Here is a 55,617-nt window from a genome sequence, read left to right as displayed (position 1 = left end):
TACGGCCGCAAGCAAAACCTTGAACTGGCCAGCGGCCGCGCCTTCGCCACCGACCCGTTTGAAGTGGTGCTCGGTGCCGAAGTCGCTGACGCGCTGCACTACAAACTCGGCGACAAACTGGTGCTGGCCCATGGCGTGGCAGTGGTCAGCCTGGTGAAACACGATGACAAACCCTTCACCGTGGTCGGCATTCTCAAGCGCACCGGCACGCCAGTGGACCGCACATTGCACATCAGCCTCGGCGGCATGGAAGCGATCCATATCGACTGGCACAACGGCGTACCGGCCCAAGGCAAAGGCCGCATCAGTGCCGACCAGGCGCGCAACATGGACCTCACGCCACAGGCCATCACCGCGTTCATGCTCGGTCTGAACAACAAGATTTCCACCTTCGCCCTGCAACGGGAGATCAACGAATTTCGTGGCGAGCCGATGCTGGCGATCCTGCCCGGCGTAGCGCTGCAAGAGCTGTGGAGCATGATGGGCACCGCCGAAAAAGCGCTGTTCGTGATCTCACTGTTCGTGGTGCTCACCGGCTTGATCGGCATGCTCACGGCGATCCTTACCAGCCTCAACGAACGGCGCCGCGAAATGGCGATCTTGCGTTCGGTGGGCGCACGTCCCTGGCATATCGCGACACTGCTGATTTTCGAGGCCTTCGCCCTGGCTTTGTCTGGCGTGGTAGCGGGGGTTGGCTTGCTCTACGTCTGCATCGCCGCCTCGCGCGGGTATCTGCAGGCCAACTACGGCCTGGACCTTCCGATGTCGTGGCCCAGCGAATATGAATGGACGCTGCTCGCCGGTATCCTGGGCGCCGCGCTGTTGATGGGCAGCGTGCCCGCGTGGCGCGCCTATCGGCAATCCCTGGCCGATGGCCTGTCCATACGTTTATGAGGAAGGCCTTGATGCGTCGCATCCTGTTTGCATTGTTTCTGCTGATCGCCCTGCCCGCGTGGGCCGCCGAGCCCAAAGAGCTGACGTGGTCGGAGCTGATTCCACCGGATGCCGAGCCGGAAGTGCCGAACATGCAACCGCTGCACAACCTCTCCGGCATGGCGGATGCCCTGGAATCAGCGCCGGCCGCCAAGCAGGAAATGCCCAACGCGCCTGTAGTACCAGGGCTCAATGGCCAACACATTCGCTTGCCCGGCTACATCGTGCCACTGGAAGTCAGCGAAAACGGGCGCACCACCGAATTCTTGTTGGTGCCGTATTTCGGCGCGTGCATCCATGTGCCGCCGCCGCCGTCGAACCAGATCGTGCATGTCAAAAGCGAAATCGGCGTGAAGCTCGATGAGCTGTACCAGCCGTACTGGATCGAAGGTGCGATGCAGGTCAAACCGTCCACCAGCGAGCTGGCCGATGCCGGTTACCAGATGGAAGCCGAGAAAATTTACATGTACGAGCTGCCTGAATAAGGCTGATCGCCCTTTCATTGAGCTGAGTCAAAAGACCGGACGGAACGATCTTTACCATTGGACGTACAACTTTTAAACGTCCTTTGGAGCTCCCATGAACAAGTCTCTGCTCGGCGCGTCCCTCTTCGCGCTCGCCCTCGTCGCCCCCATTGCACACGCTCACGAAGCCGGCGACATTCTGGTGCGCGCCGGTGCAATCACCGTGAACCCGAAGGCGGACAGCGGCCACGTCAAAGTTGACCAGGGCCCGTTGGCAGGCACCAACCTGGGCGGCAAGGCGACCATGAGCAGTGACACCCAACTGGGCCTGAACTTCGCCTACATGCTGACCAACCACGTCGGTATCGAACTGCTGGCTGCCACGCCGTTCGAGCATGATGTGAAGATCAAAGGCACCGCCCTGAGCCCGGCCAACGGCAAGCTCGGCACCCTGAAACACCTGCCGCCGACCCTGAGCGTCGTGTACTACCCACTGGACAACAAATCGGCCTTCCAGCCGTACGTGGGCGCCGGTATCAACTACACCTGGATCTACGACGAACACGTCGGCAGCCGTGCCCAAGGCGCAGGTTTCAGCAACTTCAAGGCTGAAAACTCCTGGGGCTGGGCTGCGCAGATCGGCGCTGACTACATGATCAACGACAAGTGGATGATCAACGCCCAGGCGCGCTACATCGACATCAGCACCAAGGCCACCGTGGAAAACAATGGCGTGGCACCGGGCACTCGCGCCAAGGTCAATGTGGACGTGGACCCGATGGTTTACATGGTGGGTATTGGCTACAAGTTCTAACCAACACGCAATAACAAATGTGGGAGGGGGCTTGCCCCCGATGGCGGAGTGTCAGTCAACCGATTCATTGGCTGATACACCGCTATCGGGGGCAAGCCCCCTCCCACATTTAGCCCCCCTGCCACATTTGGGTTTGTGTTGGCTTCAGCTATGGCGGTAGAACCGATCCAGCAACGCTGGCAACCCCGCCCGCCATGCCCGTGGCTTGATGCCGAAGGTGTGAAGGATTTTCTTGCAGGCGAGCACCGCGTGTTGCGGTTCTTCGCTCGCATCCGGCCGGGCCGCGTGCGCCTGGGCGGTAGGGGATTCGATCGCCAGCGGGTGAAAGTTGCGCGCTTCGGTGAGGATCGCCTGGCCCAACGCCAACGGTGTGGTGGCCTCTTGGCCGGCGTAGTGATAGGTGCCCCATAGCGGCGCCGCACAATCGAGCTGCTTGAGCACCGAGATGATCACCCGCGCTGCATCGTCCACCGGCGTCGGGTTGCCGCGACGGTCGTCCGCCATCAGCAATTCATCCGGTTTCTCCGCCCGGGCCAGGAAGCGCCCCAGAGTGCCGTCGACACTGTCATCCAGCAGCCAGCCAAACCGCAGCAACACATGTTGCGGGCAAGTGGCGCGCACACTCTGCTCGATGCGCCACAACGCCTGGCCGCGCAAGCCCAGGGGCACCGGCTCGTCCTTTTCGCTGTAGGCGGTGGCGCGGGAGCCATCGAACACGCGGTAGCTGGACGGTTGCAGCAAAGTGATGTTGTGGTGCTGGCACAACTCGGCCAGGCGTTCGATAGCGAACTCCTGGGCGGCCAGACGGGTTTCGCTGACCGCTTCGGCCTGGAACCAGTCGAAATAGTAGGCGAGGTTGATCAACGCATCGGGACGGGTGTCGTCGAGCAATTGGGTGAGGCTCGCGGCATCCCAGCCGTCTTGGGGCGGTTTGGGTGCGAGGAAACCGATGTCTTCCTCTGCACCGAGGCGAATCAGCGCCTGCCCGAGGGCATTCCCGCCGCCCAGTAACATAAGGCGCATTCGCATAGATTGAGCAGGCCCGGTCTGTTTGGAACGAAGGTTTTCTGGTCTTGGCCAGAATCGTTGCATTTTGCGGGTTTGTAGCGCAACCGTCACGGATTAACTGTCTTCGCGCCCGCCTCCGTCGGTTCATGCTCAAGGGCCGCCCGCGCAGGCACCATGACCTGCTGTGGATAAGTTTGCGCGAAATACACCTCGTCACAGTTATCCACAAGCTTTTTCAGGCGCTGGTTGAATGCGCGGCTTACTGCATATTGCCCGCCTGACACCGTGCGGAACTGCGCCGTGAGCACCACGCCGTTGAGGTCCATCTTGTCGACGCCGAACACCTCCAGCGGCCCTTGCAGGTTGTACTTGAGGAACACATCATCCCGGATTGACTGCCCCGCCTCGCGGATCAGCTCCACCGCCTTGTCCACGTCCGTGTCGTAGGTGAACTGCACCGAGAAGAACGCGTAGGCAAATTGCCGCGATTGGTTGGTGACCGCCTTGATCTGTCCGAACGGCACCGAATGCACAAAACCCTTGCCGTCGCGCAGTCGCAGGGTGCGGATGGTCAAGCCTTCGACGGTGCCGGCATGGCCGGAGTCGAGTACCACCCAATCGCCAATGGACAGGGTGTCTTCAATAATGATGAACAGCCCGGTGATTACATCCTGCACCAATTGCTGCGAGCCAAAACCAATGGCCAGGCCGACCACCCCGGCCCCGGCCAGCAGCGGCGCGACGTTGATGCCGAGGTTGGCCATGGTGGTAATCGCACAAATCACCACCAGAATGATTTTCACCGCATTGCGCAGCAGCGGCAGGATGGTTTTCACCCGCGTGCTCGGTTGGCGACTGGAGCGCTTGTTGACCGGCGGTTTCAGCGCTTCCTGGATCGCCGTGTCGAGCACCACCCAGAACAGCCAGGTCATCAGCAGGATCAGGCCGATGCTGCTGAGGGAATCGCTGATGGCCCGCCCCACCGAATTGCGTTGGGCGAACTCGAACAGCGACACGCCCCAGATCCGCCCGAGAATTTCGATAAACGCGATGGCCATGACAATGCGCAGGATCGCGTGCAACAGGCTGAGGAAGCGTTCCTTGTACGCACTGCTGCGTTGGATCGCCACTTGGCTGCGGGACTTGAACAGGTGTTGCAGCACGGTGCTGAGGAACACCGTGCCGATCAGCAGGATCGTGGTGAACAGCGCACAGCGCAGGACTTTCTGGTTGTCGTCACCAGCACCAATCAGGTTGATCGCCGACACCAGCACCATCAGCAGGATTGGCCAGTACCACAGGCCGGAAAATATTCGCAGCGACTGTTGCAGTGCCGGGTGTTTTAGGCGCTGAGCCAGAGGCCGATTGCGGATCAGATGGGCGACCGGACGACGCAGCCGGATCACCAGCATGCCGAAAATCACCGCCGCAAACAGCCCGGTAAATACGGCAATGCTACTGGTGATATTGCCGCCCAACTGACGGGCGATTTGCGGGCTGGTCAGCGCATCGCTGAGGGCGGCGAGGAAGCCGATCAGGAACAACGGTCTGGGGCAGTAGCTGCGAATGATCCGTACCGCCGGGCGCTTGTGTCCGACGTTGAACATCACAATAACGCACAGCAGCATTGATGTGGAAAAGATGCCGCTGCTGGTGGCATAGGCAAAGCACAGCGCCAGCGCGCGGCCCACGGAGGTGGGTAGGAAGTGACTGACATACAGGGTCAGCGGCAGGCATATCAGCGCGGGAACCGTATAGGGGATCACATACCCGAGCACCGCCAGCAGGCGTTCGCGCCGCTCGAAGAACGAACGGCGGCCCAGGCGCTGTACGATAAATCGCCCCAACAGCGTCATCGCCACGAAAGCGCCGACCCACACGCCGGACAACAGCAGGAAATCCCCCGCCACGCTCCAGGGTGAGCGCGCAGCGGTCTGGTCGACCAGCCGCCCCACCTCGTCTGCCGCTCGATCCGCCCGCAGGCGCCATTCATCGATCAGGTTCTGATTGAGGTCGAGCTTTTGCTGTACGTCATCAATGCTGGAACTGATAGCCCCCAGCAGCCCGCCCTCCACCAGCAATTCCGGCTTGGCCGGCGCTTCAGGTTCCGGCGCGGTGGCCGCCGCTTGCAGTGCGCCACTGCCGCAAAACAGCAGCGCACCGAGCAGTAATGCAGTCTTGAGATTCAGCAAAACACCGAGCTCCTTCAGAAGGGTCTGTAAGGAACTGACGGGTTTGCGCCTTGATCGTTCCCCTTCAGCGGCATCTTTATGCCGTCTGTAGGACGCTGGAAACTTTCAGCCAAAAATCAGAGTCAGCCATAAACGGGGGCCAGGCCCCCACTTCTTTCACAGGAGCAATCATGGCTGCGATTCCTGACTGGGTGCCCATCACCCCCAGCGTCGCCATCACTCGCTTCACGGTGCTGACGGTCAATATCCACAAGGGCTTCACCGCCCTGAATCGACGTTTCATCCTGCCCGAGCTGCGTGAAGCGGTGCGCAGTGTGGGCGCCGACATGGTGTTTTTGCAGGAAATCCACGGCACCCACGAGCGCCATCCCCAGCGCTTCAGCGACTGGCCGAACATGCCGCAGTACGAATTCCTCGCCGACAGCATCTGGCCGCAGTTCGCCTACGGCCGCAACGCGGTCTACCCCCACGGCGACCACGGCAACGCGCTGCTGTCGAAATTCCAGATCGTGCGCTACGACAACCTCGATATCTCCCAAAGCGGCCATGAAAACCGTGGCCTGCTGCATTGCGTGCTGCGCCTGCCGGGCACCGGCCAGGAGATCCATGCGATCTGTATCCACCTGGGCTTGCGCGAAGTGCACCGCCAGCAGCAACTGCGCTTGATCGAGCAGCGTATCAGCGAGATTCCAGCCGATGCGCCGCTGGTGGTGGCCGGTGATTTCAACGATTGGCGCCAGAAGGCCGACCTGAGCAAGGCCGGCCTGAAGGAGGTGTTCGTCGAGGTTCACGGCAAGCCCGCACGCACCTTCCCGGCGCGCCTGCCATTGTTGCCGCTGGACCGGATTTACGTGCGTAACCTGAAGGTGCATAACCCTCGTGTGCTGACAACGCGGCCCTGGTCTCATTTATCCGACCATGTGCCGCTGTCGGTGGAGGTCGAGCTATGAACGTGGCCGTTGAACATATCTCCACCGACCAGCCGCCGGACGAAGCCAAGGCCCGCGACCTGGACTACGGCTGGCAGAGGGGTAACCAGGTCGAACTGCTGGAGAACGGCGAGGCGTATTTTCCCAAGGTCTTCGAAGCCCTGCGCGCGGCCCGACGGGAGATTCTGCTGGAGACCTTCATTCTTTTCGAAGACAAGGTGGGCCATGAGCTGCACGGCATCCTGATCGAGGCCGCACAGCGTGGAGTCAAGGTGGTGGTGAGCCTCGATGGCTTTGGCTGTGGCGAACTGAGTCCGTCATTTCTGGGCGAGTTGGCGGACGCTGGGGTGACGGTGCAGATGTTTGACCCGGCGTCCAAGACCCTGGGTTTTCGCACCAACTGGTTTCGCCGCCTGCACCGCAAGATTGTGGTGGTGGATGCGGAAATCGCGTTTATCGGCGGAATCAATTTTTCTGCCGATCACTTGGGGGACTTTGGCCCCGAAGCCAAGCAGGATTACGCCGTTCAAGTGATAGGCCCGGCAGTGGCCGACCTGCATCATTTTGCCTTGGCGCAAAGTGGTCGCCAGGTGCGTACGCGACGTGGCTGGCGACGGCGCCAGCAGCGGCCTTCGCTGTGGTCTACCGACCAGGGCGATGGCCTGGTGCGCTTGATTTACCGCGACAACGTGCAGCATCGCGATGACATTGAAGAGGCGTACATCCACGCGCTGAGCAAGGCGCAAACACGCGTAGTGATCGCCAACGCCTACTTCTTCCCCGGCTACCGCCTGCTGCGGGAAATCCGCAACGCTGCGCGCCGTGGCGTGCAGGTGCAACTGATCATGCAGGGCCAGCCCGACGTGCTGCTGGCCAAGCTGGCGGCGCGGATGCTCTACGACTATCTGCTCAAAGATGGCGTGGTCATCCACGAATACTGCCAGCGCCCGCTGCACGGCAAGGTGGCGTTGGTGGATGACGAATGGAGCACCGTGGGTTCGAGCAACCTCGACCCGTTGAGCCTGTCGCTGAACCTGGAAGCCAACGTGTTGGTTCGTGACCGCGCGTTCAATCAACAACTTTACGAACGCCTGGAAACACTCGCCAAAGACCACTGCCAGACCATGCCGGAAAACCGCAAACCGCGCCTGTGGCTCTGGCGATTGACGGTGGGTTTCCTGGTGTTTCATGTGATGCGCCACTTCCCGGCGTTGACGGGCTGGCTGCCGGCGCACAAGCCACGCTTGAAACCCATCGAGAGCCAGGCCAATGACCGCTGAATCCCGATTCAAGCGCTGGAAGAAACCGCTGACCATCGTCTTCTTCCTGGTGCTGATCGTGCTGTTCACCCTGCTCGCGCGGCGCATCGATTGGAGCGAAGTGGTGCAGACCCTGGGCGACTTCAAGGTGCGCACGCTGGTGGTAGCCGGAGCGCTGACGTTGTGCAGCTTTTTGGTGTACGCCAGCTTCGACTTGATCGGCCGCACCTACATCCGCCAGAACCTGGTGTGGAAGCAGATCCTGCCCGTGGGCATCATCAGCTACGCCTTCAACCTCAACTTGAGCGCGTGGGTCGGCGGCATCGCCATGCGTTATCGGCTGTATTCGCGCCTGGGCGTGAGCACCGGCAATATCGCCAAGATCCTCGGCCTGAGCCTGGCCACCAATTGGTTTGGCTACATGGCGATTGCCGGGGTGGTGTTCAGCAGCGGTCTGGTGACCATGCCGCCGGGGTGGAAGGTCAGCACCACGGCCTTGCAAGGCATTGGTGCATTGTTGGTACTGGCCAGCCTGGGTTATCTGGTGGCCTGCCAGTTTTCGAAGAAACGTGCGTGGACGATTCGCGGCATGGAAATTAACCTGCCGTCAGTGCGTATGGCGTGCTTGCAGTTGCTGCTGGGCGCGTTGAATTGGTCGCTGATGGCGGCGGTGATTTTCACCCTGCTGCCGGCCAAACTGGACTATCCACTGGTACTGGGCGTGTTGCTGATCAGCGCGATTGCCGGAGTGCTCACCCATATTCCGGCAGGGCTGGGCGTGCTGGAGGCGGTATTTATTGCACTGTTGCAGCATGAGGCGTCGCGGGGCAGTTTGCTGGCCGGGTTGATCGCGTATCGGGCGATTTACTTCATCTTGCCGCTGCTGATCGCGCTGGTGATGTACCTCGGTGTGGAGGCCAAGGCGAAGGCGTTGCGGGTGAAGAAAACACCCGCTTGAACGCTTTACTGGGACTGGATAATGCTCAACCGTTCGCCCACCACCATCTCGGTAATCCAGTCCACCAGGATCGAGGTGTAGGCCTGCTGGGACACCGGATCGCTGAGGGAATGGTCGGCGCCGTCGATGATTCGGTGGGTCAGGGAGTGGGTCTGCTGGCACGCCGCGCGGTAGCTCATGATGGTGGCGTGGGGCACGTGGTCATCGGTTTCCGATTCGACGATCAACACATCACCGGTAAACGCCGAACACGCGTGCAAGGCGCGATTGGTTTCGGCGTGGACCAACGTACTGCGGTAATCCATCAGGTCGGCCTTATCCAGATCACGCTTGGGTTTTAGCCATTCCTGATCGCGGTACAACGCCGGTACGCGCAGCGCCAGCCAACGCACCGGGCGCAATGAGGTGAGAATCGCCGCGAGGTAGCCGCCGTAACTGGTACCCACCACTGCCACTGCCGAGGTGTCGATGGCCGGGTGCGACAGCAGTCGGTCATAGGCCGCCAGCAGGTCGCGCAGGTTGTCTTCGCGGGTGACGCGGGACAATGGAATACCGGTGCCGGCGTGCCCGCGCAGGTCGAAGGTCAGGCACACGCAACCCAAGCCAGCAATGCCTTTGGCGCGTTCCAGGTCGCGCTCCTGGCTGCCGCCCCAACCGTGCACAAACAACACGCCGGGGACTTTGGACTTGGGACTGAGGAAGGTGCCGCTCATCTGTTCGTCGTCGATATCGATCGCAATGCTTTCGCTTCTAGCCGTCATAAGAGGTAACCGTCACGTACTTGAGAAGAAACTCGCTGCTTTGCGCCGGGCCGCGATACACCTCGATGGCATTGGCCGGCAGCGGTTGGTCCACATAGGTTTCCACCGAGGAGACATGGATCGCACGCAGGCCAGGGTTGTTGATAAAACTTTGCAGCGCTGCGACTTCGGCGCTGCTGGCCCCGCCCATGCGCCAGGATTGTTCGAGCACGCCGCTGCGGCGTTGGCCGTTACTGTCGAGGCCTTGGGCGATGTCGTAGTTGCGTCGCGATGCGTAGAAGCCAGGGTAGGCTTCATCCGCAGCAGTGTCGAATACCTGGGCTTGTTCGATGGCTTCGCGTACGTCGTCCGGCAGTTGGAGCTGTAATAGGTCTTCGTAGTAACCCGGCACCACCAGCAGGTTGGAACCGCCGTAGACCTCCTCGCCCTGCCCGTCTTTTGTCAGGTATTGTTCGCCGCAGTAGCTGAACACATGATCGCCGATAAAACTTTGGCCAACGCTGTGAGTGACCACATCGTGCAGGTCCTGCTCCAGAACAACCCCTTCGTTGAAGAGTTTTGCGGCGTCGGATCGCGCCAGCACGGCCTCGAATTCATGCAGGCTGTGGATAACTTCCTGGCCTCGGCCCGCGCAGGCGTGAACGGGTTTCAAGCGGATGGGGCCGCTGTGGAGCAAGCGTGTGGCTGCGAGCCGCGCGTCTTCCAGTGCGAAGACGCTCAAGCCGTCCAGCACGACATTGCGTACACGCTCGCAGAACAACGCCGACCAACCTTCCGGCGCTTTAGCGTCAGGGCCGAGCAAGCCATGACTGATGGCTTTGGTGCAGATGAAGTCGTGGTCGACGTAACCGCCCCACAGATCCTCCGGTCCCTTGATATTCAGCGCTCGGGCCTGGGCCGGGCCGACGAGAGTCTGTGTGGGCAGCAGGTACAGCGCCCGCCCAGCGTGCAGATCAGCGTCGTAGCTGCCGCCGAATTTGAGCCCGAGAATCTGCGCCAACCAGCGTGCCAGGGCGCGATTGGTTTCGACCTCATGCAGCGGCGCGCCCTCACGTGTGGAGTGAGCTACCACCAGTTTCTTGCGTTGAGTCGGGGTCATGCGTCCCCCTTGGCCATCCCGCCATGTGTGTAGAGGGAACGTTGCAGAGATCAGGCCAAGGCGCGTTCGGACGGGAATGCATTCAAATCAATCGGTTGCCGAAAAACCGATGGCAGTTGGCCTGCTTTATTCTGCACGACGACTCGTTAATGCGGCGGCGTTCTGCACGATTCACACACCGAAACGGCTGCGGTAGTCGCTGGGCGAAAGGCCGGTGATCTTCTTGAAGGTGGTGCGAAAGGCACCGGGGTCCTGGTAACCCACGGTCCAGGCGATATGGTCGATGGTGCCATTGGTGAATTCGAGCATCTGCCGCGCCTTGCCCACCCGCAAGTGCTGACAGTACTCGGTGGGTTTCAAGCCCGTCGCGTTGCGAAAGCGCCGCAGGAAGGTGCGCTCTTCCAAACCGGCTTCCTGGGCCATTACCGTAAGGGAAACATCCACCGCGCCACTGGCTTGAAGCCAGTGCTGAACCTTGAGGATGGCCGCGTCACCGTGGCCGAGTATCGGCGCGAAGTTGCTGCCGCATTGGCTGGCGCTGTCACTGTGCTCGATCACCAGGAAACGCGCGGTATCGGCCGCGATACTCGGCCCCATCAGGCGATCGACCAACCGCAGGCCGAGTTCGGACCAGGCCATCAAGCCGGCGGTGGTGATCAGGTCGCCGTCATCGACGATGGGTTTATCCGCCTCCAGGCGCACCGCCGGGTAACGGACCGCGAAGGATTTGGCGGACGACCAATGCGTGGTTGCACTGCGTCCGTCGAGCAAGCCACTGCGCGCCAGCATGATCGAGCCGATGCACACACCGCCCAGCACCGTGCCTGCCGCGTGTTGCTGGCAGATCCATTCCAGCAGCGCGGGCGGCGCCTGCTCCTCGGTAAACTCACCAATCGACGGTGGCACCAATACGGCCATCATCGGCTGGTCAGGGCCAGGATGGCTGCTGAATACGCGCGCCGGTTTGCCGGTAACATCCACCTGCCAATGGCTGACCCGCAGCAACGGCAATTGCGCGGACTGATGCTCGGCGGCGATGCGGTTGGCCACGCCGAATAAGTCGGTCAAGCCATGCACGGCCGCCAACTGCGCACCTTGGTAGATCAACACGCCCAGCTCGACGACCGCCATTGTCAGTTTTCCCCCTGTTATTGTCGGTGCAGCCAATCCCCGGTGCGGGCGCCAGCTAAGATACTGGGCCCATCAACCCATCACGAGGCAACACACATGGCCAAGCAAGCGCTCATCCTAATCGATATCCAGAACGACTACTTCCCTCACGGCAAGTGGCCACTCGACGGCGTGGACGCCGCAGCAGATAAGGCCGCGCAGGTGCTGCAGGCGTTTCGCCAGGCGGGTGATGCGGTGATTCATGTGCGCCATGAGTTCACCTCCGAGGACGCGCCATTCTTCACGCCGGGTTCCGACGGTGCGCACCTGCACAGCAAAGTGCTGAACGAAGGCAATGAGCCGGTGGTGCTTAAACACTTTGTGAATGCGTTTCGCGAAACCCGCCTGCGCGAACTGCTGGAACAACGCAGCATTACCGACCTGGTGGTGGTCGGCAGCATGAGCCATATGTGCATCGACGCGGTGGTACGTGCAGCAGCGGACCTGGGCTATAAGGTCACAGTGATCCATGACGCCTGCGCCACGCGGGATCTGGAGTTCAATGGCAAGGTGATCCCGGCTGCGCAGGTGCACGACGCTTATATGGCATCACTGGCGTTCGGCTACGCAACCGTCGTATCGACCGATGAGTTCCTCGCCCCCGTGTAGGAGCCGGCTTGCCGGCGATAGCGTGACCACGGCCTACGCAGTGGCAATGATGAACAGGCGCGGAAACGGCAGCAGCACAGTGCCGTCAGCCAGGGCTGGATAGGCCTGAGTAATTCGCGCCTGATATTCCTGCAGGAAGGCAGCTTTTTCGCTGTCGGTCAAAGGGGCGAGGAAGGGTCTCAGGGCCGACGCCTTGAACCACTCCACCACCGCTGCGTGATCCGCCAATGGGTGCTGATAGGTGGTGCGCCATACATCGACGGTACTGCAATGTTTGCTCAGCAGTTCGTAGTAGTAGCTCGCGGTGTGGCGCTCGTTGTGTTTGACCGTTCCGATCTTGGCCGACCATGGCCCCTCAGCCGCGACTTCGCGGGCGAGCCGATGGGCGGGTTCGTCGAGATTGTCCGGGGTTTGCACTGCCAGCGTGCCACCCGGCCCCAACTGGTGGACCAGGTGCGGGTAAAGCGTGGCGTGGTCCGGCAACCATTGCAGGGATGCATTGGCCAGGATCACATCGAAAGCGTGCGCAGGCTTCCAGTCCCCGATATCTGCCAGTTCAAAGTTCAGCGCCGGCAGCCGTTTGCGGGCGTCCACCAGCATGTCATCGGAACTATCCATGCCAGTGACGTGTGCCTGCGGGAAGCGTTCGGCCAGCACTTCGGTGGAGTTGCCGGGGCCGCAGCCCAGATCGACGGCGGTGCGTACGTCAGTGTTTGGAATGGCCGCGACCAGGTCACGGACGGGACGGGTGCGCTGCTGTTCGAACATCGTGTATTGCTTGGCTGACCAGGTCATCACGGCTTTCCTTCTTTTTGAGGTTGGCCACAGCCTAAATCTTGTGAGCCATGAGAACAAATGCCAGGATTGAAGCCCGCCCATACCTGAAAAGTATTCCTATGCTGGAGCTTCGCCAACTCAAGGCCTTCGTTGCCATCGCAGAAGAAGGCTATATCACCCGCGCGGCGGAACGCCTGGGCATGCAGCAGCCACCGTTGACGCGGATGTTGCAAAACCTTGAGGCCGAATTGGGTGTAGTCCTGATGGAGCGCCTGCCCCGTGGCGTTCGCCCCACCACCGCCGGGCTCGCGTTGCTGGATGAGGCGCGGGAAATCCTCGCACAGGCTGAAGGCGTCGCGGATGTAGTCCGCCGTGCCGCACGCGGTGAACGTGGCCGGCTGGCCATCGGCTTCACGAGTTCGGCTGCCTTGCATCCTTTTGTACCGAGTGTGCTGCGGCTGTTTCGCGAAACCTTTGTCGGCGTAACAGTCGTGCTAGAGGAAGCCGGCACCGGCGAGTTGCTGGACGCATTGGTACACGAAAAACTCGACGCGGCGTTTATCCGCTCGCCTCTCAGCGGGACCCAGTCGCTGCAGGACGAACCCATCCTGGTGGAGCCGATGCTGCTGGCGTTGCCCACCGATCATCCGCTGGCGCTTGATGCAGGCTCTCCCCTACCCTTGAAGGCACTGGCGACCGAATCGTTTGTGCTTTATCGCCGACGCGTGGGGCTGGGGTTGTATGACGCGATTCTGGTCGCGTGTCGTGAAGCGGGGTTCAGCCCGCAGGTGGTCCAGGAAGCACCGCGCATGACGGCGACATTGAGCCTGGTGGCGGCAGGACTTGGCGTGTCCATCGTGCCAGCGTCGATGCAGCGGTTGCGCGGGGACGGCATCGTGTATCGGGAGCTGACGGAGTGCCAGAGCCTGGTGGCGCCGCTGCATCTGGCGACGCGGATAGGGGATGCATCGTCGGTGCTCGAGAGATTCCGAGCGTTGGTGATCAGCACGGCTTCAAAAGACGCATCCCATCCCGACACGCCGCCCGCGAAACTGGACTAGTCTTTCGTTTTCGACCCACTCAAGCTCCGCGTTCTGTTGGTCGTCAATGCAGATGCCAGCGCAGTGTCCACGGACGAATTTACTGGCTAACCCCCCATTAAATTCGTTCAAGTTGGAGCTACGCCATGGCTTATCTTAAAACTCGCGAAGGTAACGATCTCTACTACAAGGACTGGGGCAGCGGCCAACCCGTTGTGTTCTGCCACGGATGGCCGCTCAATAGTGATAGTTGGGAATCGCAGATGCTGCATTTCGCCAACAACGGTTTTCGCGCCATTGCACATGACCGCCGAGGGCATGGCCGTTCAAGCCAGCCGTGGGACGGCAATGATATGGACCATTACGCAGATGATTTAGCGGAGCTGATCGAGCATCTGGATCTGACAAATGTAATCCTTTTCGGTTTCTCCACCGGCGGCGGCGAAGTGGCACGCTATATCGCGCGCCATGGCACTGGGCGTGTGGCAAAGTCCGGTTTGATCTGCGCCGTAACGCCATTGATGCTCAAAACCGCCACCAACCCCCAAGGAACACCGATTGAAGTTTTCGACGGCATGCGTGCCGACTCCATCGCCAACCGCTCGCAGCTCTACCTTGATCTGGCCAGCGGTCCATTTTTCGGATTCAACCGGGCGGGCGTCGAACCCTCTCAAGGCTTGATCAACTCATTCTGGATGCAGGGGGTCATGGGCGGGCACAAAAACACTTTTGATAGCATCAAAGCGTTTTCGGAAACCGACTTCCGAGAGGACTTGAAGCATTTCACTATACCCACGCTCATCATCCATGGTGGTGACGATCAAATCGTGCCGATTCAGGCTGCGGCTCTGGAGAGCAAGCGCTTGATTCCACACGCTCAGTTACTGGTGTACGCAGGCGCACCCCATGGGCTAACCGACACGCACAAGCAGCGAGTCAACGGAGATATGTTGCGTTTTGCACAGCTCTGAACCGTTAGCGAAGCAAAAAAAACCGCACGGCCTTCTCGGCGGTACGGTTTTTTAGTTTGCAGCTTTTGGCTTTAATGCACCCTAGAACGGGATATCGTCATCAAAGCTGTCGAAATCCGGAGCCGGCTGCGGAGCGGCCTGCTGTGGCGCTGGACGCGACTCACGCTGTGGCTGCTGGCTTGGCTGCGGACGGGACTGCTGTGGACGCGGTGCCGAGTTGGACATGCCGCCCTGGCCCTGTTGATCGCCCTGTGGACGGCCGCCCAGCAGTTGCATGGTGCCTTGCATGTCGACCACGATTTCAGTGGTGTAACGCTTGATGCCGTCTTTTTCCCACTCGCGGGTTTGCAGCTTGCCTTCGATGTACACCTGCGAACCTTTACGCAGGTACTCGCCAGCGATCTCAGCAACCTTGCCGAACATCGACACACGGTGCCATTCGGTTTTCTCGACCTTCTGGCCGGTTTGCTTGTCGGTCCACTGTTCGCTGGTCGCCAGACTCAGGTTGGTCACGGCGTTACCGTTAGGCAAGTAGCGCACTTCGGGATCCTGGCCGCATGTACCGACCAATATGACTTTGTTAACCCCACGGGCCATAACGTTCTCCTAGGCTGGGCGCGCTGTCGGCACTGGGTTGACCAGTTGCTCAAGCGTCGCGCGATCCAATAATTCGGTGTCCAATTTGATGTAAATGGCCGCCTCTTCCGCGACCACGACTGCATCTGTTACCCCTACGACTGCCTTGAGGCGCTCTACCAGACCGCTTTCGCGGATCGCCTCGGGCGATAGCGGCAAACGCAGGCTTGTGACGTAGGGAGGTTCGCGCATGGTAACAGCAAAGGCCAGCCAAAGTGCAGCCAGCCCGGCGCATCCAAGGAACACAACCGACAAACCGCCATGCTGGAACATCCAGCCCCCCATGATGCCGCCCAGTGCAGAACCGAGGAACTGGCTGGTGGAATACACCCCCATCGCCGTGCCCTTGCCGCCGGCCGGTGAAACTTTGCTGATCAGCGAAGGCAATGAAGCCTCCAGCAGGTTGAACGCGGTGAAAAACACCACCGTGCCGATTACCAGCGCCCGCAGGCTGTCGCCGAACTGCCAGAAGAATAGCTCAGTGAGCATCAGCGTCGTGACGGCGCCGAGCAGGATTCGTTTCATTTTGCGTTTTTTCTCGCCATAGATGATGAACGGGATCATGGCGAAGAACGAAATCAACAGCGCAGTGAGGTAAACCCACCAGTGCTGTTCCTTGGGCAGGCCGGCTTTTTCCACCAAGGCCAGGGGCAAGGCGACGAAGCTGCACATCAGCATCGCGTGTAATACGAAGATACCTAAATCCAGGCGCAGCAGGTCCGGGTGCTTGAGCGTCGGCAAAAGCGCCTTGCGTGCGACGCCCGACTCGCGATGCTGCAGCGTGCCGGTGGAGCGCGGCACCATAAAGGCAACGATCACGATGCCAAACAGCGCCATACCGCCGGTAGCGAGGAACAGCCCGTGCAAGCCAAAGGCACGGGTCAGCAAGGGGCCGACCACCATGGCCACGGCAAACGACAGGCCGATAGTCATGCCGATCATGGCCATGGCCTTGGTGCGGTGTTGTTCGCGGGTCAGGTCCGATAGCAAAGCCATCACTGCGGCGGAAATCGCTCCGGCGCCTTGCAGGATCCGTCCGGCAATCACCCCCCAGATAGAGTCGGATTGAGCCGCGAGCACACTGCCGAGGGCAAACACGATCAGCCCGAGGTAAATCACCGGACGGCGGCCAATGCGGTCGGAAATGATCCCGAACGGAATCTGGAAAATCGCCTGGGTCAGACCGTAGGCGCCAATGGCCAGGCCAATCAATGCGGGGGTCGCGCCTGCGAGATCCATTCCATAGGTCGCCAGCACCGGCAACACCATAAACATGCCCAGCATACGGAAGGCGAACACCAGGGCCAGACCGCTTGCCGCTCGGGTCTCGCCGCTACTCATGCGTTCGCTGTGGGGATCGTGCATGGAAAAACCTCGTGTGAACCGGCGGCGATTCTACCAGTCCCATCGATTGAGAGGGTATATGCGGCGGTTTGCCGCGCAGCTTTCATCTAAGGCTGCAAGCGGCCTTTTGACAGTGTATATTCATCCAGTCTTTAGCCGTATACTCCGGCATTATTTACGCCCGCCGTGCGAGGCCATCTTGGACAAGATCCTGATTCGTGGGGCTAGAACCCACAACCTGAAGAACATCGACCTGACCCTGCCCAGGGACAAACTGATCGTCATCACCGGCTTGTCCGGGTCCGGCAAATCGTCCCTGGCGTTCGACACGCTGTATGCCGAAGGCCAGCGTCGCTATGTGGAATCGCTGTCGGCCTACGCTCGCCAGTTCCTGTCGATGATGGAAAAACCCGACGTCGACACCATTGAAGGCCTGTCGCCGGCGATCTCCATCGAACAGAAGTCGACCTCCCATAACCCGCGATCCACCGTGGGCACCATTACCGAAATCTACGATTACCTGCGCCTGCTGTATGCACGCGTGGGTATTCCGCGTTGCCCGGACCACGACATTCCCCTGGAAGCCCAGACCGTCAGCCAGATGGTCGACCTGGTGCTGGCCCAGCCGGAAGGCGCCAAGCTGATGCTGTTGGCGCCGGTGATCCGCGAGCGCAAGGGTGAACACCTTTCCGTCTTCGAAGAGCTGCGGGCCCAGGGTTTTGTGCGCGCGCGCATCAACGGCAAGCTATATGAGCTGGATGAAGCGCCGAAGCTCGACAAGCAAAAGAAGCATTCGATTGATGTAGTAGTCGATCGCTTCAAGGTGCGCGCCGACCTGCAGCAGCGCCTTGCGGAATCCTTCGAAACCGCTCTGAAGCTGGCCGACGGCATTGCATTGGTTGCACCGATGGACGACGAGCCGGGCGAAGAGATCATCTTCTCCGCGCGCTTTGCTTGCCCCATATGCGGCCACGCCATCAGCGAGCTGGAACCCAAGCTGTTTTCCTTCAACAACCCGGCTGGTGCCTGCCCGACGTGTGATGGCCTGGGCGTGAAGCAGTTCTTCGACATCAAGCGACTGGTCAACGGTGACCTGACGCTGGCGGAGGGCGCGATACGCGGCTGGGACCGGCGCAACGTCTATTACTTCCAGATGCTCGGGTCGTTGGCCTCGCATTACAAGTTCAGCCTGGAAGTGCCGTTCAACCAACTGCCGGCGGATCAGCAGAAAGTGATCCTGCACGGCAGCGGTTCGCAGAACGTCGACTTCAAATACCTGAACGACCGTGGCGATATCGTCAAGCGCTCCCACCCGTTCGAAGGCATCGTGCCGAACCTGGAGCGTCGCTACCGCGAGACCGAGTCGGCCAGTGTGCGCGAAGAGCTGGCGAAATTCCTCAGTACCCAGCCTTGCCCGGATTGCCGCGGCACTCGTCTGCGTCGTGAGGCGCGGCATGTGTGGGTGGGCGAGAAGACCTTGCCGGCGGTGACCAACCTGCCGATCGGGGATGCCTGCGAGTACTTTGGTGTACTCAAGCTGACCGGTCGCCGGGGGGAAATCGCCGACAAGATCCTCAAGGAAATCCGCGAGCGCTTGCAGTTCCTGGTCAACGTGGGTCTGGACTATCTGTCGCTGGATCGCAGTGCCGATACTTTGTCCGGCGGTGAAGCCCAGCGGATTCGCCTGGCCAGCCAGATTGGTGCTGGCCTTGTGGGTGTGTTGTACATCCTCGATGAACCGTCGATTGGCTTGCACCAACGTGACAACGATCGTTTACTGGGTACGCTGAAACACCTGCGGGATATCGGCAACACGGTAATTGTGGTCGAGCACGATGAAGATGCGATCCGCCTGGCGGATTACGTGGTCGATATCGGCCCCGGCGCGGGTGTGCACGGCGGGCATATTGTCGCCGAAGGTACGCCGGCTGAAGTCATGGCTCACCCGGACTCGCTCACCGGTAAGTACTTATCTGGCCGTGTGAAGATCGAAGTGCCGGCCAAACGTACACCGCGTAACAAGAAGCTGGCGCTGCACCTCAAGGGCGCACGCGGCAACAACTTGCGCAATGTCGACCTGGAAATCCCACTGGGCCTGCTGACGTGTGTGACCGGCGTTTCCGGCTCGGGTAAATCGACGCTGATCAACAATACGTTGTTCCCCTTGAGTGCCACCGCCCTGAATGGCGCGACCACCTTGGAAGCGGCAGCCCACGACAGTATCAAAGGCCTGGAACACCTGGATAAGGTGGTCGATATCGACCAGAGCCCGATTGGCCGAACGCCACGTTCCAACCCGGCGACCTACACCGGCTTGTTCACCCCCATCCGTGAACTGTTTGCCGGGGTTCCGGAATCCCGCTCACGGGGTTACGGGCCGGGCCGGTTCTCGTTCAACGTCAAGGGCGGGCGCTGTGAAGCGTGCCAGGGCGATGGCTTGATCAAGGTGGAGATGCACTTCCTCCCGGACATCTACGTGCCGTGCGACGTGTGCAAGAGCAAGCGCTACAACCGCGAGACCCTGGAGATCAAGTACAAGGGCAAGAGCATCCACGAAACCCTGGAGATGACCATCGAGGAAGCACGGGTGTTCTTCGACGCGGTCCCGGCGTTGGCGCGCAAGCTGCAAACACTGATGGACGTGGGCTTGTCCTACATCAAACTGGGGCAGTCGGCGACCACGCTGTCGGGGGGTGAAGCGCAGCGGGTGAAGTTGTCTCGCGAGCTGTCCAAGCGCGACACCGGCAAGACTCTGTATATCCTTGATGAGCCGACCACCGGCCTGCACTTCGCGGATATCCAGCAATTGCTGGACGTGCTGCACCGCCTGCGCGACCACGGTAATACCGTAGTGGTGATCGAGCACAACCTTGATGTGATCAAGACGGCCGATTGGCTGGTAGACCTGGGGCCGGAAGGCGGCTCCAAAGGTGGCCAGATCATTGCCGTGGGCACACCGGAGCAAGTCTCCGAAATGCCGCAGTCGCACACCGGCTACTACTTGAAACCATTGTTGGAACGCGACCGGGCCTGACTTTTTCGGGCCCAATGAAAAGCCCCTGTCACTTTGCGGTGACAGGGGCTTTTTTGTAGCCGGGAATCAGAACTGCGATTGCAGGTAATTCTCCAGGCCAATCAGCTTGATCAGGCCCAACTGCTTTTCCAGCCAGTAAGTGTGATCTTCTTCGGTGTCATTCAACTGTACACGCAGGATTTCCCGGGTGACATAGTCGTTGTGCTGCTCACAGAGCTCGATGCCTTTGCAGAGCGCGGCACGGACCTTGTACTCGAGGCGCAGGTCGGCAGCGAGCATGTCAGGCACCGTAGTACCCACATCCAGATCATCAGGACGCATACGCGGCGTGCCTTCGAGCATGAGGATACGGCGCATCAGTGCGTCGGCGTGCTGTGCCTCTTCTTCCATCTCGTGGTTGATACGCTCGTAGAGCTCGGTAAAGCCCCAGTCTTCGTACATGCGCGAATGGATGAAATATTGGTCACGAGCAGCCAGTTCGCCCGTCAGCAACGTGTTGAGGTAATCGATTACGTCGGGGTGACCTTGCATCGCCCTACATCTCCCTGCTTGAAAGTCTGTAGTTTGAACCATGATGACTTGAAGGTCACGGGATCAACGGCAGAAAAGTGATGCTTTTCGGAGAAAAGTAGCTGAAATAACGCAAAAACCGCCCAAATGAGGGCGGTTCTGCTTATCGTTTAGAGTCAGTTAAGCGATACACCCAATGCCTTTGCGATTGCTTCTCCATAAGCCGGATCGGCCTTGTAGAAGTGCTGCAGTTGGCGCTGAACCACGTCACTGGAAACGCCACCCATCGCACCGGCAATGTTGTTGGTGAGCAAAGCTTTCTGCTCATCGTTCATCAGGCGGAACAGCGCACCGGCGTGGCTGTAGTAATCGGTGTCTTCGCGGTGATCGTAGCGGTCAGCCGCGCCATTCAGGGCCAATGCAGGCTCCGCATACTGGGGTGCTTGCTTCGGTGCATCGGCGTAGCTGTTTGGCTCGTAGTTAGGCGCCGCGCCACCGTTGCTGCCAAAGGCCATCGAACCATCACGCTGGTAGCTATTCACCTGGTTACGCGGGGCATTCACCGGCAGTTGCTGGTGATTGGTGCCAACGCGATAGCGGTGGGCATCGGCGTACGCGAAAACACGACCTTGAAGCATGCGGTCTGGCGACAGGCCGACGCCTGGAACCATGTTGCTTGGGCCAAAGGCAGCTTGTTCCACTTCAGCGAAGTAGTTCTGCGGGTTACGGTTCAGCTCCAACTCACCGACCTCGATCAGCGGGAACTCCTTCTGCGACCAGGTTTTGGTCACATCGAAAGGGTTCTCGTAATGAGCGTTGGCCTGGGCCTCGGTCATGATCTGGATGCATACGCGCCATTTCGGGAAATCACCGCGTTCGATCGCACCGAACAGATCGCGCTGCGCGTAATCTGGGTCAGTACCGGCCAGGCGTGCAGCTTCAGCCGGCGCCAGGTTTTTGATGCCCTGCTTGGTCTTGTAGTGCCACTTGACCCAGTGACGCTCACCTTTGGCGTTGATCAGGCTGTAGGTGTGACTGCCGAAGCCGTGCATGTGGCGGTAGCCGTCAGGGATGCCACGGTCCGAGAACAGGATAGTGACCTGGTGCAGCGCCTCAGGGGAATGCGACCAGAAGTCCCACATCATTTGCGCGCTTTTCAGATTGCTTTGCGGCAAGCGCTTCTGGGTGTGAATGAAGTCCGGGAACTTCAAAGGATCGCGAATGAAGAACACAGGGGTGTTGTTACCCACAATGTCCCAGTTGCCTTCTTCGGTGTAGAACTTCAAAGCGAAACCGCGTGGATCGCGCTCGGTATCAGCCGAACCACGCTCACCGCCAACGGTGGAGAACCGCAGGAAGGTTGGGGTTTGCTTGCCAACGGACTCGAACAGCTTGGCGCTGGTGTATTGCGTGATATCTGTAGTGACCGTGAAAGTACCGTAAGCACCCGAGCCCTTGGCGTGCACACGACGCTCGGGAATGTTTTCACGGTTGAAGTGAGCGAGCTTCTCGATCAGGTGAAAATCGTCGAGCAGCAACGGGCCACGCGGGCCGGCGGAACGGGAATTCTGGTTGTTCGCAACGGGGGCGCCGCTGGCGGTGGTAAGGATTTTATTCTGGCTCATGCTCAATTTCCCTCAGGTCGGACTTGGAACTGCCGGCTAATCGGCTTGGAAGGAGTATTGATCATCAACATGACGTCTACAAATTCATTAAATTGTAGGCATCAATAGATATTTTCTACCGAACCCTCCAACCCCCATAGTGCCGAGCACAACCCACGGAAGCTTGTATCAAGCGCGCTTTTGTTACAGGCACAAAAAACCGGGCACTAGGCCCGGTTCTTCGATGCAGCTTGTCGTCTTACTCGGCGCTTACAGCTTCGCCGGCAGTAGCACGATCAACCAACTCGACGTACGCCATAGGCGCGTTGTCGCCAGCGCGGAAACCGCACTTGAGGATGCGCAGGTAGCCACCCTCACGGGTAGCGTAACGCTTGCCCAGGTCGTTGAAGAGCTTACCAACGATAGCTTTCGAACGAGTACGGTCGAAAGCCAGACGGCGGTTAGCCAGGCTGTCTGTCTTGGCCAAAGTGATCAGCGGCTCAGCAACGCGACGCAGTTCTTTAGCTTTCGGCAGTGTAGTTTTGATCAGCTCGTGCTCGAACAGCGACACCGCCATGTTTTGGAACATGGCCTTGCGGTGCGAGCTGGTACGGCTCAGGTGACGACCACTTTTACGATGACGCATGGTTCATTCCTTACCAAACTCACGTTCGGTGATTACGACGATCAGGCAGTCGCCTTGTCGTCCTTCTTAAGACTTGCAGGCGGCCAGTTGTCGAGGCGCATGCCGAGGGACAGACCGCGGGAGGCCAGAACGTCCTTGATTTCAGTCAAGGATTTCTTGCCCAGGTTCGGAGTCTTCAACAGTTCTACTTCGGTACGCTGAATCAGGTCGCCGATGTAGTAAATGTTTTCCGCCTTAAGGCAGTTAGCCGAACGTACAGTCAGTTCCAGATCGTCAACCGGGCGAAGCAGGATCGGATCGATCTCGTCTTCCTGCTCGATTACCACTGGTTCGCTGTCACCTTTGAGGTCGACGAACGCAGCCAACTGCTGTTGCAGGATGGTTGCAGCGCGGCGGATAGCCTCTTCAGGATCCAGAGTACCGTTGGTTTCCAGATCAATAACCAGCTTGTCCAGGTTAGTACGCTGTTCGACACGGGCGTTTTCCACCACGTATGCGATACGGCGAACCGGGCTGAACGAAGAGTCAAGCTGCAAGCGACCAATGCTGCGGCTTTCGTCTTCATCGCTCTGACGCGAGTCGGCCGGTTCATAACCACGACCACGAGCTACGGTGAGCTTCATGTTCAGGGCGCCGTTAGACGCCAGGTTAGCGATTACGTGATCGGGGTTAACGATCTCGACATCATGATCCAGCTGAATATCGGCAGCGGTAACCACCCCCGAACCCTTCTTCGACAAGGTCAGCGTAACTTCGTCACGGCCGTGCAGCTTGATAGCCAGACCTTTAAGGTTCAACAGGATTTCAATTACGTCTTCCTGTACACCTTCGATGGCGCTGTACTCGTGGAGCACACCGTCAATCTCGGCCTCGACTACTGCACAGCCGGGCATTGAGGACAACAGGATGCGGCGCAGCGCGTTGCCCAGGGTGTGGCCAAAACCACGCTCGAGAGGCTCGAGAGTAATTTTGGCGCGGGTTGGACTGACAACCTGCACATCAATATGGCGGGGTGTCAGGAACTCATTTACCGAAATCTGCATGGATGCACCTATTTTCTAGCCCTTACTTGGAGTAGAGCTCGACAATCAGGCTTTCGTTGATGTCGGCGGACAGATCACTGCGAGCAGGAACGTTCTTGAAAACGCCCGACTTCTTCTCAGTGTCTACTTCTACCCATTCTACGCGGCCACGTTGGGCACACAGATCGAGAGCTTGGACAATGCGAAGTTGGTTTTTTGCTTTCTCGCGAACTGCGACCACGTCACCAGCACGAACCTGGTAGGACGGAACGTTTACGGTCTGACCGTTAACGCTGATCGACTTGTGCGATACCAGCTGACGGGATTCGGCACGAGTCGAACCAAAGCCCATACGGTATACAACGTTGTCCAGACGGCATTCGAGCAGTTGCAGCAGGTTTTCACCGGTTGCACCTTTCTTGCCAGCAGCTTCTTTGTAGTAGCCGCTGAACTGACGCTCGAGAACGCCGTAGATACGACGGACCTTCTGCTTTTCACGCAGTTGGGTGCCGTAATCGGACTGGCGACCGCGGCGTTGGCCGTGGATACCAGGTGCTGCTTCAATGTTGCACTTCGATTCGATCGCGCGCACGCCGCTCTTCAGGAAGAGATCGGTGCCTTCGCGACGAGCGAGTTTGCATTTTGGACCAATGTAACGAGCCATTCTTTACAATCTCCTGGATTACACGCGGCGCTTCTTCGGCGGACGGCACCCGTTGTGCGGGATTGGCGTCACGTCGGTGATGCTGGCGATCTTATAGCCACAGCCGTTCAAAGCACGGACAGCAGACTCACGACCTGGACCTGGACCCTTGACGTTAACGTCGAGGTTTTTCAGGCCATATTCCAGCGCAGCTTGACCAGCACGTTCAGCAGCTACTTGAGCAGCAAACGGGGTGGACTTGCGGGAACCGCGGAAACCCGAACCACCGGAGGTAGCCCAAGAAAGCGCGTTACCTTGACGGTCGGTGATGGTCACGATTGTGTTGTTAAAAGAAGCATGGATGTGGGCGATGCCATCAACCACTGTCTTTTTAACTTTTTTACGAGGACGAGCAGCAGGTTTTGCCATGATAATTTTCCTGTCGATTCGCTGGGGCGATTACTTGCGGATCGGCTTACGCGGACCTTTACGGGTACGCGCGTTAGTCTTGGTACGCTGACCGCGTACTGGAAGACCACGACGATGACGCAGACCGCGATAGCAACCGAGGTCCATCAAACGCTTGATTTTCATGTTGATTTCGCGACGCAGGTCACCTTCAGTGGTGAACTTCGCCACTTCGCCACGCAGCTGTTCAATCTGCTCGTCGCTCAGATCCTTGATCTTAGCGGCTGGGTTTACCCCAGCAACTGCGCAAATTTTCTGCGCAGTAGTGCGACCAACACCATAGATGTAGGTCAGCGAGATAACAGTGTGCTTGTTATCTGGAATGTTAACGCCTGCAATACGGGCCATTCAGTGGGACTCCAATTGACAGCTACCTACGCCCCGGAAGCCAAGAAATAGGGCGCGAGATAATATCGCTGTAATAACAAATAATCAACCCGGCAGCGCACTAGCTGCCGGGCTTCAAGCGGATCACACTCAGCCTTGGCGCTGTTTGTGACGCGGTTCCGCGCTGCAAATTACTCGAACAACACCTTCGCGGCGAATAATCTTGCAGTTACGGCACAGCTTTTTCACCGATGCACGAACTTTCATCACCAACTCCTCGAACCTTATGGGGTACTCAGCGCAACATGCCGCTGCCGTAGCCCTTCAGGTTGGCTTTCTTCATCAGGGATTCGTACTGGTGCGAAACGAGGTGCGATTGTACTTGGGACATGAAGTCCATCACAACCACGACCACGATCAGCAACGAGGTCCCGCCAAGGTAGAACGGAACGTTTGCTGCAACCACCAGGAACTGGGGCAACAAGCACACGGCCGTCATATATAGAGCACCGAACAGGGTCAAACGAGTCAGAACGCCATCAATGTAGCGTGCAGACTGCTCACCTGGACGGATGCCCGGAATAAAGGCACCGGACTTCTTCAGGTTTTCCGCTACGTCTTTCGGATTGAACATCAACGCCGTATAGAAGAAGCAGAAGAAAATAATCCCTGCACTAAACAGCAGAATATTCAACGGCTGACCAGGAGCGATCGACTGAGAGAGGTCCTGCAGCCAGCCCATGTTTTCGGACTGACCAAACCAGGTACCCAACGAAGCCGGAAACAGCAAAATGCTGCTCGCGAAAATTGCCGGAATAACACCGGCCATATTCACTTTCAGCGGCAAGTGGCTGGTCTGCGCAGCAAAGACCTTGCGGCCCTGCTGACGCTTGGCGTAGTGAACAGCAATACGACGCTGGCCACGCTCAATGAACACCACAAAACCGATAATCGCTACTGCCAGCAAACCGATGGCAACCAGGGCGAAAATGTTGATATCACCCTGACGTGCAGACTCGAAAGACTGCCCAATCGCTCTCGGAAGACCGGCGACGATACCTGCGAAAATCAACATCGAGATACCGTTGCCAACACCACGCTCAGTAATCTGCTCACCCAGCCACATCATGAACATCGCACCAGCCACAAATGTGGATACCGCGACGAAATGGAAGCCAAAGTCACCAGTGAACGCAACGCCCTGCCCTGCCAGGCCAACGGACATGCCGATAGCTTGAACCAGGGCGAGGACGACAGTGCCGTAGCGGGTGTACTGGCTAATCTTGCGACGGCCAGCTTCACCTTCCTTCTTCAACTGCTCCAGCTGCGGGCTGACGGCGGTCATCAGCTGCATGATGATCGATGCCGAAATATACGGCATGATCCCCAATGCAAAGATGCTCATCCGTTCCAGCGCGCCGCCGGAAAACATGTTGAACAAGCTAAGAATGGTCCCCTCATTCTGTCGAAACAGGTCTGCGAGTCGGTCCGGGTTGATACCTGGAACCGGGATGTGTGCGCCTATTCGGTAGACGATAATCGCCAGGAACAGAAAACGCAGACGAGCCCAAAGTTCAGACATACCGCCTTTGCCGAGCGCTGAGAGAGCACCTTGCTTAGCCATTTATTCCTCGAACTTGCCGCCAGCTGCTTCGATAGCCGAACGCGCACCTTTGGTGGCGCCGATTCCCTTGCCGATAGTGACAGCGCGAGTCACTTCACCGGACAGCATGATTTTCACACGCTGTACGTTGACGTTGATCACGTTGGCATCTTTCAGGGTCTGCACAGTAACGATGTCGCCTTCCACTTTAGCCAGCTCGGACAGACGCACTTCTGCGCGGTCCATGGCCTTCAGGGATACGAAACCGAACTTAGGCAGGCGACGATGCAGCGGCTGTTGACCGCCTTCAAAGCCTGGAGCGATGGTGCCACCGGAGCGGGAGGTTTGACCTTTGTGGCCACGGCCACCAGTCTTACCCAAACCGCTACCGATACCACGGCCCGGACGATGCTTTTCGCGACGGGAACCCGGCGCTGGACTCAGATCATTGAGTTTCATCGATTAACCCTCTACACGCAGCATGTAGTAAGCCTTGTTGATCATCCCGCGATTCTCGGGAGTATCCTGGACTTCTACAGTGTGACCGATGCGACGCAGACCCAGACCTTTAACACACAGTTTGTGGTTAGGGATGCGGCCGGTCATGCTTTTGATCAGCGTTACTTTAACGGTAGCCATGATCAGAAGATCTCCTTGACAGTCAGACCACGCTTCGCAGCGATGGACTCAGGAGATTGCATAGCTTTCAAACCTTTGAAAGTGGCGTGAACCACGTTTACCGGGTTAGTCGAGCCGTAGCACTTGGCCAGAACGTTCTGAACGCCAGCAACTTCGAGGACAGCACGCATAGCGCCGCCAGCGATGATACCGGTACCTTCAGAAGCAGGCTGCATGTACACCTTCGAAGCGCCATGAGCGGACTTCATTGCGTACTGCAGAGTGGTGCCGTTCAGATCAACTTGGATCATGTTGCGACGAGCAGCTTCCATTGCCTTCTGGATCGCAGCAGGCACTTCACGTGACTTGCCACGGCCGAAGCCAACACGGCCTTTACCATCACCTACCACGGTCAACGCGGTGAAGGTGAAGATACGGCCGCCTTTAACGGTTTTGGCTACGCGGTTAACTTGAACCAGCTTCTCAATGTAGCCTTCGTCGCGCTTTTGGTCGTTATTTGACATAACTTAGAACTCCAGCCCAGCTTCACGAGCAGCATCAGCCAGCGCTTTCACGCGACCGTGGTACTTGAAGCCAGAGCGGTCGAAAGCCACTTGCGAGACGCCAGCGGCCTTAGCACGCGTAGCGACCAGCTGGCCAACCTTTGTGGCCGCGTCGATGTTGCCAGTGGCACCATCACGCAGTTCTTTATCCAAAGTCGAGGCGCTTGCCAGGACTTTGTTGCCGTCGGCCGAGATGACCTGGGCGTAGATGTGCTGCGACGAGCGGAACACGCAGAGACGCACGACTTCGAGTTCGTGCATTTTCAGGCGTGCTTTGCGAGCGCGACGCAGTCGAGTAACTTTTTTGTCGGTCATTTGCTATGCCCTACTTCTTCTTGGCTTCTTTACGACGGACGACTTCGTCCGCGTAGCGCACACCTTTGCCTTTGTACGGCTCTGGTGGACGGAAGTCGCGGATCTCAGCGGCCACTTGACCTACCAGCTGCTTGTCGATGCCCTTGATCAGGATATCGGTCTGGCTAGGGGTCTCAGCAGTGATGCCCGCTGGCAGTTCGTAATCCACAGGGTGCGAGAAGCCAAGGGCAAGGTTCAAAACCGTGCCTTTTGCTTGCGCTTTGTAACCAACACCGACCAGCTGGAGCTTACGCTCGAAGCCTTGGCTTACGCCTTGGACCATGTTGTTTACCAACGCACGCGTGGTACCGGCCATTGCGCGAGTTTGTTGATCGCCATTGCGAGCAGCGAAACGCAGCTCACCAGCTTCTTCAACGATCTCAACGGACGAATGGATGTTCAGTTCAAGAGTACCCTTGGCACCCTTCACCGAAAGCTGTTGGCCTGCGAATTTGACTTCGACACCGGCTGGCAGCTTAACGGGGTTCTTAGCGACGCGAGACATGCTTATCCCCCCTTAGAACACAGTGCAAAGAACTTCGCCGCCGACACCGGCAGCGCGCGCAGCACGATCCGTCATCACACCTTTGTTGGTGGAGACGATAGACACGCCCAGACCGCCACGAACTTTCGGCAGATCTTCAGCGGACTTGTACTGACGCAGGCCTGGACGGCTAACGCGCTTCACTTCCTCGATGACCGAACGGCCTTCGAAGTACTTCAGCTCGATGGACAGCAGTGCTTTTACATCGCTGCTGATCTGATAACCCGCAATGTAGCCTTCGTCTTTCAGGACTTTGGCAACAGCTACCTTCAACTTGGAAGATGGCATGCTTACGACGGACTTTTCAGCCATCTGGGCATTACGGATACGAGTTAGCATGTCCGCTAACGGGTCCTGCATACTCATGGGCTAGACGCTCCTAATACAAAAAAATTAGCCTTGCGGCTACATATGTCGCCGAGAATCTCCGGGTAAAAAACACGGGCTCAGGCGAGCCGCGTATTTTAGACACACTCCGGAAATGAAACAAGCCCCAAAAGGGGCTTGTTCCAGATTCAAGGTCACCGGTGGTCAGTATCTTGCGATATTGGCCACCTGGACGTTGAAAGTACTTACCAGCTGGCTTTAACCAGACCTGGTACGTCACCACGCATTGCCGCTTCACGCAGTTTGTTACGGCCGAGGCCGAACTTGCGGTAAACGCCGTGTGGACGACCGGTCAGGCGGCAGCGGTTACGCATGCGCGAAGCGCTTGCGTCACGTGGCTGCTTCTGCAGAGCAACTGTAGCTTCCCAACGTGCTTCTGGACTTGCGTTCAGATCAACGATGATCGCTTTCAGTGCTGCACGCTTCTTGGCGTACTTGGCAACCGTGAGCTGACGCTTCAGCTCGCGGTTTTTCATGCTCATCTTGGCCATGGTCCTACTCCAATCAGTTGCGGAACGGGAATTTGAAAGCACGCAACAGGGCGCGACCTTCATCATCGTTCTTGGCAGTGGTGGTCAGGGTGATGTCCAGACCGCGGAGAGCATCGATCTTGTCGTAGTCGATTTCCGGGAAGATGATCTGCTCTTTCACGCCCATGCTGTAGTTACCACGACCATCGAAGGACTTGGCATTCAGGCCGCGGAAGTCGCGGACCCGAGGCAGGGAGATCGACAGCAGACGATCCAGGAATTCGTACATACGCTCACGGCGCAGGGTCACTTTGACGCCGATCGGCCAACCTTCACGGACTTTAAAGCCAGCGATGGATTTGCGAGCGTAGGTCACAACGACTTTCTGGCCGGTGATCTTTTCCAGGTCAGCAACAGCATGCTCGATGACTTTTTTGTCGCCGATCGCTTCGCCCAGACCCATGTTCAGGGTGATTTTGGTAACGCGCGGAACTTCCATCACGTTCCCAAGCTTAAGTTCTTCCTTAAGCTTAGGGGCGATTTCCTTCCGGTAAATCTCTTGTAGTCGTGCCATGGTCTAATCTACCTAGCAGTGTTCAAGCATCAACCGCTTTTTGGGTCGACTTGAAGACACGAATTTTCTTACCGTCTTCTACTTTGAAACCAACGCGGTCAGCCTTGTTGGTTTCGCCGTTGAAGATGGCGACGTTAGAAGCGTCCAGCGGAGCTTCTTTCTCGACGATACCGCCCTGCACGCCCGACATCGGGTTAGGCTTGGTATGACGCTTAACCAGGTTCAGACCACCGATAACCAGACGGTTATTAGCGAGAACCTTAAGCACCTTACCGCGCTTACCTTTGTCTTTGCCGGCGATCACGATGATCTCGTCGTCACGACGAATCTTTTGCATGTCGGATCTCCTTACAGCACTTCTGGGGCGAGCGAGACGATCTTCATGAACTTCTCAGTACGAAGTTCACGGGTCACTGGCCCAAAGATACGGGTGCCGATCGGCTCTTGCTTGTTGTTCAGAAGAACAGCAGCGTTGCCATCAAAGCGGATAATGGAGCCATCAGCACGACGTACGCCGTGACGAGTGCGGACTACAACAGCAGTCATCACTTGGCCTTTTTTCACTTTACCGCGAGGAATTGCTTCCTTGACGGTAACTTTGATGATGTCACCGATACCAGCGTAACGACGATGGGAGCCACCCAGCACCTTGATGCACATAACACGGCGAGCGCCGCTGTTATCGGCCACATCGAGCATGGATTGAGTCTGAATCATATAATTTCTCCGACCCCTAGTCCTTAGACTTCCACAGCGCGTTCGAGAACATCAACCAGTGCCCAAGACTTGGTCTTGGCCAGCGGACGAGTTTCACGAATAGTGACTTTGTCGCCGATGTGGCACTGATTGGTTTCGTCGTGCGCGTGCAGCTTAGTCGAACGCTTAACATATTTACCGTAGATCGGGTGCTTAACGCGACGCTCGATCAGAACGGTGATGGTTTTGTCCATCTTGTCGCTGACAACACGGCCAGTCAGCGTACGGACAGTCTTTTCGGCTTCAGCCATGATCACTTACCTGCCTGCTGGTTGAGCACAGTCTTCACGCGAGCGATGTCACGCTTAACTTGCGAGAGCAGATGCGACTGCCCCAACTGGCCAGTTGCTTTCTGCATGCGCAGATTGAACTGGTCGCGCAGCAAGCCGAGCAGTTGCTCGTTCAGCTGCTGTGCGGATTTTTCACGAAGTTCATTCGCTTTCATCACATCACCGTCCGTTTAACAAAGGAGGTGGCGAGCGGCAGCTTTGCAGCAGCCAGGGCGAAAGCCTCACGCGCCAGCTCTTCAGAAACACCCTCGATTTCATACAGGACTTTGCCTGGCTGAATCTGGGCTACCCAGTATTCCACGTTACCCTTACCTTTACCCATCCGCACTTCGAGAGGCTTCTTGGAGATCGGCTTGTCCGGGAATACACGGATCCAGATCTTGCCGCCACGTTTTACGTGACGGGTCAGAGCACGACGCGCTGACTCGATCTGACGAGCGGTGAGACGACCACGAGCTACAGACTTCAGCGCGAACTCGCCGAAGCTGACTTTGCTACCGCGCTGAGCCAGACCACGGTTGTGGCCTGTCATCTGCTTGCGGAACTTCGTACGCTTAGGTTGCAACATTTGGCGTACCCCTTACTTAGCAGCTTTTTTACGAGGCGCTGGTGCTTGTGGTTTCAGTTCTTCTTGGCGACCACCAATTACTTCGCCTTTGAAGATCCAAACCTTTACACCGATCACACCGTAAGTGGTGTGAGCTTCGTAGTTGGCATAGTCGATGTCGGCACGCAGGGTGTGCAGTGGCACACGACCTTCGCGATACCATTCAGTACGTGCGATTTCAGCACCGCCGAGACGACCGCTCACTTGGATTTTGATGCCTTTGGCACCAATGCGCATGGCGTTCTGTACAGCGCGCTTCATAGCGCGACGGAACATTACGCGACGCTCCAGCTGCTGAGCTACGCTCTGCGCAACCAGCATACCGTCGAGTTCCGGCTTGCGGATCTCTTCGATATTGATGTGCACAGGCACACCCATTTGCTTGGTCAGGTCCTGACGCAGTTTCTCAACATCTTCACCTTTCTTCCCGATAACGATACCTGGGCGAGCGGTGTGGATGGTGATACGTGCAGTTTGGGCCGGACGATGGATATCGATACGGCTTACGGACGCGCTTTTTAGTTTGTCTTGGAGATACTCACGCACCTTCAGATCAGCGAACAAATAGTCCGCATAAGTCCGACCGTCTGCGTACCAGACGGAGGTGTGCTCCTTGACGATTCCCAGGCGAATGCCAATGGGATGTACTTTCTGACCCATCTCTTCGACTCCGTTACTTGTCAGCAACCTTGACAGTGATATGGCAAGACCGCTTGACGATGCGATCAGCACGGCCTTTGGCACGTGGCATGATGCGCTTCAGCGAACGCCCTTCGTTGACGAAAACGGTGCTGACCTTCAGGTCATCAACGTCTGCGCCTTCGTTATGCTCGGCGTTGGCTACGGCCGACTCCAGCACTTTCTTCATGATCTCGGCGGCTTTCTTACTGCTGAAAGCCAACAGGTTGAGCGCTTCGCCCACCTTCTTCCCGCGGATCTGGTCGGCGACCAAGCGGGCTTTCTGGGCGGAGATTCGAGCGCCCGACAACTTAGCGGCTACTTCCATTTCCTAACCCCTTAACGCTTGGCTTTCTTGTCTGCCACGTGCCCACGATAAGTGCGGGTACCGGCAAACTCGCCTAGTTTGTGGCCGACCATGTCTTCGTTCACGAGAACTGGGACGTGCAAGCGACCGTTGTGTACAGCGATGGTCAGACCGACCATTTGTGGCAGGATCATCGAACGACGCGACCAGGTTTTCACCGGTTTGCGATCGTTCTTTTCCGCCGCCACTTCGATCTTCTTCAGTAGGTGAAGATCAATAAAAGGACCTTTTTTCAGAGAACGTGGCACTGTCGTATCCCTCTATTTACTTGCGACGACGGACGATCATTTTGTCGGTACGCTTATTACCACGAGTCTTCGCGCCCTTAGTCGGGAAGCCCCATGGCGATACCGGATGACGACCACCAGAGGTACGACCTTCACCACCACCGTGTGGGTGGTCAACCGGGTTCATGGCAACACCACGAACGGTTGGGCGAACGCCACGCCAGCGTTTGGCACCAGCTTTACCCAGCGAACGCAGGCTGTGCTCGGAGTTCGAGACTTCGCCCAGGGTCGCGCGGCATTCAGCCAGCACTTTACGCATCTCACCAGAACGCAGACGCAGGGTCACGTAGACACCTTCACGAGCGATCAGCTGAGCCGAAGCACCAGCGGAACGAGCGATTTGCGCGCCTTTACCTGGCTTCAATTCGATGCCGTGTACGGTGCTACCAACTGGAATGTTGCGCAGTTGCAGAGCGTTGCCCGGCTTGATCGGTGCCAGAGCACCTGCGATCAGCTGGTCGCCAGCGCTCACGCCTTTAGGGGCGATGATGTAGCGACGCTCGCCATCTGCGTACAGCAGCAGAGCGATGTGAGCAGTACGGTTTGGATCGTATTCGATACGCTCGACAGTGGCAGCGATGCCATCTTTGTCGTTGCGACGGAAGTCGACCAGACGATAATGCTGCTTATGGCCACCACCGATGTGACGAGTGGTAATACGACCATTGTTGTTACGACCACCAGACTTCGATTTTTTCTCGAGCAGCGGTGCGTGAGGAGCGCCTTTATGCAGCTCCTGGTTGACCACCTTGACCACAAAACGGCGGCCAGGGGAAGTCGGTTTGCATTTAACGATTGCCATGATGCACCCCTTCCTTACTCAGCACTGCTGCTGAAATCGAGATCTTGGCCTGGCTGAAGGGAGATAACTGCCTTCTTCCAGTCATTACGCTTGCCCAGACCGCGAGCAGTGCGCTTGCTCTTACCCAGAACATTCAGGGTAGTAACACGCTCTACTTTCACGCTGAACAGGCTTTCGACGGCCTTCTTGATTTCCAGCTTGGTTGCGTCAGTTGCAACCTTGAAAACGAACTGGCCTTTCTTGTCAGCCAGAACCGTAGCCTTTTCGGAAACGTGCGGGCCAAGCAGAACTTTAAATACGCGTTCCTGGTTCATCCCAGCAGCTCCTCGAATTTCTTCACGGCCGACACGGTGATCAACACCTTGTCGTATGCGATCAGACTAACTGGATCGGAACCTTGCACGTCACGTACATCAACGTGTGGCAGGTTGCGAGCAGCCAGGTACAGGTTCTGATCAACAGCTTCCGACACGATCAAAACGTCGGTCAGGCTCATGTTGTTCAGTTTGCCCAGCAGATCTTTGGTTTTCGGGCTTTCAACAGCGAAGTCCTGAACCACGACCAGACGGTCAGTACGCACGAGTTCAGCAAGGATGGAGCGCAGAGCTGCGCGGTACATCTTCTTGTTGAGCTTCTGCGAGTGATCCTGTGGACGAGCTGCGAAAGTGGTACCACCGCCACGCCAGATTGGGCTACGGATAGTACCGGCACGAGCACGGCCAGTACCTTTCTGACGCCAAGGGCGCTTACCGCCACCACGAACGTCGGAACGGGTCTTTTGCTGCTTGCTACCTTGACGGCCGCCGGCCATGTAGGCCACGACTGCTTGGTGAACCAGCGTCTCGTTGAACTCGCCGCCAAACGTCAGTTCGGAAACTTCGATCGCTTGAGCGTCATTTACATTTAATTGCATGTCAGCTTCCCCTTAACCGCGAGCCTTGGCCGCCGGACGTACAACCAGGTTGCCGCCAGTAGCGCCAGGAACAGCACCCTTGACCAACAACAGATTGCGTTCAGCGTCGACGCGCACTACTTCGAGGGACTGCACGGTCACGCGCTCAGCGCCCATATGACCGGACATTTTCTTGCCCTTGAATACACGACCAGGAGTCTGGCACTGGCCAATAGAGCCCGGGACGCGGTGGGAAACGGAGTTACCGTGAGTGTTGTCTTGGCCACGGAAATTCCAACGCTTGATCGTACCCTGAAAGCCTTTACCTTTGGACTGACCGGTTACATCAACCAGTTGACCAGCAGCGAAGATTTCAGCGTTGATCAGATCGCCAGCCTGGTAGTCGCCATCTTCAAGACGGAACTCCATAACAGTGCGACCAGCTGCAACGTTTGCTTTAGCGAAGTGACCTGCTTGAGCAGCAGTCACACGCGAAGCACGACGCTCGCCGACAGTGACTTGCACTGCACGATAGCCATCGGTCTCTTCAGTTTTGAACTGGGTGACGCGATTCGGTTCGATCTCAATGACCGTGACCGGAATGGAGACACCTTCTTCGGTGAAAATACGGGTCATACCGCATTTACGACCGACTACACCAATAGTCATGTTGTAAACCTCATGAGTGTACGGGGCTTTCACCCGCTATGGCCGCCCATTTCAGAGCGTTACACGACTAAGACCCGAGTCTTAGCCGAGGCTGATCTGTACTTCCACACCGGCCGCCAGATCGAGCTTCATAAGTGCATCAACGGTTTTATCCGTTGGCTGGACGATGTCCAGTACGCGCTTATGAGTACGGATCTCGTACTGGTCGCGCGCGTCTTTGTTGACGTGCGGAGAGACCAGAACGGTGAACCGCTCTTTACGGGTAGGCAGTGGAATTGGACCACGCACTTGTGCACCAGTACGTTTCGCGGTTTCCACGATTTCCTGGGTGGATTGGTCGATCAGGCGATGGTCAAAAGCCTTCAACCTGATACGGATTTGCTGATTTTGCATTGGATTTCAGACTCCGGCTGCTATTCCCAGCGAGCGCAATACGCCCGTTAAAAGGAGGCGCAATTCTATAGACGGCCCTGATAGGTGTCAACCCAATAAAAAAGGCCCCCGCTGAGCGGGGGCCTTTTCAAAACATCAGAGCTATCTCAGAAGAGATAATTACTCGATGATTTTAGCTACAACGCCAGCACCAACGGTACGGCCGCCTTCACGGATTGCGAAACGCAGGCCGTCTTCCATAGCGATGGTTTTGATCAGGGTGACAACCATTTTGATGTTGTCGCCTGGCATTACCATTTCTACGCCTTCCGGCAGTTCGCAGTTACCAGTTACGTCGGTAGTACGGAAGTAGAACTGTGGACGGTAGCCTTTGAAGAACGGAGTGTGACGACCGCCTTCTTCTTTGCTCAGCACGTACACTTCAGCTTCGAACTTGGTGTGCGGCTTAACCGAACCTGGCTTAACCAGAACCTGGCCACGCTCAACGTCGTCACGCTTGGTACCACGCAGCAGAACGCCGCAGTTCTCGCCAGCACGACCTTCGTCGAGCAGTTTACGGAACATTTCAACACCGGTGCAGGTAGTGACGGTAGTGTCACGCAGACCAACGATTTCCAGTGGATCTTGAACCTTGACGATACCGCGCTCGATACGACCAGTTACAACAGTACCGCGACCGGAGATCGAGAATACGTCTTCGATTGGCATCAGGAACGGCTTGTCGATAACACGGACTGGATCTGGGATGTAGCTGTCCAGAGTCTCAACCAGTTTACGAACGGACGTGGTGCCCATTTCGTTGTCGTCTTTGCCTTCCAGAGCCATACGAGCAGAACCGATGATGATCGGAGTGTCGTCACCTGGGAAGTCGTAAGTGCTCAGCAGATCGCGCACTTCCATCTCAACCAGTTCCAGCAGCTCAGCGTCGTCTACCAGGTCAGCCTTGTTCAGGTAAACCACGATGTACGGAACGCCTACCTGACGGGACAGCAGGATGTGCTCACGGGTTTGTGGCATCGGACCATCAGCGGCCGAGCAAACCAGGATAGCGCCGTCCATTTGAGCAGCACCAGTGATCATGTTCTTCACATAGTCAGCGTGACCTGGGCAGTCAACGTGAGCGTAGTGACGGATCAGCGAGTTGTATTCAACGTGCGCGGTGTTGATGGTGATACCACGAGCTTTTTCTTCTGGCGCGCTGTCGATTTTATCGAAATCAACGATTGCGGAACCGAAAACTTCGGAGCAAACGCGAGTCAGAGCAGCAGTCAGAGTGGTTTTACCGTGGTCAACGTGACCGATGGTGCCAACGTTGACGTGCGGTAGGGAACGATCAAATTTTTCTTTAGCCACGACAATTAACTCCTTGCCTAAAGGACTGAATCAGCCTTGTTTTTTGGATACAGTTTCAGCGATGTGCGCCGGAGCTGTGTTGTATTTTTTGAATTCCATAGAGTAGCTTGCGCGACCCTGGGACATGGAGCGAACGTCGGTCGCATAACCGAACATCTCACCCAGCGGAACCTCGGCGCGAATCACTTTGCCGGAAACCGTGTCTTCCATACCCAAGATCATGCCGCGACGACGGTTAAGGTCGCCCATGACATCACCCATATAGTCTTCAGGTGTAACAACTTCTACCGCCATGATCGGCTCAAGCAACTCACCACCGCCCTTCTGGGCCAGTTGCTTGGTTGCCATGGAGGCAGCCACCTTAAACGCCATCTCGTTGGAGTCGACGTCGTGGTAAGAACCGTCAAAAACGGTTGCTTTCAGGCCGATCAGCGGATAGCCGGCAACAACACCGTTCTTCATCTGCTCTTCGATGCCCTTCTGGATAGCAGGGATGTATTCCTTAGGAACCACACCACCCACTACTTCGTTCACGAATTGCAGACCTTCCTGACCTTCGTCAGCAGGAGCAAAACGGATCCAGCAGTGACCGAACTGACCACGACCGCCGGACTGACGAACGAACTTGCCTTCGATTTCACAGTTCTTCGTGATGCGCTCACGATAGGAAACCTGAGGCTTACCGATGTTGGCTTCGACGTTGAACTCACGGCGCATCCGGTCAACCAGGATGTCCAGGTGCAGCTCGCCCATGCCGGAGATGATCGTTTGACCAGTCTCTTCATCAGTCTTGACGCGGAAAGATGGATCTTCCTGAGCAAGTTTGCCCAGAGCGATACCCATTTTTTCCTGGTCATCCTTGGTCTTAGGCTCTACGGCAACCGAAATAACCGGCTCCGGGAAGTCCATGCGAACCAGGATGATTGGCTTGGCAGCGTCGCACAAAGTCTCACCCGTGGTGACGTCCTTCATGCCGATCAGGGCCGCGATGTCACCAGCGCGTACTTCCTTGATCTCTTCACGGGCGTTTGCGTGCATTTGCACCATACGACCCACGCGCTCTTTCTTGCCTTTAACCGAGTTGATCACGCCGTCGCCGGAGGCCAACACGCCCGAGTAAACGCGGACGAAGGTCAAAGTACCCACGAATGGGTCGGTTGCGATCTTGAACGCCAGAGCCGAGAACGGCTCGCTGTCATCGGCGTGACGCTCCATTTCTTCTTCCTCGTTATCAGGGTTGGTACCCTTGATAGCAGGAATGTCGGTTGGAGCCGGCAGGTAGTCGATAACGGCGTCGAGAACCAGGGGAACACCCTTGTTCTTGAAGGAAGAACCGCAAACAGCCAAGACGATCTCGCCAGCGATAGTACGCTGACGCAGAGCAGCCTTGATTTCCACGTTGGTGAGCTCTTCACCTTCGAGGTACTTGTTCATCAGCTCTTCGTTGGCTTCGGCAGCAGCCTCAACCATGTTGTTGCGCCACTCGTCAGCCAGCTCCTGCAGTTCTGCAGGGATAGGCTTACGAACAGGAACCATACCTTTGTCGGAATCATTCCAGTAAACAGCTTCCATGTTGATCAGATCGATCTGACCCTGGAAGTTGTCTTCGGAACCGATAGCCAATTGGATTGGCACCGGGGTGTGACCCAGACGCTGCTTGATCTGACCGATCACGCGCAGGAAGTTGGCACCAGCACGGTCCATCTTGTTTACATAAACAAGACGTGGAACGCCGTACTTGTTGGCTTGACGCCATACGGTTTCCGACTGAGGCTCAACACCCGAGGTACCGCAGAACACAACGACAGCGCCGTCGAGTACGCGCAGGGAACGTTCAACTTCAATGGTGAAGTCTACGTGGCCCGGGGTATCGATTACGTTGAAACGATGCTCGTCTTTGTACTGCTTCTCGGAACCTTTCCAGAAGGCGGTGATAGCAGCAGAAGTAATGGTAATACCACGCTCCTGCTCCTGAACCATCCAGTCTGTGGTCGCGGCGCCGTCATGCACCTCGCCCATTTTGTGACTTTTGCCGGTGTAAAACAGTACGCGCTCGGTGGTGGTGGTTTTACCAGCATCCACGTGAGCAACGATACCGATGTTACGGTAGCGGCTAATCGGAGTAGTACGAGCCATAAAGCCCTCGCAAAATTAGTGAAGCTAAGATTAGAAGCGGTAGTGCGAGAAAGCTTTGTTAGCTTCAGCCATACGGTGCACGTCTTCACGCTTCTTAACAGCAGCACCTTTACCTTCAGCAGCGTCCAACAGCTCGCCGGCCAAACGCAGAGCCATAGACTTCTCGCCGCGCTTACGGGCGAAGTCTACCAACCAGCGCATTGCCAGAGCGTTACGACGGGACGGGCGAACTTCGACCGGAACCTGGTAAGTAGCACCGCCTACACGGCGCGACTTCACTTCGACCAGCGGAGCGATGGCGTCGAGAGCTTTCTCGAAGATTTCCAGGGGATCGCTGTTCTTGCGTTCTTTAACCTTTTCCAGCGCGCCATAAACGATACGCTCGGCAACGGCTTTCTTGCCGCTTTCCATCACGTGGTTCATGAACTTGGCCAGGATTTGGCTTCCGTATTTTGGATCGTCAAGCACTTCGCGCTTGGCTGCTACGCGTCTTCTTGGCATGGATAAGCCCTCAAACGGTCTTCAGGTTCGTTCGGAATCGGTGCCCTTGCGGGACGCCTCCGACCTTACTCTTATCGACTCAGAAAATAAGATGATTCAGTTTTACAAAAAGCCGCTACTACTTAGGCTTCTTGGTACCGTACTTCGAACGACCCTGGTTACGACCTTTAACGCCGGAAGTATCCAAGGAGCCGCGTACGGTGTGGTAACGAACACCTGGCAAGTCTTTTACACGACCGCCGCGGATCAGTACCACGCTGTGCTCTTGCAGGTTGTGACCTTCACCACCGATGTACGAGGAAACCTCGAAACCGTTGGTCAGGCGCACACGGCATACTTTACGCAGTGCCGAGTTAGGTTTTTTCGGCGTGGTGGTATACACACGGGTGCATACGCCACGACGTTGCGGGCAGTTCTGCAGCGCAGGTACGTCGGATTTCTCGACGATACGCTTACGCGGCTGACGTACCAGCTGGTTGATAGTTGCCATCTACTAGCTCCACTGTTGTCTTGCGACGCTATTGTCTTGCAAGAAAAGCAAAATGGCAGGAACGAATTCCCGCCAAATTTAGGGGTACAAGAGTCTAAAGAGGATCTTGCCCCCAGTCAAGGCAAGGCCCCGACATCCCCACTCACCGAACCGGGGCAAAAATGCCTCGATCCGACGAATGGGGCTGCCGGGGCCCAGACTTATCTAGTGCAGAACTCAGTTACCGCTAGAGTTCAGCGCTTCGGTCAGTGCAGCTTCCACTTCACTGGCGCTTACGCGCAGCGGCTTGTCAGCATCACGGCGACGCTTACGCTCGCTGTGGTAAGCCAAACCGGTACCGGCTGGGATCAGACGACCCACAACCACGTTTTCTTTCAGGCCGCGCAGGTAATCGCGCTTGCCGGTTACCGCTGCTTCGGTCAGTACGCGAGTGGTCTCCTGGAAGGAGGCCGCCGAGATGAACGACTCAGTGGACAACGACGCCTTGGTGATACCCAGCAGCACGCGAGTGAACTTGGAGACAAACTTGTCTTCCGCGCCCAGACGCTCGTTCTCTACCAGTACGTGAGTCAGTTCCATCTGGTCGCCCTTGATGAAACTTGAATCGCCGGATTCAGCGATTTCAACTTTACGCAGCATCTGACGCAAGATGGTCTCGATGTGCTTATCGTTGATCTTCACGCCTTGCAGGCGGTAAACGTCCTGGATCTCGTTAACGATGTACTTGGCCAGCGCACTCACACCCAGCAGACGCAGGATGTCGTGTGGATCGCTCGGGCCGTCGGAGATAACTTCGCCGCGGTTTACCTGTTCGCCTTCGAAGACGTTCAGGTGACGCCACTTCGGAATCAGCTCTTCGTACGGATCAGTACCGTCGTTCGGGGTAATGACCAGACGGCGCTTGCCCTTGGTCTCTTTACCGAACGCGATGGTGCCGCTGACTTCAGCCAGAATCGACGCCTCTTTCGGACGACGAGCTTCGAACAAGTCGGCAACACGCGGCAGACCACCGGTGATGTCACGGGTCTTCGAAGTTTCTTGCGGGATACGCGCGATAACATCACCGATCGCGATCTTCGCACCATCCGCTACACCGACCAGGGCGTTGGCTGGCAGGAAGTACTGAGCGATTACGTCAGTGCCTGGCAGCAACAGATCCTTGCCGTTGTCATCGACCATCTTCACGGCAGGACGGATGTCTTTACCGGCAGCTGGACGATCTTTCGCGTCGAGTACTTCAATGTTGGTCATACCGGTCAATTCGTCAGTCTGACGTTTGATCGTGATGCCTTCTTCCATGCCCACGTAGGTCACGGTACCTTTCATTTCGGTAACGATTGGGTGAGTGTGCGGATCCCACTTGGCCACGATTGCGCCAGCGTCGACCTTGTCACCTTCTTTAACCGAAATCACAGCACCGTACGGCAGCTTGTAACGCTCGCGCTCACGACCGTAGTCATCAGCGATTGCCAGCTCACCGGAACGGGACACAGCAACCAGGTGGCCATCCACTCGCTCAACGTGTTTCAGGTTGTGCAGACGGACAGTACCGCCATTCTTCACCTGAACGCTGTCGGCTGCGGAGGTCCGGCTTGCCGCACCACCGATGTGGAACGTACGCATGGTCAGCTGGGTACCCGGCTCACCGATGGACTGGGCAGCGATAACGCCGACCGCTTCACCGATGTTCACCTGGTGACCACGAGCCAAGTCACGGCCGTAGCACTTGGCGCAAATGCCGTAGCGGGTTTCGCAGCTGATCGGCGAGCGAACGATCACTTCGTCGATGCTGTTGAGTTCGATGAACTCGACCCACTTTTCGTCTACCAGGGTGCCGGCAGGAACGATAACTTCCTCGGTACCTGGCTTGAATACGTCACGGGCGATAACACGACCCAATACGCGCTCACCCAGTGGCTCTACAACGTCACCGCCTTCAATGTGCGGAGTCATCAGCAGGCCGTGCTCGGTACCGCAATCGATCTCGGTTACAACCAGATCTTGTGCAACGTCTACCAGACGACGCGTCAGGTAACCGGAGTTAGCGGTTTTCAACGCGGTATCCGCCAGACCTTTACGAGCACCGTGAGTCGAGATGAAGTACTGAAGTACGCTCAAACCTTCACGGAAGTTCGCTGTAATCGGCGTTTCGATGATGGAGCCGTCCGGCTTGGCCATCAGGCCACGCATACCGGCGAGCTGACGGATCTGCGCAGCAGAACCCCGTGCGCCCGAGTCGGCCATCATGTACATCGAGTTGAAGGACTCTTGATCGACTTCCACGCCGTGACGGTCGATAACCTTCTCTTTCGAGAGGTTGGCCATCATCGCCTTGGAAACTTCGTCGTTCGCCTTCGACCAAAGGTCGATCACTTTGTTGTACTTCTCGCCCTGGGTTACCAGGCCGGAGGCGTACTGGCTTTCGATCTCTTTCACTTCATCAGTAGCAGCATTGATGATGCGGGCTTTTTCATCCGGGATAACGAAGTCGTTAACACCGATGGAAACGCCGGAAATGGTCGAATAAGCAAAACCGGTGTACATCAACTGGTCAGCGAAGATCACGGTCTCTTTCAAACCAACCACGCGGTAGCACTGGTTGATCAGCTTGGAGATCGCCTTTTTCTTCATCGGCAGGTTGACGACGTCGTACGACAGACCTTTTGGCACAACTTGATACAGCAGCGCACGGCCGACGGTAGTGTCGACGATACGGGTGCCGCTCACGCTGCCGCCATCACGGTCGTTGACGGTTTCGTTGATCCGCACTTTGACCTTGGCGTGCAGTGCGGCTTCGCCGGCACGGAACACACGGTCAACTTCTTGCAGGTCAGCGAACACACGACCTTCGCCCTTGGCGTTGATCGCTTCACGGGTCATGTAGTACAGACCCAATACAACGTCCTGCGACGGAACGATGATTGGCTCACCGTTGGCTGGCGACAGAATGTTGTTGGTCGACATCATCAACGCGCGCGCTTCCAACTGGGCTTCCAGTGTCAGCGGTACGTGCACGGCCATTTGGTCGCCGTCGAAGTCGGCGTTGTACGCAGCACAGACCAGAGGGTGCAGCTGGATAGCCTTACCTTCGATCAATACCGGTTCAAACGCCTGGATACCCAGACGGTGAAGGGTCGGTGCACGGTTGAGAAGAACCGGGTGTTCGCGGATCACCTCAGCGAGAACGTCCCAAACCTCTGGCAGTTCGCGCTCGACCATTTTCTTGGCCGCTTTGATGGTGGTCGCGAGACCGCGCATTTCCAGCTTGCCGAAGATGAACGGCTTGAACAGCTCCAGAGCCATCTTCTTAGGCAGACCGCACTGGTGCAGACGCAGGGTCGGGCCTACGGTAATTACCGAACGACCGGAGTAGTCAACACGCTTACCGAGCAAGTTCTGACGGAAACGACCTTGCTTACCCTTGATCATGTCAGCCAAGGATTTCAGAGGACGCTTGTTCGAACCAGTGATAGCGCGGCCACGACGACCGTTGTCGAGCAGGGCATCGACAGCTTCTTGCAACATACGCTTTTCGTTGCGCACGATGATGTCCGGAGCGGACAGATCAAGCAGGCGCTTCAAGCGGTTGTTACGGTTGATTACACGGCGGTACAGGTCGTTGAGGTCGGACGTCGCGAAACGACCACCGTCCAACGGTACCAGCGGACGCAGGTCTGGCGGCAGAACCGGCAGAACGGTCAGTACCATCCACTCTGGCAAGTTGCCGGAACCCTGGAAGGCTTCCATCAACTTCAGACGCTTGGACAGCTTCTTGATCTTGGTTTCGGAGTTGGTTTGCGGAATTTCTTCACGCAGGCGGCCAATCTCGTGTTCCAGGTCGATAGCGTGCAGCAGTTCGCGGACAGCTTCGGCACCCATGCGGGCATCAAAATCGTCGCCGAACTCTTCCAGCGCTTCGAAGTACTGCTCGTCGTTCAGCAGCTGACCTTTTTCAAGGGTGGTCATGCCTGGATCGATAACGACATAGCTCTCGAAGTAGAGAACGCGTTCGATATCACGCAGGGTCATATCCATCAGCAAGCCGATACGGGACGGCAGCGATTTCAGGAACCAGATGTGGGCAACCGGCGAAGCCAGTTCGATGTGCGCCATGCGCTCACGACGAACCTTGGCCAGCGCAACTTCAACGCCGCACTTCTCGCAGATCACACCACGGTGCTTCAAGCGCTTGTACTTACCGCACAGGCACTCGTAATCCTTAACCGGGCCAAAGATCTTGGCGCAGAACAGGCCGTCACGCTCAGGTTTGAACGTACGGTAGTTGATGGTTTCCGGCTTTTTAACTTCACCGAACGACCACGAACGGATCATCTCAGGCGATGCCAACCCAATACGGATGGCGTCGAACTCTTCGACTTGACCCTGGTTTTTCAGCAAATTCAGTAGGTCTTTCAAGGCCTTTCCTCCTGGCGGAGCAGAGAGCGGGCTAAACAGCCCCGCTCTCGATTCGCGTCACGTGTTATTCGGTTTCCAGATCGATATCGATGCCGAGGGAACGAATTTCTTTGATCAACACGTTGAAGGACTCGGGCATGCCCGGCTCCATACGGTGATCGCCGTCCACGATGTTTTTGTACATCTTGGTCCGACCGTTCACATCGTCCGACTTCACTGTGAGCATTTCTTGCAGAGTGTAAGCAGCACCGTATGCTTCCAGTGCCCAGACCTCCATCTCCCCGAAACGCTGACCACCGAACTGAGCCTTACCACCCAGCGGCTGCTGGGTAACGAGGCTGTACGAACCGGTAGAACGAGCGTGCATCTTGTCGTCTACCAAGTGGTTCAGCTTCAGCATGTACATGTAGCCAACAGTAACCGGGCGCTCGAACTTGTTGCCGGTACGGCCGTCGAACAGCTGCATCTGGCCGCTTTCTGGCAGGTCTGCCAGTTTCAGCATGGCCTTGATTTCGCTTTCCTTGGCACCGTCGAACACCGGGGTAGCCATTGGAACGCCGCCGCGCAGGTTCTTCGCCAGATCCAGGATTTCCTGGTCGGAGAAGGTGTCCAGCTCTTCGTTGCGACCGCCGATCTCGTTGTAGATCTCGTGCAGGAACTTACGCAGATCTGCGACCTTGCGCTGCTCTTCGATCATACGGTTGATCTTCTCGCCCAGACCTTTGGCCGCGAGGCCCAGGTGGGTTTCAAGGATCTGACCAACGTTCATACGCGAAGGTACGCCCAACGGGTTGAGGACGACGTCGACCGGGGTGCCATTGGCATCGTGCGGCATGTCTTCAACCGGCATGATCACGGAGACCACACCTTTGTTACCGTGACGACCGGCCATCTTGTCGCCCGGCTGGATGCGGCGACGGATTGCCAGGTAAACCTTGACGATTTTCAGCACGCCTGGAGCCAGGTCATCGCCCTGCTGCAGTTTGCGCTTCTTGTCTTCGAACTTGTCGTCCAGCAGACGGCGGCGATCAACGATGTAGGCCTGAGCCTTCTCGAGCTGCTCGTTCAGAGCGTCTTCAGCCATGCGCAGTTTGAACCACTGGCCGTGCTCAAGACCGTCGAGGATTTCGTCGGTGATGTCCTGACCTTTCTTCAGACCTGCGCCGCCTTCAGCCTTGTGGCCTACCAGGGCGGAGCGCAGACGTTCGAAGGTCGCGCCTTCAACAATACGGAACTCTTCGTTCAGGTCCTTGCGGATCTCGTCGAGCTGAGTCTTCTCGATGGACAGTGCACGAGCATCACGCTCAACGCCGTCACGGGTGAAGACCTGTACGTCGATGACAGTGCCTTTGGTACCGGTAGGTACACGCAGGGAGGTGTCTTTAACGTCGCTGGCTTTTTCACCGAAGATGGCACGCAACAGCTTCTCTTCCGGAGTCAGCTGGGTCTCGCCTTTCGGAGTGACCTTACCGACCAGGATGTCGCCTGCGCCTACTTCAGCACCTACGTAAACGATACCGGCTTCGTCCAGCTTGTTCAGTGCAGCTTCACCCACGTTAGGGATGTCTGCAGTGATTTCCTCTGGCCCAAGCTTGGTGTCACGGGCCACACAGGTCAGTTCCTGAATGTGAATCGTGGTGAAACGGTCTTCTTGAACAACACGCTCGGACAGGCAGATGGAGTCTTCGAAGTTGAAGCCGTTCCATGCCATGAACGCGATGCGCATGTTCTGACCCAGTGCCAGTTCACCCATGTCGGTGGACGGGCCGTCGGCCATGATGTCGCTACGCTGAACGCGATCACCCTTGCTCACCAGCGGACGCTGGTTGATGCAGGTATTCTGGTTCGAGCGGGTGTATTTGGTCAGGTTGTAGATGTCGACACCGGCTTCGCCAGTTTCTACTTCGTCATCGGCAACACGAACCACGATACGGCTGGCATCAACGGAGTCGATCACGCCGCCACGACGAGCCACGACGCAAACGCCGGAGTCACGGGCTACGTTACGCTCCATGCCGGTACCTACCAGCGGCTTGTCAGCGCGCAGGGTCGGTACAGCTTGACGCTGCATGTTGGAACCCATCAACGCACGGTTGGCGTCATCGTGCTCCAGGAACGGGATCAGCGACGCAGCGACCGAAACTACCTGCTTCGGCGATACGTCCATCAAGGTGACGTCTTCCGGCGCCTTGACGGTGAACTCGTTCAAGTGACGAACAGCTACCAGCTCGTCGACCAGGACTTTCTTGTCGTTCATCGTGGCCGAAGCCTGAGCGATCACGTGATCAGCTTCTTCGATAGCGGACAGGAACACGATCTCGTCGGTGACCAGAGCGTCTTTCACCACACGGTACGGGCTCTCGAGGAAGCCGTACTGGTTGGTGCGCGCATAGGCAGCCAGAGAGTTGATCAGACCGATGTTCGGACCTTCCGGCGTTTCGATCGGGCAAACACGACCGTAGTGCGTCGGGTGTACGTCACGAACTTCAAAGCCAGCACGCTCACGGGTCAAACCGCCCGGGCCCAGTGCGGAAACACGGCGCTTGTGGGTGATCTCGGAGAGCGGGTTGTTCTGGTCCATGAACTGCGAGAGCTGACTGGAACCGAAGAACTCTTTCACCGCCGCAGCCACTGGCTTGGCGTTGATCAGGTCTTGCGGCATCAGGCCTTCGCTTTCAGCCATCGACAGACGCTCTTTGACCGCACGCTCAACACGTACCAGGCCAACGCGGAACTGGTTTTCGGCCATTTCGCCTACACAGCGAACACGACGGTTACCCAGGTGGTCGATGTCATCGACGATGCCTTTACCGTTACGGATGTCGACCAGGGTCTTCAGTACCGCGACGATGTCTTCCTTGCACAGCACGCCCGAACCTTCGATTTCGGTACGACCGATACGACGGTTGAACTTCATCCGGCCGACCGCAGACAGGTCATAGCGCTCAGGGCTGAAGAACAGGTTGTTGAACAGGGTCTCGGCAGCGTCTTTGGTTGGCGGCTCACCAGGACGCATCATGCGATAGATCTCGACCAGCGCTTCCAATTGGTTGCTGGTGGAGTCGATCTTCAGCGTGTCGGAGATGAACGGACCGCAGTCGATGTCGTTGGTGTACAGGGTCTCGATGCGAACGACCTGAGCCTTGGCGATTTTGGCCAGGATCTCGGTGTTCAGCTCGGTGTTGCACTCAGCCAGGATTTCGCCTGTAGCCGGGTGAACGATGACCTTGGCGGTCGTGCGGCCCAGGACGTAGTCCAGAGGCACTTCCAGCTCTTTGATACCGGCTTTTTCGATCTGGTTGATATGGCGCGCAGTGATACGGCGGCCAGCTTCAACAATGACCTTGCCTTTTTCATCCTGGATGTCCAGGACGGCAATTTCACCACGCAGACGCGAAGCGATCAGCTCCAGCTTGAGGGTTTCATCCTTCAGGCTGAATACGTTGGTGGTGTAGAAGGCATCCAGCACTTGCTCAGTGGTGTAGCCGAGCGCGCGCAGCAGTACCGAGGCCGGCAGCTTGCGACGACGGTCGATACGCACGAACACGCAGTCTTTCGGGTCGAACTCGAAGTCCAACCACGAACCGCGGTACGGAATGATCCGCGCGGAGTACAGGAGCTTGCCGGAGCTGTGCGTCTTGCCGCGGTCGTGGTCGAAGAACACGCCCGGGGAACGGTGCAGCTGGGAAACGATCACACGCTCGGTACCATTGATAACGAAGGTACCGTTCTCGGTCATCAATGGGATTTCGCCCATGTAGACTTCTTGCTCTTTGATGTCCTTGATCGCTTTGTTCGACGATTCTTTGTCGAAAATGATCAGGCGCACTTTTACCCGCAAAGGTACGGCGTAAGTAACACCGCGCAACACGCATTCTTTGACATCAAATGCCGGTTCGCCCAGGCGATAACCGACGTACTCCAGCGCAGCATTGCCGGAGTAGCTGATGATCGGGAAAACGGATTTGAAGGCCGCATGCAGGCCCACGTCGCGGAACTGATCTTTGGTCGCTCCCGCCTGCAAGAATTCACGATACGAATCCAGCTGGATAGCCAGAAGGTACGGGACATCCATGACGTCCGGCAACTTGCTAAAGTCCTTGCGGATACGTTTTTTCTCAGTATATGAGTAAGCCATCAGCGTTCCCCAGCTTGGTCACCTGCTTGTTTGGCCCTCCCGACGGGAGCAGCCAGAAAATCTCGCAAACCCCATGGTTTGCACCACCGCATCGGGTGGCTACAGCGCGTTAATGGCGGCGACCGAGTCGACAGCCAAGAACGGAAAAAGGCCGGTGGCAAGAGCCACCAGCCATCAGCCTTCAGCTTAACGCTTGGGCTGGAGACGCAAGGTCGATGCTTACTTCAGCTCGACTTTAGCGCCTGCTTCTTCCAGTACTGCTTTGGCTTTTTCAGCTGCGTCTTTGGCAACAGCTTCCAGAACCTGGGCAGGAGCGCCGTCAACTACAGCCTTGGCTTCTTTCAGGCCCAGACCGGTCAGCTCACGTACTGCCTTGATCACGTTTACTTTCTTCTCGCCAGCTTCCAGCAGCATGACGTTGAATTCGGTTTGCTCTTCAGCAACAGCAGCAACAGCGGCTGGGCCAGCGGAAGCAGCGGCAGCGGAAACGCCGAATTTTTCTTCGAAAGCTTTGATCAGCTCAACAACCTGCAGAACCGACATTTCAGCTACGGCGTTGAGGATATCGTCTTGGGAGATAGACATTGCTGTATTTCCTGAATTGGGGGACGGCCTACTCGGCCATCGAAATAAACAAAAAACCGCGAGAGAAGTTGCTCAGCCTTAGGCTGCGGCAGCTTCTTTTTGCTCGCGAACTGCGGCCAGAGTACGAGCCAGCTTGCTGGTAGCGCCTTGAATCACGCTCATCAGCTGCGAAATAGCTTCGTTACGGGTCGGCAGTGTTGCCAGTACGTCGATTTGGTTAGCTGCGAGGAACTTGCCCTCGAACGCAGCTGCCTTGATCTCGAACTTGTCCTGACCCTTGGCGAACTCTTTGAACAAACGGGCAGCAGCGCCAGGATGGTCGGTGGAGAACGCAATCAGGGTCGGGCCGGTGAACACGTCGTTGAGGACACTGTATTCAGTGTCAGCAACAGCGCGCTTGAGCAGGGTGTTACGTACAACACGTACGTATACGCCAGCTTCACGAGCCTCTTTACGGAGTCCGGTCATAGCGCCTACTGTCACACCACGGGCATCAGCCACGACAGCGGACAGAGCAGCTTTGGCAGCCTCGTTGACTTCAGCGACGATGGCCTTCTTGTCTTCGAGATTAATTGCCACGGGTTTAACTCCTGCTTGTTACCGTTTCATCTGGCCGGAGCCGGATGTCGTTTTGGTGTCTGATTCGGTAAGGAACCGGGAGCACCATCTGCGTAGGCTTGTGGTTTAAGACTTGCGTCGCCTACGGTCTTGGATAGCCCCCGCCAGGCAGGGACCCCAATTTTTTCAATTGGCGCGATCGCTCGCGCCAACTTGTGTCTTATACGTCGAGCGAGCCTTGGTCGATGACCAGACCTGGGCCCATAGTGGTGCTCAGGGTAACGCGCTTGACGTAGATACCTTTCGAGGAAGCTGGCTTGATACGCTTCAGATCAGCGATCAGGGCTTCAACGTTTTCCTTCAGCTTGACGGCATCGAAGCCGACTTTGCCAACGGAGGTGTGAATGATGCCGTTTTTGTCGGTGCGATAACGAACCTGACCAGCCTTGGCGTTCTTAACCGCGGTAGCTACGTCTGGCGTTACGGTGCCGACTTTAGGGTTAGGCATCAGGCCACGTGGACCCAGGATCTGACCCAACTGACCTACAACGCGCATTGCATCCGGGGAAGCAATAACGACGTCATAGTTCAGGTCGCCGCCTTTCATTTCGGCAGCCAGGTCGTCCATGCCAACGCGATCAGCGCCGGCGGCCAGAGCAGCTTCAGCTGCTGGGCCTTGAGTGAAGACAGCTACACGTACAGTCTTGCCAGTACCGTGTGGCAGCACAGTTGCGCTACGAACGACCTGGTCGGATTTACGTGGGTCAACACCCAAGTTTACAGCAACGTCAACGGACTCGCTGAACTTGACAGTCGACAGCTCGGTCAGCAGGGCAGCAGCGTCTACAAAGTTGTAGGACTTGCCCGCTTCGATTTTGCCGGCGATAGCCTTTTGGCGCTTGGTCAGCTTAGCCATTACACACCCTCCACGTTAAGGCCCATGCTACGAGCAGAACCGGCGATGGTACGCACGGCTGCATCCATATCAGCTGCAGTCAGATCCGCGTTTTTGGTTTTCGCGATTTCTTCCAGCTGAGCACGAGTTACAGTGCCAACCTTAACGGTGTTAGGACGAGCGGAACCGCTAGTCAGACCAGCAGCTTTCTTCAACAGAACCGAAGCCGGGGTCGACTTGGTTTCGAAAGTGAAGCTACGGTCGCTGTATACAGTGATGATCACTGGAGTCGGCAGACCTGGCTCAAGACCCTGAGTACGGGCGTTGAAGGCCTTGCAGAATTCCATGATGTTCACGCCGTGCTGACCCAGAGCTGGACCGACAGGTGGACTAGGGTTGGCCTGAGCGGCCTTCACTTGCAGCTTGATGTAAGCGGTAATCTTCTTGGCCATGAGGCACTCCAATTACGGGTTCAAACGCCTCGAAAGGCTCCCCGGTTACTTGCGCGTTTATCCCAGTGACGACAAAACCCCACAGCCTAAGGCTGCGGGGTTGGGATGCTTGTTCAGCTAGACCTTCTCGACCTGACTGAACTCTAGCTCTACCGGAGTAGAGCGACCGAAAATGAGCACCGCCACTTGGATCCGGCTCTTTTCGTAGTTAACTTCTTCGACAGTACCGTTGAAATCAGCAAACGGACCATCTGTGACACGAACAACCTCACCCGGCTCGAACAACGTCTTCGGCTTAGGCTTGTCGCTACCATCAGCAACACGACGCAGAATCGCTTCCGCCTCTTTGTCAGTAATAGGAGCAGGCTTATCAGCGGTACCGCCGATAAAGCCCATGACACGAGGGGTATCCTTGACCAAGTGCCAAGTACCTTCATTCATGTCCATCTGAACCAGCACGTAGCCAGGGAAGAACTTGCGTTCACTTTTACGCTTCTGGCCATTCCGCATTTCAACCACTTCTTCAGTGGGAACCAGAATTTCGCCGAAGCCATCTTCCATGCCTGCCAGCTTTACGCGCTCTAGCAAAGAGCGCATAACATGCTTCTCGTAACCCGAGTAAGCATGCACAACGTACCAACGCTTAGCCACGGGACACCCTTAGCCAACAATCAAGGAAACAAGCCAGCCGAGCAGGGAATCAAGCCCCCACAACAGCAACGCCATAACCAGAACAACAGCCACAACGATCAACGTGGTCTGCGTGGTTTCTTGGCGAGTCGGCCAAACGACTTTACGAATTTCGGTGCGAGCTTCCTTTACCAGGACCGCGAAAGACTTGCCTTTAGCAGTCTGCAGGCCTACAAAGGCAGCTACAGCAGCAAGGGCAAGCAAAGCGAGCACGCGGTACAGGATCGGCGAAGCAGAATAGTACTGATTGCCAACAACGCCTACGACCACCAAGGCGACTACAGCGAGCCACTTGACCAGATCGAAACGAGAGCTTTGAGCTTCAGCCTTAGGAGTCATCTATGAAGATCCTGTGAAAAGAAAGCCAGATACACCACGTGAATCTGGCAGGTCAGGAGGGAATCGAACCCCCAACCTACGGTTTTGGAGACCGTCGCTCTGCCAATTGAGCTACTGACCTAAAACAAAATCAGGCCGACCATTATGCAGGCCTGAAAAAGACTTTACAACAACCAACCCCACTAGACTTGAAATCACCTGACAATAAAGCCAGACACAACACCAACAAGCCGAGGCAGCTGTTAAAACAAAGGCAGATATTTTCATATCTGCCTTGTTATATGGAGCTCTTGAGCGGATTTGAACCGCTGACCTCACCCTTACCAAGGGTGTGCTCTACCAACTGAGCTACAAGAGCAAAACATCTTGCACAACCTGCAAACTTGGAGCGGGTAGCGGGAATCGAACCCGCATCATCAGCTTGGAAGGCTGAGGTTCTACCACTAAACTATACCCGCGGAGCTTGCAGCTCACGCTAAAAATGGTGGAGGGGGAAGGATTCGAACCTTCGAAGTCGTAGACGTCAGATTTACAGTCTGATCCCTTTGGCCGCTCGGGAACCCCTCCTAAGCGAGCCGGCATTTTACATTACGCCGACCTTCTGTCAAGCATTTTCTCATTTAAAAATATGAGGTTAGCTGCATTGACCTTCGCTTCACGCTGTAGACCTTAAAGGTCTTCACTGCGAAGCGGGCGCCATTCTATGCAAACTATTCGAGAGATGCAACGCCTTCGCACAACATTATTTTATGTTTTAACTCATTGAATTCCTTAGCAAGGTTTTCAAAAGGCAGATCCTCAGCCAGGCGTCGGCTTTCAGGGGCTACGCGCAGCCAATAGCCGGAAGCTTCAGCAGTATTCAGCAATTGAAGCTTGGCCTTTATATCCAGGCTTGTCAGCCGCTGCTCTACCGACTGAGCCTGTCGCTGATCCGCAAAACCACCAATGTACAAACAGGTATTTTGCGCCTCTGCTGCCTTTGCACGATCTCTGCGCACCACAGCATCAGAGGACTCACTGAGCAGGCGAATGTCCTGCTGCCCACCCTTATAAAGGCTCAGAGGCGTAACATCTTTGGCACGCAACGGCGCTTCTTGCTGATGCCATATGTAGTAGAAGGCGTTGAGGACAAGTAAAAGCAAAAACAACCAACGCATAATCACCTCAGGACAAAGGACAAGCCATCGCCAAACCGACAAAAACCAGATCCGGAACGAGTCGGGCTTGCGGCACTGCACCTGCCACCAAATCGGCGTCCCCCCCGGTGAGAAACACCGTGAAATCATCGCCCCAGTAGCTTCGCGCCAACTCCAACTGAGTCAGTACAAACCCTCTGAGCATAAGCGTACAACCTCGCTCCACCGCCTCTACGGTCGTACGACCTGGAGAGAGGCGCTCCAGCGCCCTTTCGGCGGCGGCATCGTCGTACCGTATCTTGCGTGTATGAGTTCGCAGCTGATTGCGCATGAGCGGCATACCTGGACAAATGAAACCACCAAGGTGCTCGCCATCCGCCGCAATAAAATCCGCCGTGGCTGCCGTGCCAAAATCAAGCACCAGGCATGCGCCGTGCGCCAGCTTGAATCCACCCAGCATTGCGAGCCAACGATCAAGACCCAGGCGCTCAAAATCTTCGTAGCCGTTACGCACTCCGGCCATTTCGCGCGCGGGAGCAGCACAGGAGACAGCAACGCCGAAAGCCTCATGCAGGACCGCAACCAGCTTGCTTGTTTCTTCCAGGGCACGAACGCTCACCAGCCGGCAACGCGTCAGCAACAATCCGGGAAGCGCCACGAGGCTTTCAATCAAAGCCAGATCCGAACCAACAACCCCCTCCGAAGAGGCATTCGCGCTATCAGCATCAAGCACACGCCATTTGATAAAGCTATTCCCACAGTCGAGCTCAAGAATCATCACGCAACCTCAGGCTTAACTCACCACCACTGTATGTTTTCTCAACACCATCAACGCTCAAGCGCAGTGCACCCTGGCGGTCTACGCCCAGTACAACGCCATCGACTTGGCTGACACCCGCGATAAGGGACACCCGCCGCCCCTGCCAGGCGTGATTCTGCTCCCACTCATCTTTGAGTGCGACAAAACTACCCTTGCGGTGCCGCTCAAGGTAGCTTTGCAGCTGCAACCCCAATTGCGCCACCAGCGCATTGCGATTCACCAGAGAGCCTGTCTGCAGTTGCACCGAAGTCCATTGCTGGTCCACCTCGTCAGCCCTTTGCATATTCACATTGATGCCTATTCCGAGGACAACGTGGCAGATATCAGCAGGGTCTCCGACCAACTCCAACAAAATCCCGGCAATTTTCTTCTGCCCTACCAGAACGTCGTTTGGCCACTTCAGAGCTGCGCCCTGCACACCCGACTCGCGCAAGGCCTGCATGACCGCCAAGCCCACAACCAGGCTCAGCCCCTCCAACTGCCGCAGGCCCGACTCGATGCGCAATACGAGGCTGTAATACACATTTTGTGCGAATGGACTTACCCACTTTCGCCCCCTCCTACCCCGGCCGGCCGTTTGCTGTTCCGCAAGCACCAGGAACGGCGCCGCGCATCCGGAATCAACAAGACGCAAGGCTTCAGCATTCGTGGAGTCAACGGAGTCAGAGATATGAACGGGCCACGCCAAGGAGGGCGCACTCAACGCAATATCTTCAGCAGTCAAGAACACCAATGGCGACGCCAATTGATACCCCTTACCCCGAACCTTATGTATGGATAGGTTGAGCTCTGCTTCCAGGTGCTGGAGTTGCTTCCAGACAGCACTGCGGCTGACACCCAGGGCGGCGCCAAGCGCTTCCCCCGAGTGGAATCGGCCATCTTTCAGAAGTTTTAACAACGTCAGCATGCAGGTATCGCCTCACAATGAGGCACGCATAATAGCCATGCGCAGAGTCATTGCATAGAAACGCAGGACCTTAGCACTGAAGGTCGTCGAAATAGCCGTCTTGGTGTTTTTCGACCGCCCAAAACAAAA

At 57.0% G+C, this 55,617-nt stretch carries 63 protein-coding genes and 4 tRNA genes (1 of these 67 only partly in view); 10 read left to right on the top strand and 57 right to left on the bottom strand.

Annotated elements, in window-relative coordinates:
• The 3 genes from HX793_RS15350 to HX793_RS15340 all read left to right on the top strand — a co-directional run.
• Window positions 1-894, top strand: partial view of an ABC transporter permease gene (locus HX793_RS15350; RefSeq protein WP_016978529.1) — the 3' portion only. The gene continues 372 nt to the left of window position 1, outside the view; the window shows 894 of its 1,266 coding nt (coding positions 373-1,266); the start codon falls outside the window, past its left edge; its stop codon occupies window positions 892-894.
• A gap of 11 nt (window positions 895-905) precedes the next feature.
• Complete coding sequence (locus HX793_RS15345) at window positions 906-1,418, top strand: DUF3299 domain-containing protein (protein WP_016978528.1); 513 nt, start codon at window positions 906-908, stop codon at window positions 1,416-1,418.
• A 94-nt stretch (window positions 1,419-1,512) separates the two neighbouring features.
• The gene (locus HX793_RS15340) at window positions 1,513-2,211 is read left to right on the top strand and encodes an OmpW/AlkL family protein (protein WP_177053708.1); all 699 of its coding nucleotides are present in this window, start codon (window positions 1,513-1,515) and stop codon (window positions 2,209-2,211) included.
• Window positions 2,212-2,355: 144 nt separating this feature from the next.
• On the opposite strand, the gene HX793_RS15335 is transcribed toward HX793_RS15340, so the two are convergent.
• Window positions 2,356-3,240, bottom strand: a complete 885-nt coding sequence (locus tag HX793_RS15335; protein WP_177059102.1) for a sugar nucleotide-binding protein — start codon at window positions 3,238-3,240, stop codon at window positions 2,356-2,358.
• A gap of 86 nt (window positions 3,241-3,326) precedes the next feature.
• A complete protein-coding gene (locus tag HX793_RS15330) occupies window positions 3,327-5,411 on the bottom strand; it encodes a mechanosensitive ion channel family protein (RefSeq protein ID WP_177053709.1) in 2,085 nt (694 codons plus the stop codon).
• Window positions 5,412-5,581: 170 nt separating this feature from the next.
• Between HX793_RS15330 and HX793_RS15325 the strand changes: the two genes are divergently transcribed.
• From HX793_RS15325 to HX793_RS15315, 3 genes are read left to right on the top strand one after another with little or no spacing between them, the layout of a single operon-like run.
• Window positions 5,582-6,361 carry an endonuclease/exonuclease/phosphatase family protein gene (locus HX793_RS15325; RefSeq protein ID WP_177053710.1) on the top strand — a complete coding sequence of 260 codons (780 nt, stop codon included), beginning with the start codon at window positions 5,582-5,584 and terminating at the stop codon, window positions 6,359-6,361.
• Window positions 6,358-7,620: a cardiolipin synthase ClsB gene (gene clsB / locus HX793_RS15320; protein ID WP_177059098.1), complete on the top strand. Its 1,263-nt coding sequence runs from the start codon at window positions 6,358-6,360 to the stop codon at window positions 7,618-7,620. The genes HX793_RS15325 and clsB overlap by 4 nt, the downstream gene beginning before the upstream one ends.
• On the top strand, window positions 7,610-8,557 hold the full coding sequence (locus HX793_RS15315; RefSeq protein ID WP_177053712.1) for a lysylphosphatidylglycerol synthase domain-containing protein: 948 nt from the start codon (window positions 7,610-7,612) through the stop codon (window positions 8,555-8,557). Before clsB ends, HX793_RS15315 begins: the two co-directional genes overlap by 11 nt.
• Before the next feature lie 5 nt (window positions 8,558-8,562).
• Here HX793_RS15315 and HX793_RS15310 read toward each other — a convergent pair whose 3' ends face one another.
• From HX793_RS15310 to HX793_RS15300, 3 genes are all read right to left on the bottom strand, one after another.
• Window positions 8,563-9,318 (bottom strand): alpha/beta hydrolase family protein, encoded by a 756-nt coding sequence (locus HX793_RS15310; RefSeq protein WP_025857195.1) that lies wholly within the window; start codon window positions 9,316-9,318, stop codon window positions 8,563-8,565.
• Window positions 9,308-10,417, bottom strand: coding sequence for a DUF3182 family protein (locus HX793_RS15305; RefSeq protein ID WP_177095316.1), 1,110 nt, complete (start codon window positions 10,415-10,417; stop codon window positions 9,308-9,310). The genes HX793_RS15310 and HX793_RS15305 overlap by 11 nt, the downstream gene beginning before the upstream one ends.
• A 171-nt stretch (window positions 10,418-10,588) precedes the next feature.
• Window positions 10,589-11,548: a GlxA family transcriptional regulator gene (locus tag HX793_RS15300; protein WP_177053714.1), complete on the bottom strand. Its 960-nt coding sequence runs from the start codon at window positions 11,546-11,548 to the stop codon at window positions 10,589-10,591.
• Between the two features lie 96 nt (window positions 11,549-11,644).
• On the opposite strand from HX793_RS15300, the gene HX793_RS15295 reads away from it, so the two are divergent.
• On the top strand, window positions 11,645-12,196 hold the full coding sequence (locus tag HX793_RS15295) for a cysteine hydrolase family protein (protein ID WP_177053715.1): 552 nt from the start codon (window positions 11,645-11,647) through the stop codon (window positions 12,194-12,196).
• Window positions 12,197-12,229: 33 nt separating this feature from the next.
• Here HX793_RS15295 and tam read toward each other — a convergent pair whose 3' ends face one another.
• Window positions 12,230-12,991: a trans-aconitate 2-methyltransferase gene (gene tam, locus HX793_RS15290; RefSeq protein ID WP_177053716.1), complete on the bottom strand. Its 762-nt coding sequence runs from the start codon at window positions 12,989-12,991 to the stop codon at window positions 12,230-12,232.
• Window positions 12,992-13,092: 101 nt separating this feature from the next.
• Here tam and HX793_RS15285 point away from each other — a divergent pair, with 101 nt between their 5' ends.
• Both HX793_RS15285 and HX793_RS15280 read left to right on the top strand, forming a co-directional pair.
• Complete coding sequence (locus HX793_RS15285; RefSeq protein WP_016978516.1) at window positions 13,093-14,034, top strand: LysR family transcriptional regulator; 942 nt, start codon at window positions 13,093-13,095, stop codon at window positions 14,032-14,034.
• A 125-nt stretch (window positions 14,035-14,159) separates the two neighbouring features.
• Window positions 14,160-14,984 carry an alpha/beta fold hydrolase gene (locus HX793_RS15280; protein WP_177095318.1) on the top strand — a complete coding sequence of 275 codons (825 nt, stop codon included), beginning with the start codon at window positions 14,160-14,162 and terminating at the stop codon, window positions 14,982-14,984.
• 81 nt (window positions 14,985-15,065) lie between these two features.
• On the opposite strand, the gene HX793_RS15275 is transcribed toward HX793_RS15280, so the two are convergent.
• Entirely contained in the window at window positions 15,066-15,581 is a 516-nt protein-coding gene (locus HX793_RS15275) for a single-stranded DNA-binding protein (RefSeq protein ID WP_003232445.1), read from the bottom strand.
• 9 nt (window positions 15,582-15,590) lie between these two features.
• Window positions 15,591-16,985: an MFS transporter gene (locus HX793_RS15270; protein WP_010206876.1), complete on the bottom strand. Its 1,395-nt coding sequence runs from the start codon at window positions 16,983-16,985 to the stop codon at window positions 15,591-15,593.
• A gap of 178 nt (window positions 16,986-17,163) precedes the next feature.
• Between HX793_RS15270 and uvrA the strand changes: the two genes are divergently transcribed.
• Window positions 17,164-19,998 (top strand): excinuclease ABC subunit UvrA, encoded by a 2,835-nt coding sequence (gene uvrA / locus HX793_RS15265; protein ID WP_033900046.1) that lies wholly within the window; start codon window positions 17,164-17,166, stop codon window positions 19,996-19,998.
• 66 nt (window positions 19,999-20,064) lie between these two features.
• Here uvrA and bfr read toward each other — a convergent pair whose 3' ends face one another.
• The 49 genes from bfr to birA form a co-directional block, all read right to left on the bottom strand.
• Complete coding sequence (gene bfr, locus HX793_RS15260; RefSeq protein ID WP_003176400.1) at window positions 20,065-20,529, bottom strand: bacterioferritin; 465 nt, start codon at window positions 20,527-20,529, stop codon at window positions 20,065-20,067.
• 155 nt (window positions 20,530-20,684) lie between these two features.
• A complete protein-coding gene (locus HX793_RS15255) occupies window positions 20,685-22,133 on the bottom strand; it encodes a catalase (protein WP_177095320.1) in 1,449 nt (482 codons plus the stop codon).
• Between the two features lie 238 nt (window positions 22,134-22,371).
• Window positions 22,372-22,758 (bottom strand): 50S ribosomal protein L17, encoded by a 387-nt coding sequence (gene rplQ / locus HX793_RS15250; protein WP_003176402.1) that lies wholly within the window; start codon window positions 22,756-22,758, stop codon window positions 22,372-22,374.
• A 41-nt stretch (window positions 22,759-22,799) separates the two neighbouring features.
• Complete coding sequence (locus HX793_RS15245; RefSeq protein ID WP_003176403.1) at window positions 22,800-23,801, bottom strand: DNA-directed RNA polymerase subunit alpha; 1,002 nt, start codon at window positions 23,799-23,801, stop codon at window positions 22,800-22,802.
• 22 nt (window positions 23,802-23,823) lie between these two features.
• Complete coding sequence (gene rpsD / locus HX793_RS15240) at window positions 23,824-24,444, bottom strand: 30S ribosomal protein S4 (protein WP_003176404.1); 621 nt, start codon at window positions 24,442-24,444, stop codon at window positions 23,824-23,826.
• An 18-nt stretch (window positions 24,445-24,462) separates the two neighbouring features.
• On the bottom strand, window positions 24,463-24,852 hold the full coding sequence (gene rpsK, locus HX793_RS15235; protein WP_002555466.1) for a 30S ribosomal protein S11: 390 nt from the start codon (window positions 24,850-24,852) through the stop codon (window positions 24,463-24,465).
• A 30-nt stretch (window positions 24,853-24,882) separates the two neighbouring features.
• Window positions 24,883-25,239 carry a 30S ribosomal protein S13 gene (rpsM, locus tag HX793_RS15230; RefSeq protein WP_003194635.1) on the bottom strand — a complete coding sequence of 119 codons (357 nt, stop codon included), beginning with the start codon at window positions 25,237-25,239 and terminating at the stop codon, window positions 24,883-24,885.
• Window positions 25,240-25,368: 129 nt separating this feature from the next.
• The gene (gene rpmJ, locus HX793_RS15225; RefSeq protein ID WP_002555468.1) at window positions 25,369-25,485 is read right to left on the bottom strand and encodes a 50S ribosomal protein L36; all 117 of its coding nucleotides are present in this window, start codon (window positions 25,483-25,485) and stop codon (window positions 25,369-25,371) included.
• Between the two features lie 28 nt (window positions 25,486-25,513).
• Entirely contained in the window at window positions 25,514-26,842 is a 1,329-nt protein-coding gene (secY, locus tag HX793_RS15220; RefSeq protein WP_003194637.1) for a preprotein translocase subunit SecY, read from the bottom strand.
• A complete protein-coding gene (gene rplO, locus HX793_RS15215) occupies window positions 26,843-27,280 on the bottom strand; it encodes a 50S ribosomal protein L15 (RefSeq protein ID WP_003176407.1) in 438 nt (145 codons plus the stop codon).
• Window positions 27,281-27,283: 3 nt separating this feature from the next.
• Window positions 27,284-27,460: a 50S ribosomal protein L30 gene (gene rpmD, locus HX793_RS15210; RefSeq protein ID WP_003176408.1), complete on the bottom strand. Its 177-nt coding sequence runs from the start codon at window positions 27,458-27,460 to the stop codon at window positions 27,284-27,286.
• 2 nt (window positions 27,461-27,462) lie between these two features.
• A complete protein-coding gene (rpsE, locus tag HX793_RS15205; RefSeq protein WP_003176409.1) occupies window positions 27,463-27,963 on the bottom strand; it encodes a 30S ribosomal protein S5 in 501 nt (166 codons plus the stop codon).
• 3 nt (window positions 27,964-27,966) lie between these two features.
• Window positions 27,967-28,317 (bottom strand): 50S ribosomal protein L18, encoded by a 351-nt coding sequence (gene rplR, locus HX793_RS15200; RefSeq protein ID WP_003186037.1) that lies wholly within the window; start codon window positions 28,315-28,317, stop codon window positions 27,967-27,969.
• Between the two features lie 10 nt (window positions 28,318-28,327).
• Complete coding sequence (gene rplF, locus HX793_RS15195) at window positions 28,328-28,861, bottom strand: 50S ribosomal protein L6 (RefSeq protein ID WP_003194640.1); 534 nt, start codon at window positions 28,859-28,861, stop codon at window positions 28,328-28,330.
• Window positions 28,862-28,873: 12 nt separating this feature from the next.
• The gene (rpsH, locus tag HX793_RS15190) at window positions 28,874-29,266 is read right to left on the bottom strand and encodes a 30S ribosomal protein S8 (protein ID WP_010206883.1); all 393 of its coding nucleotides are present in this window, start codon (window positions 29,264-29,266) and stop codon (window positions 28,874-28,876) included.
• 206 nt (window positions 29,267-29,472) lie between these two features.
• Window positions 29,473-29,778, bottom strand: a complete 306-nt coding sequence (gene rpsN, locus HX793_RS15185; protein WP_003176414.1) for a 30S ribosomal protein S14 — start codon at window positions 29,776-29,778, stop codon at window positions 29,473-29,475.
• A gap of 13 nt (window positions 29,779-29,791) precedes the next feature.
• Complete coding sequence (rplE, locus tag HX793_RS15180; RefSeq protein WP_003194642.1) at window positions 29,792-30,331, bottom strand: 50S ribosomal protein L5; 540 nt, start codon at window positions 30,329-30,331, stop codon at window positions 29,792-29,794.
• Between the two features lie 22 nt (window positions 30,332-30,353).
• The gene (gene rplX, locus HX793_RS15175) at window positions 30,354-30,668 is read right to left on the bottom strand and encodes a 50S ribosomal protein L24 (protein WP_003176416.1); all 315 of its coding nucleotides are present in this window, start codon (window positions 30,666-30,668) and stop codon (window positions 30,354-30,356) included.
• Between the two features lie 11 nt (window positions 30,669-30,679).
• The gene (gene rplN, locus HX793_RS15170) at window positions 30,680-31,048 is read right to left on the bottom strand and encodes a 50S ribosomal protein L14 (RefSeq protein WP_002555479.1); all 369 of its coding nucleotides are present in this window, start codon (window positions 31,046-31,048) and stop codon (window positions 30,680-30,682) included.
• Between the two features lie 23 nt (window positions 31,049-31,071).
• A complete protein-coding gene (gene rpsQ, locus HX793_RS15165; RefSeq protein ID WP_003176419.1) occupies window positions 31,072-31,338 on the bottom strand; it encodes a 30S ribosomal protein S17 in 267 nt (88 codons plus the stop codon).
• Between the two features lie 2 nt (window positions 31,339-31,340).
• Entirely contained in the window at window positions 31,341-31,532 is a 192-nt protein-coding gene (gene rpmC / locus HX793_RS15160) for a 50S ribosomal protein L29 (RefSeq protein WP_002555481.1), read from the bottom strand.
• The gene (gene rplP, locus HX793_RS15155; protein WP_003176421.1) at window positions 31,532-31,945 is read right to left on the bottom strand and encodes a 50S ribosomal protein L16; all 414 of its coding nucleotides are present in this window, start codon (window positions 31,943-31,945) and stop codon (window positions 31,532-31,534) included. The genes rpmC and rplP overlap by 1 nt, the downstream gene beginning before the upstream one ends.
• A 12-nt stretch (window positions 31,946-31,957) precedes the next feature.
• Complete coding sequence (gene rpsC / locus HX793_RS15150) at window positions 31,958-32,644, bottom strand: 30S ribosomal protein S3 (RefSeq protein WP_003176422.1); 687 nt, start codon at window positions 32,642-32,644, stop codon at window positions 31,958-31,960.
• A gap of 13 nt (window positions 32,645-32,657) precedes the next feature.
• Window positions 32,658-32,990, bottom strand: coding sequence for a 50S ribosomal protein L22 (gene rplV / locus HX793_RS15145; protein WP_003103908.1), 333 nt, complete (start codon window positions 32,988-32,990; stop codon window positions 32,658-32,660).
• 11 nt (window positions 32,991-33,001) lie between these two features.
• Window positions 33,002-33,277 (bottom strand): 30S ribosomal protein S19, encoded by a 276-nt coding sequence (rpsS, locus tag HX793_RS15140; protein ID WP_003232420.1) that lies wholly within the window; start codon window positions 33,275-33,277, stop codon window positions 33,002-33,004.
• A gap of 16 nt (window positions 33,278-33,293) precedes the next feature.
• Window positions 33,294-34,118 carry a 50S ribosomal protein L2 gene (gene rplB, locus HX793_RS15135; protein WP_003186055.1) on the bottom strand — a complete coding sequence of 275 codons (825 nt, stop codon included), beginning with the start codon at window positions 34,116-34,118 and terminating at the stop codon, window positions 33,294-33,296.
• Between the two features lie 14 nt (window positions 34,119-34,132).
• Complete coding sequence (rplW, locus tag HX793_RS15130) at window positions 34,133-34,432, bottom strand: 50S ribosomal protein L23 (protein WP_002555488.1); 300 nt, start codon at window positions 34,430-34,432, stop codon at window positions 34,133-34,135.
• Window positions 34,429-35,031 (bottom strand): 50S ribosomal protein L4, encoded by a 603-nt coding sequence (rplD, locus tag HX793_RS15125; RefSeq protein WP_003176424.1) that lies wholly within the window; start codon window positions 35,029-35,031, stop codon window positions 34,429-34,431. The genes rplW and rplD overlap by 4 nt, the downstream gene beginning before the upstream one ends.
• Before the next feature lie 12 nt (window positions 35,032-35,043).
• Window positions 35,044-35,679, bottom strand: a complete 636-nt coding sequence (rplC, locus tag HX793_RS15120; RefSeq protein WP_003194649.1) for a 50S ribosomal protein L3 — start codon at window positions 35,677-35,679, stop codon at window positions 35,044-35,046.
• Window positions 35,680-35,760: 81 nt separating this feature from the next.
• A complete protein-coding gene (gene rpsJ, locus HX793_RS15115) occupies window positions 35,761-36,072 on the bottom strand; it encodes a 30S ribosomal protein S10 (protein ID WP_003186070.1) in 312 nt (103 codons plus the stop codon).
• Window positions 36,073-36,231: 159 nt separating this feature from the next.
• Window positions 36,232-37,425 carry an elongation factor Tu gene (gene tuf, locus HX793_RS15110; RefSeq protein ID WP_003176426.1) on the bottom strand — a complete coding sequence of 398 codons (1,194 nt, stop codon included), beginning with the start codon at window positions 37,423-37,425 and terminating at the stop codon, window positions 36,232-36,234.
• Between the two features lie 30 nt (window positions 37,426-37,455).
• On the bottom strand, window positions 37,456-39,561 hold the full coding sequence (gene fusA, locus HX793_RS15105) for an elongation factor G (RefSeq protein WP_033900034.1): 2,106 nt from the start codon (window positions 39,559-39,561) through the stop codon (window positions 37,456-37,458).
• A gap of 30 nt (window positions 39,562-39,591) precedes the next feature.
• Complete coding sequence (gene rpsG / locus HX793_RS15100; RefSeq protein ID WP_002555493.1) at window positions 39,592-40,062, bottom strand: 30S ribosomal protein S7; 471 nt, start codon at window positions 40,060-40,062, stop codon at window positions 39,592-39,594.
• Between the two features lie 118 nt (window positions 40,063-40,180).
• On the bottom strand, window positions 40,181-40,552 hold the full coding sequence (gene rpsL / locus HX793_RS15095) for a 30S ribosomal protein S12 (RefSeq protein WP_002555494.1): 372 nt from the start codon (window positions 40,550-40,552) through the stop codon (window positions 40,181-40,183).
• A 216-nt stretch (window positions 40,553-40,768) separates the two neighbouring features.
• Window positions 40,769-44,968, bottom strand: coding sequence for a DNA-directed RNA polymerase subunit beta' (gene rpoC, locus HX793_RS15090; protein WP_016977596.1), 4,200 nt, complete (start codon window positions 44,966-44,968; stop codon window positions 40,769-40,771).
• Window positions 44,969-45,032: 64 nt separating this feature from the next.
• Complete coding sequence (rpoB, locus tag HX793_RS15085; RefSeq protein ID WP_010206926.1) at window positions 45,033-49,106, bottom strand: DNA-directed RNA polymerase subunit beta; 4,074 nt, start codon at window positions 49,104-49,106, stop codon at window positions 45,033-45,035.
• A 219-nt stretch (window positions 49,107-49,325) separates the two neighbouring features.
• On the bottom strand, window positions 49,326-49,691 hold the full coding sequence (gene rplL, locus HX793_RS15080) for a 50S ribosomal protein L7/L12 (protein ID WP_016977598.1): 366 nt from the start codon (window positions 49,689-49,691) through the stop codon (window positions 49,326-49,328).
• 78 nt (window positions 49,692-49,769) lie between these two features.
• Window positions 49,770-50,270, bottom strand: a complete 501-nt coding sequence (gene rplJ / locus HX793_RS15075) for a 50S ribosomal protein L10 (RefSeq protein ID WP_016977599.1) — start codon at window positions 50,268-50,270, stop codon at window positions 49,770-49,772.
• A 199-nt stretch (window positions 50,271-50,469) separates the two neighbouring features.
• The gene (gene rplA, locus HX793_RS15070; protein ID WP_003176434.1) at window positions 50,470-51,165 is read right to left on the bottom strand and encodes a 50S ribosomal protein L1; all 696 of its coding nucleotides are present in this window, start codon (window positions 51,163-51,165) and stop codon (window positions 50,470-50,472) included.
• Window positions 51,165-51,596, bottom strand: coding sequence for a 50S ribosomal protein L11 (gene rplK / locus HX793_RS15065; protein ID WP_003176435.1), 432 nt, complete (start codon window positions 51,594-51,596; stop codon window positions 51,165-51,167). The genes rplA and rplK overlap by 1 nt, the downstream gene beginning before the upstream one ends.
• 117 nt (window positions 51,597-51,713) lie before the next feature.
• Window positions 51,714-52,247, bottom strand: coding sequence for a transcription termination/antitermination protein NusG (gene nusG, locus HX793_RS15060; protein ID WP_003176436.1), 534 nt, complete (start codon window positions 52,245-52,247; stop codon window positions 51,714-51,716).
• Between the two features lie 9 nt (window positions 52,248-52,256).
• Complete coding sequence (secE, locus tag HX793_RS15055; RefSeq protein ID WP_003194658.1) at window positions 52,257-52,625, bottom strand: preprotein translocase subunit SecE; 369 nt, start codon at window positions 52,623-52,625, stop codon at window positions 52,257-52,259.
• A gap of 45 nt (window positions 52,626-52,670) precedes the next feature.
• Window positions 52,671-52,746 (bottom strand) — tRNA-Trp (locus tag HX793_RS15050).
• Between the two features lie 161 nt (window positions 52,747-52,907).
• A tRNA-Thr gene (locus HX793_RS15045) sits at window positions 52,908-52,983 on the bottom strand.
• Window positions 52,984-53,009: 26 nt separating this feature from the next.
• Window positions 53,010-53,083 (bottom strand) — tRNA-Gly (locus HX793_RS15040).
• A 24-nt stretch (window positions 53,084-53,107) separates the two neighbouring features.
• Window positions 53,108-53,192 (bottom strand) — tRNA-Tyr (locus HX793_RS15035).
• 143 nt (window positions 53,193-53,335) lie between these two features.
• Window positions 53,336-53,782: a hypothetical protein gene (locus HX793_RS15030; RefSeq protein WP_122727773.1), complete on the bottom strand. Its 447-nt coding sequence runs from the start codon at window positions 53,780-53,782 to the stop codon at window positions 53,336-53,338.
• Window positions 53,783-53,789: 7 nt separating this feature from the next.
• Window positions 53,790-54,539 (bottom strand): pantothenate kinase, encoded by a 750-nt coding sequence (locus HX793_RS15025; protein ID WP_177053719.1) that lies wholly within the window; start codon window positions 54,537-54,539, stop codon window positions 53,790-53,792.
• The gene (gene birA / locus HX793_RS15020; protein ID WP_177095322.1) at window positions 54,529-55,488 is read right to left on the bottom strand and encodes a bifunctional biotin--[acetyl-CoA-carboxylase] ligase/biotin operon repressor BirA; all 960 of its coding nucleotides are present in this window, start codon (window positions 55,486-55,488) and stop codon (window positions 54,529-54,531) included. Before birA ends, HX793_RS15025 begins: the two co-directional genes overlap by 11 nt.
• Window positions 55,489-55,617 lie beyond the last annotated feature (129 nt).

Origin of the sequence: Pseudomonas reactans (assembly GCF_013387025.1) — a bacterium.
GTDB classification, from domain to species: domain Bacteria; phylum Pseudomonadota; class Gammaproteobacteria; order Pseudomonadales; family Pseudomonadaceae; genus Aquipseudomonas; species Aquipseudomonas reactans.
This window is presented reverse-complemented; position numbering and strand designations above follow the sequence as displayed.

Excerpts from the sequence above, each read along its gene's own strand:
- HX793_RS15345 (WP_016978528.1), top strand. The coding sequence starts at position 906 with ATGCGTCGCATCCTGTTTGCATTGTTTCTGCTGATCGCCCTGCCCGCG.
- HX793_RS15340 (WP_177053708.1), top strand. The coding sequence starts at position 1,513 with ATGAACAAGTCTCTGCTCGGCGCGTCCCTCTTCGCGCTCGCCCTCGTC.
- HX793_RS15335 (WP_177059102.1), bottom strand. The coding sequence starts at position 3,240 with ATGCGAATGCGCCTTATGTTACTGGGCGGCGGGAATGCCCTCGGGCAG.
- HX793_RS15325 (WP_177053710.1), top strand. The coding sequence starts at position 5,582 with ATGGCTGCGATTCCTGACTGGGTGCCCATCACCCCCAGCGTCGCCATC.
- clsB (WP_177059098.1), top strand. The coding sequence starts at position 6,358 with ATGAACGTGGCCGTTGAACATATCTCCACCGACCAGCCGCCGGACGAA.
- HX793_RS15315 (WP_177053712.1), top strand. The coding sequence starts at position 7,610 with ATGACCGCTGAATCCCGATTCAAGCGCTGGAAGAAACCGCTGACCATC.
- HX793_RS15310 (WP_025857195.1), bottom strand. The coding sequence starts at position 9,318 with ATGACGGCTAGAAGCGAAAGCATTGCGATCGATATCGACGACGAACAG.
- HX793_RS15305 (WP_177095316.1), bottom strand. The coding sequence starts at position 10,417 with ATGACCCCGACTCAACGCAAGAAACTGGTGGTAGCTCACTCCACACGT.
- HX793_RS15300 (WP_177053714.1), bottom strand. The coding sequence starts at position 11,548 with ATGGCGGTCGTCGAGCTGGGCGTGTTGATCTACCAAGGTGCGCAGTTG.
- HX793_RS15295 (WP_177053715.1), top strand. The coding sequence starts at position 11,645 with ATGGCCAAGCAAGCGCTCATCCTAATCGATATCCAGAACGACTACTTC.
- tam (WP_177053716.1), bottom strand. The coding sequence starts at position 12,991 with ATGACCTGGTCAGCCAAGCAATACACGATGTTCGAACAGCAGCGCACC.
- HX793_RS15285 (WP_016978516.1), top strand. The coding sequence starts at position 13,093 with ATGCTGGAGCTTCGCCAACTCAAGGCCTTCGTTGCCATCGCAGAAGAA.
- HX793_RS15280 (WP_177095318.1), top strand. The coding sequence starts at position 14,160 with ATGGCTTATCTTAAAACTCGCGAAGGTAACGATCTCTACTACAAGGAC.
- HX793_RS15275 (WP_003232445.1), bottom strand. The coding sequence starts at position 15,581 with ATGGCCCGTGGGGTTAACAAAGTCATATTGGTCGGTACATGCGGCCAG.
- HX793_RS15270 (WP_010206876.1), bottom strand. The coding sequence starts at position 16,985 with ATGCACGATCCCCACAGCGAACGCATGAGTAGCGGCGAGACCCGAGCG.
- bfr (WP_003176400.1), bottom strand. The coding sequence starts at position 20,529 with ATGCAAGGTCACCCCGACGTAATCGATTACCTCAACACGTTGCTGACG.
- HX793_RS15255 (WP_177095320.1), bottom strand. The coding sequence starts at position 22,133 with ATGAGCCAGAATAAAATCCTTACCACCGCCAGCGGCGCCCCCGTTGCG.
- rplQ (WP_003176402.1), bottom strand. The coding sequence starts at position 22,758 with ATGCGTCATCGTAAAAGTGGTCGTCACCTGAGCCGTACCAGCTCGCAC.
- HX793_RS15245 (WP_003176403.1), bottom strand. The coding sequence starts at position 23,801 with ATGCAGATTTCGGTAAATGAGTTCCTGACACCCCGCCATATTGATGTG.
- rpsD (WP_003176404.1), bottom strand. The coding sequence starts at position 24,444 with ATGGCTCGTTACATTGGTCCAAAATGCAAACTCGCTCGTCGCGAAGGC.
- rpsK (WP_002555466.1), bottom strand. The coding sequence starts at position 24,852 with ATGGCAAAACCTGCTGCTCGTCCTCGTAAAAAAGTTAAAAAGACAGTG.
- rpsM (WP_003194635.1), bottom strand. The coding sequence starts at position 25,239 with ATGGCCCGTATTGCAGGCGTTAACATTCCAGATAACAAGCACACTGTT.
- rpmJ (WP_002555468.1), bottom strand. The coding sequence starts at position 25,485 with ATGAAAGTTCGTGCATCGGTGAAAAAGCTGTGCCGTAACTGCAAGATT.
- secY (WP_003194637.1), bottom strand. The coding sequence starts at position 26,842 with ATGGCTAAGCAAGGTGCTCTCTCAGCGCTCGGCAAAGGCGGTATGTCT.
- rplO (WP_003176407.1), bottom strand. The coding sequence starts at position 27,280 with ATGAAACTCAATGATCTGAGTCCAGCGCCGGGTTCCCGTCGCGAAAAG.
- rpmD (WP_003176408.1), bottom strand. The coding sequence starts at position 27,460 with ATGGCTACCGTTAAAGTAACGCTGATCAAAAGCATGACCGGCCGCATC.
- rpsE (WP_003176409.1), bottom strand. The coding sequence starts at position 27,963 with ATGTCAAATAACGACCAAAAGCGCGACGAAGGCTACATTGAGAAGCTG.
- rplR (WP_003186037.1), bottom strand. The coding sequence starts at position 28,317 with ATGACCGACAAAAAAGTTACTCGACTGCGTCGCGCTCGCAAAGCACGC.
- rplF (WP_003194640.1), bottom strand. The coding sequence starts at position 28,861 with ATGTCTCGCGTCGCTAAGAACCCCGTTAAGCTGCCAGCCGGTGTCGAA.
- rpsH (WP_010206883.1), bottom strand. The coding sequence starts at position 29,266 with ATGAGTATGCAGGACCCGTTAGCGGACATGCTAACTCGTATCCGTAAT.
- rpsN (WP_003176414.1), bottom strand. The coding sequence starts at position 29,778 with ATGGCCAAGATGAGCATGAAAAACCGCGAGCTGAAGCGTCAGCTCACG.
- rplE (WP_003194642.1), bottom strand. The coding sequence starts at position 30,331 with ATGGCACGACTACAAGAGATTTACCGGAAGGAAATCGCCCCTAAGCTT.
- rplX (WP_003176416.1), bottom strand. The coding sequence starts at position 30,668 with ATGCAAAAGATTCGTCGTGACGACGAGATCATCGTGATCGCCGGCAAA.
- rplN (WP_002555479.1), bottom strand. The coding sequence starts at position 31,048 with ATGATTCAGACTCAATCCATGCTCGATGTGGCCGATAACAGCGGCGCT.
- rpsQ (WP_003176419.1), bottom strand. The coding sequence starts at position 31,338 with ATGGCTGAAGCCGAAAAGACTGTCCGTACGCTGACTGGCCGTGTTGTC.
- rpmC (WP_002555481.1), bottom strand. The coding sequence starts at position 31,532 with ATGAAAGCGAATGAACTTCGTGAAAAATCCGCACAGCAGCTGAACGAG.
- rplP (WP_003176421.1), bottom strand. The coding sequence starts at position 31,945 with ATGTTGCAACCTAAGCGTACGAAGTTCCGCAAGCAGATGACAGGCCAC.
- rpsC (WP_003176422.1), bottom strand. The coding sequence starts at position 32,644 with ATGGGTCAGAAAGTACATCCCATTGGCATTCGCCTGGGAATCGTCAAG.
- rplV (WP_003103908.1), bottom strand. The coding sequence starts at position 32,990 with ATGGAAGTAGCCGCTAAGTTGTCGGGCGCTCGAATCTCCGCCCAGAAA.
- rplB (WP_003186055.1), bottom strand. The coding sequence starts at position 34,118 with ATGGCAATCGTTAAATGCAAACCGACTTCCCCTGGCCGCCGTTTTGTG.
- rplW (WP_002555488.1), bottom strand. The coding sequence starts at position 34,432 with ATGAACCAGGAACGCGTATTTAAAGTTCTGCTTGGCCCGCACGTTTCC.
- rplD (WP_003176424.1), bottom strand. The coding sequence starts at position 35,031 with ATGCAATTAAATGTAAATGACGCTCAAGCGATCGAAGTTTCCGAACTG.
- rplC (WP_003194649.1), bottom strand. The coding sequence starts at position 35,679 with ATGACTATTGGTGTAGTCGGTCGTAAATGCGGTATGACCCGTATTTTC.
- rpsJ (WP_003186070.1), bottom strand. The coding sequence starts at position 36,072 with ATGCAAAATCAGCAAATCCGTATCAGGTTGAAGGCTTTTGACCATCGC.
- fusA (WP_033900034.1), bottom strand. The coding sequence starts at position 39,561 with ATGGCTCGTACTACTCCGATTAGCCGCTACCGTAACATCGGTATCGTT.
- rpsG (WP_002555493.1), bottom strand. The coding sequence starts at position 40,062 with ATGCCAAGAAGACGCGTAGCAGCCAAGCGCGAAGTGCTTGACGATCCA.
- rpsL (WP_002555494.1), bottom strand. The coding sequence starts at position 40,552 with ATGGCAACTATCAACCAGCTGGTACGTCAGCCGCGTAAGCGTATCGTC.
- rpoB (WP_010206926.1), bottom strand. The coding sequence starts at position 49,106 with ATGGCTTACTCATATACTGAGAAAAAACGTATCCGCAAGGACTTTAGC.
- rplL (WP_016977598.1), bottom strand. The coding sequence starts at position 49,691 with ATGTCTATCTCCCAAGACGATATCCTCAACGCCGTAGCTGAAATGTCG.
- rplA (WP_003176434.1), bottom strand. The coding sequence starts at position 51,165 with ATGGCTAAGCTGACCAAGCGCCAAAAGGCTATCGCCGGCAAAATCGAA.
- rplK (WP_003176435.1), bottom strand. The coding sequence starts at position 51,596 with ATGGCCAAGAAGATTACCGCTTACATCAAGCTGCAAGTGAAGGCCGCT.
- secE (WP_003194658.1), bottom strand. The coding sequence starts at position 52,625 with ATGACTCCTAAGGCTGAAGCTCAAAGCTCTCGTTTCGATCTGGTCAAG.
- HX793_RS15030 (WP_122727773.1), bottom strand. The coding sequence starts at position 53,782 with ATGCGTTGGTTGTTTTTGCTTTTACTTGTCCTCAACGCCTTCTACTAC.
- HX793_RS15025 (WP_177053719.1), bottom strand. The coding sequence starts at position 54,539 with ATGATTCTTGAGCTCGACTGTGGGAATAGCTTTATCAAATGGCGTGTG.
- birA (WP_177095322.1), bottom strand. The coding sequence starts at position 55,488 with ATGCTGACGTTGTTAAAACTTCTGAAAGATGGCCGATTCCACTCGGGG.